The sequence below is a fragment of the Bradyrhizobium frederickii genome (genome assembly GCF_004570865.1).
Taxonomy (GTDB): domain Bacteria; phylum Pseudomonadota; class Alphaproteobacteria; order Rhizobiales; family Xanthobacteraceae; genus Bradyrhizobium; species Bradyrhizobium frederickii.
This window is the reverse complement of the sequence record NZ_SPQS01000019.1, coordinates 1-57,307: the sequence shown is the minus strand read 5'-3', so window position 1 is coordinate 57,307 and position 57,307 is coordinate 1. Positions and strand designations below refer to the sequence as shown.

The window sequence follows — 57,307 nt, the reverse complement described above, 5'->3', positions numbered from 1 at the left end:
GCGGATCGACAGCAGCGTGCGGCGCACGTCGGGGTGCACGATGATCGGGTCGGCCTGCTTGTCCGGCGCCTTGGCGCCGGTGAGCGAGCGGCCCTGGATGCGCTCGCGGGCATAGGCGACCGCGTTCTGATAGGCCACTTCCGACTGCGCGAGGCCCTGCACGGCGACGCCGAGCCTCGCCTCGTTCATCATCACGAACATGCCCTGCATGCCCTTGTTCTCTTCGCCGATCAGCCAGCCGGTGGCGTTGTCGTAGTTCATCACGCAGGTCGAATTGCCGTGGATCCCCATCTTGTGCTCGAGCGAGCCGCAGACGACGCCGTTGCGCGCGCCGGGCGAACCGTCGGCATTGACCAGGAATTTCGGCACCACGAACAGCGACACGCCCTTGATGCCGGCGGGTGCGCCCTCGACGCGGGCCAGCACGAGGTGGATGATGTTGGAGGCCAAGTCATGCTCGCCGGCCGAGATGAAGATCTTGGTGCCCGTGATCTGGAAGCTGCCGTCCGCCTGGCGCACCGCCTTGGTGCGGAGCATGCCGAGGTCGGTGCCGCAATGCGGCTCGGTGAGGTTCATGGTGCCGGTCCATTCGCCCGCCACCATCTTCGGCACGTAGGTCTGCTTCTGCTCCGGCGAGCCGTGAACGATCAACGCCGCGGTCGCGCCCATGGTGAGGCCGCCATACATCGAGAACGCCATGTTGGCGGAGATCTGGAATTCGTTGACGGCTTGCGAGAGCGTCACCGGCAGGCCCTGGCCGCCATATTCGGTCGGCGCCGACAGGCCGAGCCAGCCGCCCTCGGCGACCTGCTTGAACGCTTCCTTGAAACCCTTCGGCGTGGTGACGGTGCCGTCGTCGGCGCGCTTGCAGCCTTCGAGATCGCCGACGCGGTTCAGCGGCTGCAGCACCTCTTCGGCGAGCTTGGCGGCTTCGCCGAGGATGGCTTCGCGCACGTCGCTCGATGCGTCGGAGAAGCCGGCGAGGTTGTCGTAGCGGTCGATCTGGAAGACGTCGTTGAGCAGGAAGTTCACGTCTTCGACGGGGGCTTTGTAGATCGGCATGGGGTTCTCCCGGCAATGGGCCTTCGAAAGTGGCGATGTCAGTGTTCCTGCGACGCAGCCTTGCCCGCGAGCTTAGCGGGTTCTGCAACCTCAGGGCAGGGTCATGATTGGGCGGCCAGCTGCTCCGCCATCAGGCGGTGCAGCATGTTGATCGCCTTGAGCGGACGCACCATCACCTTGAAATGCGTGATGCGTCCCTCGCTGTCGAACGTGATGATGTCGACGCCGTTGATCTCGATGCCGTCGATCTCGGTCTTGAATTCGAGCACGGCGCCATCGGCGCTCTTCCATTCGCCGACATAGGTGAAGGTCGGGCCGCCGAGCACCTGCTCGGCGCTGGAGAGGTATTTGAAGGTGATGTCGCGGCCGCGCTGCGGCGTGTGGACCACGGGGCTTTCGAACACGGCATCGGGATGCAGGAGATCCCAGAGCGCGGTGCGGTCGTGAGACCTCATGTAGGCATACCAGGAATCGAGGCCGGTCATTCTCAGCTGCCTCCCTAAAGGCCTGGACAAGAAAACGCGAAAACAACCCCATGCACAGTAGCGTGCCGATTGATTCCGCTGGGTTTTTCGGGTCGGATCTTCGGTCCGTCTCCCGCGCACCGCATATGCACATTGACGCATATGCGCCAATGCGCATAAAGTCAAGCGAGTTGGTCGAGGTCGAAGAAGACGAAGGAGGCCGATCATGGCCCTGGGCGACGCAATCCTCGCATGCCTGACGGAACGTCCGATGACGGGCTACGAGCTCGCCAAGACGTTCGATTCCTCGATCGGCTTCTTCTGGAAGGCCGACCATCAGCAGATCTACCGCGAGCTCTCCAAGCTGCGCGACCGCGGCCACATCCAGGGCCGCGAGGTCGTGCAATCGGGCAAGCCCAACAAGCTGGTTTATACGCTCACTCCGGAGGGCCGAACAGCGCTGCGGCACTGGGCCGCGCGGCCAAGCACCCCGCCCTCGATCAAGGACGATCTCCTCGTGCGATTGCATGCGCTCGACAGCATTGACGTCGAGCCCATGCGCACCGACCTGATGGCCCGGCTGGAGCACCACCGCGACCGCCACGCCAATTACGAGCGCATCCTGAAGAAGCGCTTTCCCGACGGCACCGCCGAGGGCCGGCTCGATCTCGGCAATCTGCTCTTGCTCCGCCTTGGGGCCCGGCACGAGCAGATGGTGGCCGACTTTTGCGAAGAGGCGCTGGAGGCGCTGTCGGCCACGAGTGGCAAGGCGACGGTGGTGCCGCTGGAGGAAGGCAAGCGCGAAAAGGGCTAGGCCGCGAACCTCCCCAAAGTCCGTCTGCAGCGACAGCCGACGGACTGTTGCAGAGCGACGAAATGACGCGATGGGACGGCTCCCCTTGAAAAGGCTTCACCCCGTGCTTAGGCCGGTCGGTGGGACCACGTAGAGCGTCAAAGCAAAAATCGCGTAGATGAAGATGAGCAGCGCGCCGATGAACCAGGCCGATCGTCCGCTGCTCGTGATGAAGCTCGCCGTGACGGTCGCGATCATCACCATGGTCACCGCTCCCGGCCAGAACTGCAGGCTCATCGGCGACGGCCCGACGACATAGCTGAGCAACACCAGGGCAGGTGCCACGAACAGCGCGATCTGCGACGCGCTGCCGAGCGCGATGCTGACGCTCATGTCGAGGCGGTCCTTGCGAGCCGCGGAAAAGGCGACCACAAACTCGGCGGCAGCACCGACCAGCGAGACGATGATGAACCCGACAAAGGCCGGGCTCATCCCGAATGTGTCCGCTGCCTTCTGAACCGACTCGACGAAGATCTCGCTGACCACCGCGACGAGCAGCGTGACGACGAGCAGCGTGGCGACCGCGAGCCCAATCGGCCAGTGCGCCTCGCCCTCGCCATGCTCCGCGCTTGCGAAGAGCTCCTTGTGGGTTTTCAGCGAAAACAGCAGACCGAGGCCATACGCAGCAATCAGCAGGACGGCGATGCCGACGCTGAGCTTGTGCATGACTGCCCCTCCCTGCGAGAGGTCGAGGTCGGCCACGGCGGACGGGGCGAGCAGCGCAACCGTCGCCATCAGCAACAGGCCGGAATAGAGCCGCGCGCCGGACCGGTTGAACTCCTGGACATGGTAGCGTAGCCCTCCGATCAGCAGGCAGGCTCCGAGCATGAACAGCACGTTGGTCACGATCGCGCCCGCGATCGAGGCCTTGACGAGTGTGTACTGGCCGGCGCGCAGCGCCGTGATCGCAATGATCAGCTCCGTGAGATTGCCCAATGTCGCATTGAGCAGCCCGCCGACGGCATCGCCGGTCTTGGCGGCAACCGCTTCGGTTGCGTGGCTCAGCAGAGCAGCCAGCGGTACGATGGCAAGCACGGCGAGCACGAACAATAGGGTATGGGAGTGCGGAGCCGCCCTCTCGGCGATCAGCACGGCAGGCACGAAGACGAGCATCCAGAGCAATGGGGTCTGCCTGATTTCCTTCAGCAAAGGTTGCATGGTGCCTGCCCCGGACCGGGTGCGTTGGCTCAAAGTCCGGTCCGGCGTGGGACAGGCGTTGATCTGGCTCAACATTCGCCAGGACGTCGCCACTGCGCATCCGCAACCCTGGCATCAATCGGCACGGCACCGCCGCGGGCCGGCTCGATCTCGGCAATCTGCTCCTGCTCCGCCTTGGGGCCCGGCACGAGCAGATGGTGGCCGACTTCTGCGAAGAGGCGCTCGCTGCGCTGTCGGCGATGAGCGGCAAGGCGACCGTGGTGCCGCTGGACGAGGGCAAGCGCGAGGGGAAGGGCTGAGCGGGTTGGCGCTGCTCGAGACCCTCGCCACACCGACGGTGTCATGCCCCGCGAAGGCGGGGCATCCAGTACTCTGAGACGGCGCGGCTGGAATCGAGCCGCCGCGGCGTACTGGATCGCCCGCCTTCGCGCGCGATGACGGCGAAGTGTGAGGCGACTATAGGTCGCAAAGGATACCGCCCCCGCCGCCGCCCGGTTCCGCCGCCCAACTTTAAGACACCCGCGCCGCGTTCCTTAACTCGTTATTTACCGTAACAGGAAAAAGTCGGTTTACGAGGCAGACGACCCGCGCCAAATTCGATTGTCTTTACAACCGGCACGCGTGGGGAGGCTGGAGGCGCCGGGTGGGGCGCCGGAGTCGGAACCGGACAGAGTCATGAATTCGCGCGTATCGTGGAGTGTGGACGGCATCGATCCATCCGTCAGGGAGCGGGCCGAAGCTGCTGCGCGTCGCGCGGGCATGTCGCTGAACGATTGGCTGAACTCCACGCTCGGCGACACCGCGCCACCCAACTTTCGCGGCCCTTACGACCAGCGTCCGCAAGCCCCACAAGCCCCCCACGTTCCGAGCCAGGAGAGCCGCGAAGTCGCTGACATCCACCAGCGGCTCGACGCGATCACCCAGCAGATCGAACGGATTTCAAAGCCGGCGCCGCGTCAGGACTCGTCGAGACCGGATGTCTCGCGCGAGCAGGGCGTCGCACGCCAGCTCAACGACGCGATCTCGCGGCTCGATGCGCGGTTGTCGCAAATCTCCCGCCCGCCGCAGCCTCAGGCGCCGCGGCCTGCACCTGCGCCCTCACCCGTCGAGACGCGCCAGCGCCAGGCCGATGCGGTCGAGCGTGCGGCAGCTCAAGTCTATCGCAACGCCCCGCCCTTGAGCCCGGCTTCGTTCGACGTCGCCGTCGCCGAGATCACCGCGCGCCAGAGCGAGCTCGACGGTTTTGCGCCGAGGCAGATGCCGCCGCGCGCCGCACCGTCGATTGCGCCTTCGGCTGCTCCTTACGTACCTCCGATGGCGCCGCCCGCGCCTGCTTATGCTCCACCCCCGCCGGGGCCGGATTTCTCCTCGCTCGAGCGCCATCTGCTCAAGATCACGAGCCAGATCGAATCGCTGCAGCGCCCCGACAATACCGAGCAGGCGATCAACGCCTTCCGCAGCGAGCTTGCCGATATCCGCACCGCCATCACCGAGGCGATGCCGCGGCGCGCGATCGAATCGATCGAGAACGAGATCCGCTCGCTGCATCGGCGCATCGACGAGACGCGGTCCAACGGCACCGACGGCCAGGTGCTGTCGGGCATCGAGCACGCGCTGTCCGACATCAAGCAGGTGCTGCGCACGCTGACGCCGGCCGAGCAGCTCACCGGCTATGACGAGGCGATCCGCAATCTCGGCGCCAAGCTCGATCTGATCCTGCGCGCCAATGACGATCCCTCGACGGTGCATCAGCTCGAGAGCGCGATCGCGGCGCTGCGCGGCATCGTCTCCAACGTCGCCTCCAACGAAGCGCTGGCCCGCCTGTCCGAAGACGTGCAGCTGCTGTCGTCCAAGGTCGACCAGGTCACCCGCGCCTCCGGCCAGGGCGACAGCTTTGCGGTGCTGGAGCAGCGCATCGCCGCGCTCACCGCGGCGCTGGAAACCCGCGAGCGGCCGCAGCCGTCCGAAAGCACCGAGCATCTGGAAGCCGCGATCCGCGCGCTGTCGGACCGTTTCGACCGCATGCAGGTCGGCAACGATTCCGCCTCGACCTTCGCGCATCTCGAACAGCGCGTCTCGTACCTGCTGGAGCGGATCGAAGCCGCCTCCGACCCGCGCAACGGCAATCTGAGCCGCGTCGAGGACGGGCTGCACGACATCCTGCGGCACCTGGAGCGGCAGCAGGCGACTTATTCCGCGCTGGCCGAGAGCCGCAATTCGGCCCCCATCGATTCCGGCGTGGTCGATCTGGTCAAGCGCGAACTGTCCGACATCCGCTTCAGCCAGGTCGAGACCAACCGCAGCACCCAGGACTCGCTCGACGCCGTCCATAGCGCGCTCGGCCATGTCGTCGACCGCTTGTCCATGATCGAGGGCGATCTGCGCGCGGTGCGTACGGCGCCGCCGGCCGCCGCGCCGCAGCCGATGGCCATGCCGATGGCTGCTTCCATGGAGCCCGCGCCTGTCGCGCGCGAGCCGCGGCCGCAAGCACAGCAGCCGAAATACGATCCGAAGCCCGAGCTGCCGAATCCCGCCGCGGCGCAGAACGCGCAAGCCGCCTTCGTCGCCGCGCCGCGTGAATTCCATGCCGCTGCCCCCGCCGCGCCGCCGCCGGTGCCGCCGCGTGCGATCAGCGAGATCCTTGAGCCGCATACGGCGCCCGCCCGCGCCGCGCTCGCACCGGAATTGCCGCCGGATCATCCGCTCGAGCCGGGGACACGGCCGGGTGGACGCGCCGCCACGCCGTCGGAGCGCATCGCCGCCTCCGAGAGCGCGATCAGCGGCATTCCTGCGGCTGCGAAAGAGCCGGTCTCGTCGTCGAGCTTCATCGCGGCCGCCCGCCGCGCCGCCCAGGCCGCCGCCGCGCAGCCGGAAAAACCGGCGCGCGGCGCCAAGGCCGGCGCCGATCGCGCCAAGGACAAGGGCAAGGAGGGCGGTTCGACCATCACCTCGAAGATCCGCTCGCTGCTGGTCGGCGCGAGCGTGGTCGTGATCGTGCTCGGCACCTTCAAGATGGCGATGAACCTGCTTGACGGCAGCCCGCCGCCGGCGCCGCAGGCCATGGACAATACCTCCAGCCAGCCCGCGCCGCAGGCCCCGTCGCCACCGCCGGCGATCGAGAACAAGCCAGCCACGCCCGAGCAGGTCACGCCCTCGATGACCTCGCCGACGCCGATCGGCCGGCAATCCCAGAACAATTCCGCGCCGGCGCCCGCCGGCAACTCGGCCTCGGTTGAAATTCCGCCGGCGCCCGCCGCAGCGGTGCCGCCGCCGGCCGCGAACAGCGACGTCACCGGCGCGCTGTCGGGCTCGAGCCGCGCCAGGCTCGGCCTGATCCAGGTGCCGCCGAGCGAGAAGCTGCCCGACGGCATCGGTGGCCCCGCCTTGCGCAGCGCCGCGATGAAGGGCGATCCGACCGCGGCCTACGAGATCGGCTTGCGCTTTGCCGAGGGCAAGGGCGTTGCGACCAACTACGACGAAGCCGCCAAATGGTACGACCGCGCGGCACAGGCCGGCGTCGTGCCCGCGACCTTCCGGCTCGGCACGCTCTATGAGAAGGGCTTGGGCGTGAAGAAGGACGCCGACATCGCCCGCCGCTACTACACCCAGGCCGCCGAGCGCGGCAACGCCAAGGCGATGCACAATCTCGCGGTGCTCGATGCCGACGGCGGCGGACGCGGCGCTAACTACAAGAGCGCGGCGCAGTGGTTCCGCAAGGCCGCCGATCGCGGCGTGGCCGACAGCCAGTTCAACCTCGGCATCCTCTATGCTCGCGGCATCGGCGTCGAACAGAACCTCGCCGAGTCCTACAAATGGTTCAGCCTGGCGGCCGCGCAGGGCGACGCGGACGCGTCCGGCAAGCGCGACGACGTCGCCAAGCGGCTCGACCCGCAATCGCTCGCCGCCGCCAAGCTCGCGATCCAGACTTTCAGCGCCGAGCCGCAGCCGGATGATGCGGTCAATGTTCCGGCCCCGAACGGGGGCTGGGACAGCGCGCCGCAGGCAAGCGCCAAGCCCGCGCCGAAGCCGGTCGCGGCGAAGCGCTCGGCATCGGCGGCGCATTAGACGCGCAGCATCAGATCGAACCAAGCGAGCCACGTGCTCGGTGCACCTCTCCCGCTTGCGGGAGAGGTCGCGGAGCGAAGCGAGGCGGGTGAGGGCTCTCGCCTCTTGGAGGTTCTCGCTGGAGGAGACACCCTCTCCCCAACCCTCCCCCGCAGGCGGGGGAGGGAGCGCACCTCCGTCGTCGCAGGCATCCCACGTTCGTCGCACCCATTCACCACGCCCGAAATTCCCGGTCCCTCCGGCCCGTAAATTCCGCTATTGAGGGGCGCGGCAATCGTTCCGACCGTCCGGCGGGCATTTGCGCAATCGATCCATCTCGCCGGAGCGTGGTCCTTCGATGCAGCTTTATCTCCCGATCGCCGATCTTCCCGTCAACGTCATCCTGGTGCTGGCGATGGGTGCCGCGGTCGGTTTCGTCTCGGGCATGTTCGGGATCGGCGGCGGCTTCCTGATGACGCCGCTGCTGATCTTCATCGGCATCACGCCCGCGGTCGCGGTCGCCTCGGTTACCAGCCACATCGCAGCCTCCTCCTTTTCCGGCGCGCTGTCCTATTGGCGGCGGCGCGCGATCGATCCGGCGCTGGCGAGCGTCCTGCTCTGCGGCGGCGTGACCGGCACGGCGCTCGGCGTGTGGACCTTCACCCAGCTGCGCGCGCTCGGCCAGCTCGATCTGATGATCGCACTCTCTTACGTGGTGCTGCTCGGCACCGTCGGCAGCCTGATGTTCTCGGAAGGCCTGCGCGCCCTGATGCGGACCCGGCGCGGCGCGTTGCCGCCGCGGCGCACGCACAACTGGATCCACGGCCTGCCGCTGAAGATGCGGTTCAAGCGCTCGAAGATCTATCTCTCGGTGATCCCCGTGGTGGTCGTCGGCATCATGATCGGCTTCATCGGCGCCATCATGGGCATCGGCGGCGGCTTTATCCTGGTGCCGATCATGATCTATCTCCTGCGGGTGCCGACCTCGACGGTGATCGGAACCTCGATGGTGCTGACCCTCGTCACCATGCTGTTCGCGACCTTGCTGCATGCGGTGACCAATCACCTCGTCGACGCCGTGCTGGCGCTGATTCTGATGGTCGGCGGCGTCACCGGCGCGCAGTTCGGCGTCCGCGCCGCGCAGAAGATCCGCGGCGAGCAGCTGCGCCTGCTGCTCGGCTTGCTCATCCTCTCGGTCGGCATCCGCTTCGCGATCGAGCTGGTGATCCAGCCCGCAGATCTCTTCACCATCCGCGAGCTGGGAGTAAGCGGATGAGACGCGCAGCGCTCGCATTCCTGCTCGTCCTGCTGCTCGGCTCGGCCGCGCGCGCCGAGCGGCTGATCGTGTCGGTCTCCAACCACCGCGTCACGGTGACACCGAACTATTCCGGCGAGGAGCTGGTGCTGTTCGGCTCGGTGGAGAAGGATGCCACCACGCCCGCTGATCGCACGACCTACGATCTCGTCGTCACCGTGATGGGCCCGCGCGCCGACATGGTGACGCGGCGGAAGGAACGTACCTTCGGGATCTGGATCAACACCGACTACCGGCAGTTCCTGCAGGTGCCGAGCTATCTGGCGCTGTTCGCCAACCGTCCGTTCGAAACTATCACCTCGCCCGAGATCGCGCGGCGGCAGCAGATCGGGCTGAACAACGTGCTGCTGATGCAGCGCGTCAGCGGCGATTTTGCCGACGTGGTGCCGAACGACGCGTTCCGCTCGGCCTTCATCCGCCTGCGCACCCAGCGCGGGCTCTATCGCGAAGATGGAAGCGCCGTCACGTTCCTGACGCCGACACTGTTCCGCACCGGCATTCCGCTGCCGGCGGAAGTGCCGATCGGCACCTATGAGGTGGAGATCAAGCTGTTTGCGAACGGCGCGTTCATCGCCAAGACCGAGACCGCGTTCGAGATCGTCAAGGTCGGCTTCGAGCAGTTCGTCGCCACCACCGCAAGGCAGAACGGGCTGCTCTACGGCCTCGTCACCGCCGCGATGGCGCTGATGTCGGGATGGATGGCGTCGATCGTGTTCCGGAAGGATTAGTCCACGCGTTCATTCTGGGCGCGTCACTCTCTCCGCTCGTCATCGCCCGGCTTGACCGGGCGATCCAGTATTCCAGAGGCCTTCGTCGGAGAGCTCGCTCTCACAACAACCGCCGCGGCGTACTGGATGCCCCGGTCAAGCCGGGGCATGACAGTTGAGGTTGTGGCGCCCTGCTCACGACGCCGCCTTCGCCGGCCGCGTCACCAGATAGATCCCGAGTGCGACAGGAATAATGCCGAGCAGATCGCGCGCCTCGACGTGCTCGCCGAGGACGAGATACGCGAACAGCATGCCGAGCGGCGGCATCAGGAAATGATAGGCGCTGGCGGCAGTGGCCCCGCACACTTTCAGGAGATGGAACCAGAGCCAATAGGCGAGGATCGAGCCGCCGAGCACGAGGAAGGCAAAGGCGCCGATCAGGCTCGGTGTGACGTCGATCGCATGGATGTCGGCGAAGATGAGCGCGACCGGCGTCAGTGCGATGCCGGCAGCCAGGTTCTGCACGCCATTGCCGATCCACAACGACCCTTTCGGCGCGAGCAGCTTGAACAGGATGGTGCCGGCGACGAGCGAGGCCAGCGAGGCCAGCGTGAAGACGATGCCGTGCAGCGAGTCCGTGCCGACCGAGAGACGATGCCACACGATCGCCGTCACGCCGATGACGCCGAGCAGCAGGCCGCCGGCCTTGCGCCAGGTCATGCCCTCGCCGAGCAGCAGCGCGGCGAGCGCCGCGGTGAATACCGGATTGGCTGAGACGATCAGGCCGCCGAGGCCGGCGGAGACCGATTGCAGGCCGGTGTAGCCGAGGCCGAGATAGAGCGCGTTGTTGGCGATGCCGAGCACGGCGAAGATCGCGGCATCGCGCCAGGAGAGCGACCAGGCCTCGCCGCGGATCAGCGTTGCGCCCAGGATCAAAATGCCGGCGAGCGAGAAGCGCGCGGCGAGCAGGATCAGCGGCGGGCAATGGGTGACCCCGATCTTGCCGGCGACGAAGGCGTAGCTCCAGAGCAGGCAGAACAGGCCGATGGCGAGTGGCAGCGTGTTGAAGCGGGTGCTTGGGGCCGAAATCGAGGGAGCGAGCGACATGAGGGCTCTCGGATGTTTTTCTTCTGGCCCTCGATCTAGGGACGTCGCTTGTCATTTGGAAATTAAATGATTAACTTGAGATCAGTGGATTTTTAAATGGAAGCGGCGATGTTGGATCTTGAGCTGCTGCGCAGCTTCGTCTCGGTGGTCGAGGCCGGCGGCTTCACCCGCGCCGGTGCACGCGTCCATCGCACGCAGTCGACCGTGAGCCAGCAGATCAAGCGGCTGGAGGACGACATCGGCCAGGTGCTGCTGCATCGCGACGGCAAGAGCGTGCGGCCGACCGAGGCCGGCGAGCGGCTGCTCTCCTATGCGCGCCGGCTGCTCTCGCTGGCCGAGGAGGCGCGCGACGTGTTGCGCCAGCCGGATGGCGAAGGCGCGGTCCGGCTTGGCATCCCCGAGGATTTCGCGGCGTACCGGCTGGCCAAGCTATTGGGCGCGTTCGCGCGCTCGCATCCCGGCCTGCGGCTCGACGTGCGGGCCGACCAGAGCAAGCATCTGGCGCGCGATCTCGAGCGCGGCGAGCTCGACCTTGCGCTCTTCAAGCGCGAGGCCGGCGCGAACGGCGCAATCGCGGTGTGGCCGGAACGGGTGCACTGGGTCACCAGCAAGAGCCATCCGATCGACGTCGACGTTCCCTCGGTACCGTTGATCGGCTTTCCGCTCGGCTGCATCTACCGCGCCGGGGCGATCCATGCGCTGGAAAGCGCGGGCCGCGCCTGGCACACCGCCTATACCTCGTCGAGCCTAGCCGGCATCCAGGCCGCGGTCGCCGCCGGCATGGGGCTGAGCATCCTGTCGGAGATGTCGATCCAGTCCGACCACCGCGTGCTGACGGCGAAGGAAGGTTTTGCGCCGATCAACAAGACCGAGGTTGCACTGATGGCGGCGCCGGATGCGAGCCCGGCCACGCTGCGGCTTGCGGATCGTCTCGCCGAATTTTGCGATGCGGTGCAGGCGAAGGCGGCTTGAGCCCGCTGGAGGTCAGGGCGCTCATTTCGCCGCAGACATCAGTTTGTCGCCGCACGCATTCGCGTAGAACTTGCCGCCGCATTGGCGCTTGATCGCAGCGCAGCGAGCTGCGGGCGACGCCTTTTGCGGGACCGTGAAGCCGCAGCTGAGGCCATCGGCGCTGCGGCCGGATGTGCCGGCGGCAAACGCCGCGCTGGAGGCGCTGATGCAGACGACGAGCAGGGCTGCAGCGACGATTTCAATCAACAGTCTCATGATCGTCTCCTCTCCACACTGATGGCTGAATTCTTTCGTAATCTAGCACTAAATCCCGGTTTCTCCGTGCTGGCCCGGGTTCCCAACTCGGCCCGTTCCTTGCATAAATTAGCGCCACGCACCGCACGGCCACAGTTCCAGTGCAAGGGCACGACGCGTAGATTGGTAAGAGTTCGACCTAGGAAATGACGGCTTTGCAGGATTCATCGTTCCAGACCAGTTTTCCGGCCCCGGGGCAGCCCATCGACGAACTCGCGCTGGCTGAGATCAAGGGCGCGATCCTGGCGAAGCTGCGGCTTGCCATCGGCAAGGATGCCGGCATGGCGACCAAGCACGACTGGTACCAGGCCGCGGCGCTGGCGCTGCGCGACCGCATCGTGCATCGCTGGCTCACCGCGGAGAAGCACAGCTACGACGCCGGCCGCAAGCGCGTCTATTATCTCTCGCTCGAATTTTTGATCGGCCGCCTGTTCAGCGACGCGCTCAACAATATGGGCCTGCTCAAGGTCTTCGAGGTCGCGCTCGGCGATCTCGGCGTCTCGCTGCCGGAGCTGCGCAAATGCGAGCCGGACGCGGCGCTCGGCAATGGCGGCCTCGGCCGTCTCGCCGCCTGCTTCATGGAGAGCATGGCGACGCTGTCGATCCCCGCGATCGGCTACGGCATCCGCTACGATTACGGCCTGTTCCGCCAGATCATCAACCAGGGCTGGCAGCAGGAATATCCGGACGAATGGCTGAGCTTCGGCAATCCCTGGGAATTGCAGCGGCCCGAGGTGATCTACGACATCAATTTCGGCGGCGGCGTCGAGCATGTCGACGACAGGGGCCGCGACCGCGCGATCTGGCATCCCGCCGAGACCGTGCAGGCGATCGCCTATGACACGCCGATCGTCGGCTGGCGCGGCCAGCACGTCAACGCGCTGCGGCTGTGGTCGGCGCGCTCGCCCGATCCGCTCAAGCTGGATGCCTTCAACAAGGGCGATTATGTCAGCGCCAGCGCCGAGCAGTCGCGCGCGGAGGCGATCTGCAAGTTCCTCTACCCGAACGACGAGAGCCCGGCGGGCCGCGAGCTGCGGCTGCGCCAGGAATATTTCTTCGTCTCGGCCTCGCTGCAGGATCTGGTGAAGCGGCATCTCGCCTCCGACGGCCAGCTGCGCAGCCTCGCGAGCAAGGTCGCGGTGCAGCTCAATGACACCCATCCGAGCCTTGCCGTCACCGAGCTGATGCGAATCCTGGTCGATCTGCACAATTTTCGCTGGGACGAGGCCTGGAAGATCACCGTCGCCACGCTCTCCTACACCAACCACACGCTGCTGCCCGAGGCGCTGGAGACATGGCCGGTCGAGCTGTTCGAGCGGCTGCTGCCGCGGCACCTCGAGATCATCTACCGCATCAACGTGCAGCACCTGGCGCTCGCCGAGGCGCGCTGCCCCGGCGATATCGACTTCCGCGCCTCGGTCTCGCTGATCGACGAGAAGAGCGGGCGCCGCGTGCGCATGGGCCAGCTCGCCTTCGTCGGCTCGCACCGCATCAATGGCGTCTCGGGGATGCATTCCGACCTGATGCGCGAGACCGTGTTCCACGACCTCAACCATCTCTATCCCGGCCGCATCACCAACAAGACCAACGGCATCACCTTCCGCCGCTGGCTGATGCTGGCGAACCCGAAGCTGACCGATCTGTTGCGCGAGACCTGCGGCGAGGCCGTGCTCGACGATCCGACCCAGCTCAGCCTGATCGAGGCGCGCGCCAGCGACGTCGAGTTCCAGAAGAAATTCCGCAGCGTCAAGCACCACAACAAGGCGGCCCTGGCGCGCCTGATCGGCGAGCGGCTCGGCATCAAGGTCGATCCGAGCGCGCTGTTCGACGTGCAGATCAAGCGCATCCACGAATACAAGCGCCAGCTGCTCAACGTCATCGAGACGGTCGCGCTGTACCAGGCGATCAAGGACGATCCCAACGGCAATTGGGTGCCGCGGGTGAAGATCTTCGCCGGCAAGGCGGCGGCGAGCTACCGTTACGCCAAGCTGATCATCAAGCTGATCAACGATGTCGCCGAAATCGTCAACAACGATCCCACGATCGCCGGCAAGCTCAAGGTCGTGTTCCTGCCCGACTACAATGTCAGCCTCGCCGAGGTGATCATTCCCGCCGCCGACCTCTCCGAGCAGATCTCGACGGCGGGCATGGAAGCATCCGGCACCGGCAACATGAAGCTGGCGCTCAACGGCGCCATCACCATCGGCACGCTCGACGGCGCCAATATCGAGATCCGCGACCATGTCGGCGCGGAGAACATCGCGATCTTCGGCATGGAGGCCGGCGACGTGATGATCCGCCGCAAGCAGGGGCTCGACGCCTCCGACGTGATCCGCAGTTCGCCGAAGCTGCAGCGCGCCATCAACGCGATTGGCGCCGGCGAGTTCTCGCCCGGCGATCCCGGCCGCTTCGAATCCATCGCGCACGCGCTGCGCTATCTCGACCATTACATGGTCAGCGCCGATTTCGATTCCTATTACGAAGCGCAACGCGCGGTCGATGCGCGCTGGCAGGTGGCGCCGGCCTGGACCCGCGCCTCGATCCTCAACGTCGCGCGCATGGCCTGGTTCTCCTCCGACCGCACCATCCGCGAATATGCCGAGGAGATCTGGAACGTGCCGGTGAATCCGACCACGCCGCTGCTGCCGAATTTGCGCGACGCTGCGGGCTGATTTTCCGCGAGGTGAAATCGCTACCCCCGAGGTAATTGCTTTGGCAGGATAGCCGTCATATGACGGTTTGAGCTTTCTCAAGCCGGAGTTGATCGTGCCTGTCGGTGAGTATACGAGCCCGGATGGGCAGCTTCGATTGCTCGTCATATGTCCTGACGGGGACTGGACGCTGGGTTTCGACGGCTTCCCCTGGCACACGCACGGCAGCATCCTTGCCAGTCTTTCTGGGAAGGATGAGGAGACCGCCATCAACGACTTCGTTGCCGATCTAAAGAGCGGCGAACGCGTCATCGCAATGAAGCGCATAAGCGGCTCGGTGGCGGATGTCTGGGTCACAGACGATCCGGCAGACGATCTTGCGAGTTCGCAAAAATATGGCCTCGATGATGAGTCGATGGAATTTCGTCTTTGGGACGGAAGCGTAGTGAAGGTCTAGTTCCCATGCACGCCAAGCTCCCGCACCCGTTCGACGAAGCCACCCGCATCACCGCCGGTGACTCCAGCTGGCAGGGGCACACCAGCGACGATTACTGGGCCTTTGTCGGCCCGTTCGGCGGCGCCACGGCCGCGACAATCTTGCGTGCGCTGATCGAGCATCCGCAACGCGCCGGCGATCCGCTGGCGCTCACCGTCAATTACTGCGCGCCGATCGCCAAGGGACCGTTTGACCTGGACGTGCGGCTGGTCAAGGCCAACCGCTCCAGCCAGCACTGGAGCGTCGAGCTCAGCCAGGGCGGCGGCGAGGTCGCAACCCTCGCCACCGCGGTGTTCGCCGAGCGGCGACCGTCCTGGGAGCACCGGGTGGCGCAATATCCGGATGCAAAGCCGTTCGAGGAGACGATGCCGTTTCCGAAGATCGCGGCGTCCTGGGCCAATCAGTATGAACTCCGCTTCGTCGAGGGCGAGATGCGGATCGGCCCGCAGCAGGCGGAGCCCGCCAGCACCTATTCGAAGATCTGGATCAGCGACCGCACGCCGCGCAAGCTCGACATGCTGTCGCTGATGTCGATGTCAGACGCCTTCTTCGGCCGCATCTTCCATGCAAGGCGCGAGCTGGTGCCGTTCGGCACGGTGTCGCTGACGACCTATTTCCACACCGACAGCGAGGAGCTCGCGGCCGAAGACATCGCCCGCGTGCTGGCGACGGCGGATTCCAAGATCATGCACAAGAGCTACGCCGACCAGAACGCCGAGCTGTGGTCGCCGAACGGCCGGCTGCTCGCGACCACGACGCAGATCGCGTATTTCAAGGCCTGAGGTGTCGTCCCCGCGAACGCGGGGACCCATAACCACAGGGAGAAGTTTGACGAAGATTCGGAGTGATCATTCTTCGCCGGTACTTGCTCTGCACCCCCTCGATAGATCACGCGGTATGGGTCCCCGCGTTCGCGAGGACGACACCGGTTGTGTGGCCAGTGACGTGCCCACAAACAAAAAGGGCGGCCCTGCGGCCGCCCTTTTCGTTGAAGACAGAGCGACTACTCCGCCGCGAGCTTCACGTCCGGCGCGGCGGCACGCACGTCGGCGTCGACCTGGGCTTCGAACTTGGCGAAGTTCTTCTGGAACATGCCGACCAGCGCGCGGGCGGTCTTGTCGAACTCCTCCTTGTCCTTCCAGGTGTTGACCGGGTTGAGGATTTCGCTGGGCACGCCGGGCAGCGCGGTCGGGACCGCGAAGCCGAAATACTTGTCGGTGCGGAATTCGACGTTGCGCAAGCTTCCGTCGAGCGCGGCGGTGAGCAGCGCGCGGGTCACCTTGATCGGCATGCGGCTGCCTGTGCCGTACTTGCCGCCGGTCCAGCCGGTGTTGACCAGCCAGCAATCGACATTGTGCTGGGCGATGAGGTCGCGCAGCATGTTGCCGTAGACGGAGGGGTCGAGCGGCAGGAAGGGCGAACCGAAGCAGGTCGAGAATTCCGGCTGCGGCTCGTTGCCGAGACCGCGCTCGGTGCCCGCGACCTTGGCGGTGTAGCCGGACAGGAAGTGATACATCGCCTGCGCCGGCGACAGCTTGGCGATCGGCGGCAGCACGCCGAAGGCGTCGGCGGCGAGCATCACCACGTTCTTCGGCTGCGGCGCGCGGCCGGTGCGCGAGGCGTTCGGGATGAAGTCGAGCGGATAGGCCGAGCGCGTGTTCTCGGTCTTGGAGCCGTCGTCGAAATCAACGACGCGGGTGTCCTCGTCGAGCACGCAATTCTCGAGCACCGCGCCGAAGCGGGTCGAGGCCGCGTAGATCTCGGGCTCGGCTTCCTTCGACAGCTTGATGCACTTGGCATAGCAGCCGCCCTCGAAATTGAAGACGCCGTTCGGCCCCCAGCCGTGCTCGTCGTCGCCGATCAGCGTGCGGTTGGGATCGGCCGACAGCGTGGTCTTGCCGGTGCCTGACAGCCCGAAGAAGATCGCGGTGTCGCCCTTGGCGCCGACATTGGCCGAGCAGTGCATCGGCATCACGTCGCGCTCGGGCAGGTAATAGTTCAGCGTGGTGAAGACCGACTTCTTCATCTCGCCGGCATAATAAGACCCGCCGATCAGGACGATCTTGCGGGCGAAATCGATCGCGACCACGTTCTCCGAGCGCACGCCGTGGCGTTTAGGATCGGCGCGGAAGCTCGGCATGTCGATGATGGTGAGCTCCGGCACGAAGGTCGACAGCTCGATCGCCTCGGGGCGGATCAAGAGCGTACGGATGAACAGCGAGTGCCAGGCAAGCTCGGTGAAGACGCGCGTCTTGATCCGGTAGGCGGGGTCGGCACCGCCGTAGAGATCCTGCGCGAACAGCTTCTTGCCTTCGGCGTGCTTGAGGAAATCCTGATAGAGCGTCTCGAACTGCTCTGCGGTGATGGACTGGTTGCCGGCCCACCACATCTTCTTGTCGGTGGTGGCGTCACGCACCGTGAACTTGTCCTTCGGGCTGCGCCCGGTGAACTCGCCGGTGTCGGCGCAGAGCGCGCCGTCAGCAGACAGCACCGCCTCGCCCGCCGCGAGCGAGTATTGATAAAGTTGCGGCGCACCGAGGTTCCAGTGAACCTTCTTGAGATTCTTTAAGCCGAACTTGTCGACGCCGAAGGCACCGTTGCGCACGCCCGTCTCTTGCACGAAAAAATCCTCCTAGAACCCACGACATTCAGCGGACCAAGTTTGGCGCCGTCGCGGCCACCGTGATGAATGGGCCATTCGGCCTCGGCTGAACGACCTAATAATGATGAACGTTGGCGTTGCCAAGCTGATCCCGCAGGATTTGGTTTATTCAAGGACCGCGCCAAACGTCGCGCATGTCAGCTCTGAGCAGACGCATCGCGAAATCGCCGATGATCGCGCAACCAAATGCGCATTTGCGCGTTACGTCAGGTTATTGCGACGCACAATTGCCGCGGCGCCTTCCTTATTTCACCTCACCTTCGCCGATCAGAGCGAACGAGCCCCACATCGCAGGGTAGGCGTTGCGCGGCGAGGAGGTGTCGTCAACAAATGTTAACATCGCACGGCGCAGGGCTTCGGCACGACCAATCTTTGGCTCGTTCTTGAGCAGCTCGAACGTCGAGATGGTCAGGCGGGTGGCCGCTTCCGAATCCACAGCCCAATGCGAGACCAGGAGCGCGCGGGCCCCTGCGTAGAAGAACGAGCGCGCCAATCCCGACAATGCCTCGGCGCCGGGCTTGTCGCCGGCGATGGTGTTGCAGGCGGACAGCACCACCCAATCGGCGTTGAGCTTGAGCTGGGCTACTTCGCTCGCGGTGAGAAGACCATCGTCGAGCTCCGTCGGCTGGTCGGGGATGGAGAGCGCAAGCGAGGGCTCCCCCAATCCCTTGACGTCGCCGGCAACGAGACCGTGGGTGGCAAAGTAGATGATGCCGTATTGAGCAAGCGCTGCACGCTTGAGCGTCGTTTCGCTGGCATCGCGTCCGAGATGGATGTCGGCCTCGGCAGCACCGACGTCCCTCGCCACCGCGTTCAATTCATCAGCGGTATCGGGCAGCTGCGGCAGTGCCTGCGCCAGCCGCGCACGATCCACGCCTGCGCCGCGCCAGAAGTCGGCATAGGCGATCGTCGCGATGCTGCGTGCGGCGACCTTGCCGTTCGCGGCGCGCCGGTCGGAAGGCCCTTCGGCTGCAGGGTTGAACACGGGATCGCCGAAACCGGTCATCGGCTTGACGCTTTGATCCCTGCGGGCGAAAGCGCGCAGCGATTTCAGGCTGATCACCGACGGCAGCACCGAGACAGCCTGACGCCGCAGCAGCCAGGCAGCACTGCGATAGCCCTCGAGGCGGTCCGGGATTGCAGCCTGCGGCTTCTCCGTGACCAGCAGATGAAACGGCAATGCGGTCAATGCCGCCGACGGCACGACCAGCAGGTTGCGCTTGTCCTTGGTCAACGCCTCAACCGGGCCGAGCAGCGCGACGTAGAGCTCGTTGGCAAGACCGAGGTCGAACAATCCGGATTTGCCGGATGCATCGCGCGCCTTGCCGACATCGAGCCCTCTGCGGAAAGCCGTAACCTTCTGTGCGACCGCGTCCGCTCCGAGCGGAATCTCTTTCCAGTCGACGCTCTCGCGCGTGATCGCGACGACATAGCTCCGCCTGTCGACGACGGAATAGATCACCATCGCCTCGTCGGACGCCAGCAGCGGCTGAATGTCCTTGACGGTCAGCGGCAGCGGGTTGGCGAGCGAGGAATAGTCGGGAAACTCGACGGCGAGCGTCTTCTGCAATCCATTGCGCGCGCTCGCGATCACCGCGATCCGCGCGCGGCTGCGCTGCTCGGCCGCGAGGTCGCGCTGGGCCGATGGCTTCGACACCGCAGCGATAATCGCCTTGTCGAGCGCTTCGGACTCTGCCGCGAGATCCTGATCCTTGCGCACGAGCTCGGCGAGCCGGTCGCTGCCGGCGGCGAGCCGCACCGCGAGCTTGTTCACGGCAGCAGCGGCAGAGGATTGCGTGCCGCGCTGGATCGCACCGAGCGCATCGTCGAGCGCCTTTTCGCTCGAAAGCAGCGATTGCTGCCGTGCCGCGAACAGGATCGGCAGCACGACGCGCAGCTGCGCGCGGTTGGCCGCGAGCGTCTTCTGCGCCAACGGCAAGGCGTCCGCCGTCCGTCCCGTCGCCTGCAGGAAATCGGCGAGATTGCTCGTCGAGGTCGCAACATCAGGGTGATCAGGCCCGAGCGCACGCTCGCGGATCGCCAGCGCACGGCGATACACCGGCTCGGCATCGGCAAAACGCTGCTGGTGCTGGTAGAGCCCGGCGAGATTGTTGAGCGAGCGCGCGACGTCGGGGTGTTCAGGCCCCAGCACCTTTTCGCGGATCGCGAGCGAGCGCCTGATCGGCGCTTCGGCATCGGCGTCGCGATCGAGGTCGCGCTCGACCTGCCCGATGTTGTTCAGGACCGTGGCGACCGCGGGATGCTCGGGCCCGGCAGCTTTCTGATAGATCGCGAGCGCACGGCGGAACAGCGGCTCGGCATCGGCCGGACGCTGCTGCTTGGCGTAGAGCGTGGCGATATTGTTGAGGGATTGACCGACGTCGGGATGCTCGCGCGGCAGCGCCTTCTCGCGCACGGCAAGTGCACGCTTGAACAGCGGCTCGGCTTCTGCGAAGCGACCCTGCCGCTGATAGAGCGCGGCAAGATTGGTCAGCTCGGCCGCAACCAGGGCGCTGTCGGAGCCGAGCGATTTTTCCATGAGTGCGATCGCGCGCTTGTAGAGCGGCTCAGCCAGATCGTCCCGCCCCTGACCGGCATGGACCTGGCCGAGATTGTTCAGCGCGGCCGAGAGATCGCGGCCGTTGTCCTTCTCCAGGCTGGCGACCATCGCCTGCGCCAACGGCAGCGCTTCCGAATATTTTCCGGCACCGATGAGCGCGTTGAGCCGCGCGCTCTCCGCGGCGAGACCTTTCTGCGCAAGAGCTGGCGTGGCGAGCAAAGTGGTGATGGCGAGCGCGAGAGCCGCCGTCCATGCCAAACGTTGACGCGTCATGACCCCTCTCGCTGCGAGCCCGAAAACCATCACGGTTATTGGTCGCGGCGGTCGGTAGCGGCGTTCAAGCGGTTGCGCCCTGGTCCATCTTCGTGCGCGCTTCGCCAGCGAGGCGCACCAGCATCTTGCGCAGCGCCGTGCCGTCGGTCACCCGCTCCGGGAAGTCCAGCCGCAGCGCGATCTGGCCGTCCTGCATGTCGAGACCTTCCGGATCGCAGCCGGTGCAGCGCCAGTCGCCAGCGCCGGCACCCAGGAGCTTGGTCGCATAGAGGCCCATGGTCTCCCGATGGTCGGCGTTCATATGCGCGACCGCGCCCTCCTCCGCCGCCAGCAGGTCCTCGGCGCCGCTGAGGTCCGTCAGGAACTGCGCTGGCTTGAGGTCGACGATCCGGCCGAAACCGGCGACCAGATGGGTTCCGGTGGGGCGGATCCGGAAGAATGAGAAATCCTTAAAGGAAACAAAGCCTTCCGCCGACGGATGGGCATTGAGATACCGCCGCTGGAGCAAATCCTTCTCGGCGCCCGACTGCTCCGCCCGGCCGGACAGCATGATCCGGGCACTTTCCAGCGGATCGCCTTCCGCCCGCTCGTCCAGCATCAGCGAGACCCGGCTGTCGGCAAGGATGTTCCTTGTATGCACGGCAAGGCCTGAGATCAGCAGAATTGGCGAGCCGTCGGGATGGCTGGCCAGATTGACCAGGGAACAATAGGGGTCGCCGCTGCCGGCCATCAGGGTGGCCAAGGCCCCCTGGCGCGATCGCCGCAGCAGGGATTTGGCGAGCTTTGCGGGGTCGAAATCAGGGGTCGGTTGCATCGGCTTTCTCGGCTCAGGTGGTTGCAATGGAGGCCTTTTTTCGGGTAAACGGGGGCCTGGTTATGGGTCGACATGCGGCGAATCTGCCGTGTTTCGTGGAACTTGGTCACACTTCAGCCCAGCTTGCATTGCTCGGTGACAAGGTTCGACTGCCGACTTCGGCACCCATGTATGCGGCGCATCACTGGATTGCTCGCCGTTTTCAAGCCACGACCCAAACGGAAAGCAGAAAGCAGAGGCTCATGCCCACAATCGCTTTGGTCGACGACGACCGCAACATTCTCACATCCGTCTCGATCGCGCTGGAAGCCGAAGGCTATCGCATCATGACCTACACCGACGGCGCCTCCGCGCTGGACGGTTTCCGCACCACCCAGCCCGATCTCGCCATCCTCGACATCAAGATGCCGCGCATGGACGGCATGGAGACGCTACGCCGCCTGCGGCAGAAATCCGACCTGCCGGTGATCTTCCTGACCTCCAAGGACGAGGAGATCGACGAGCTGTTCGGCCTCAAGATGGGCGCCGACGATTTCATCCGCAAGCCGTTTTCACAGCGCCTCTTGGTCGAGCGCGTCAAGGCGGTGCTGCGCCGCTCGGCGCCGAAGGACCCGACCGTCGCGCCGAAGGAGAACGACGCCAAGGCGCTCGATCGCGGCCTCCTGCGCATGGATCCGGAACGGCACACCTGCACCTGGAAGAACGAGCCGGTGACGCTGACCGTCACCGAATTCCTGATCCTGCAGGCGCTGGCGACCCGGCCCGGCGTGGTGAAGAGCCGCAACGCGCTGATGGACGCCGCTTATGACGACCAGGTCTATGTCGACGACCGCACCATCGACAGCCACATCAAGCGGCTGCGCAAGAAGTTCAAGGTGGTCGACAACGAGTTCGAGATGATCGAGACGCTGTACGGCGTCGGCTATCGTTTCAAGGAAGCCTGAGGCGGCAGCTTCACGAACGGACTAAGAGCATCGCCGGTCCTGATTCCGTCGGGACCGGGATCGCTCCAAAGCGCGATGAGATCATCGTGCTTTAGATTATTTCTTGAGCATGATCCTTCCGGAAAACCGCTGCACACTTTTCCGGATCATGCTCTAGAATGTGGGGACCTTCTCAACGCCGTCCTAACACGGGCGTAAGCATTGCTGGACCGAACGCAGCCTGATCCGAACCAGAGCGCCGGCGACGTCGCAGCCGACGGCGTTCAGGATCAATTTGTCGAAGGCAAGCCGCAGGGCTTCCGACCGCTGAACTGGCTGAAGCGCGCCGGGCAGTTCTTCTTCGCGCTGTCCTTTTCCAGCCTCACCCGCCGCATCGTCTCGCTCAACCTCGCCGGCCTCGTCGCGCTGGTCGCCAGCATCCTCTATCTGTCGCAATTCCGCGCCGGCCTGATCGACGCGCGGGCGCAAAGCCTCCTGGTGCAGGCCGAGATCATCGCCGGTGCGATCGCGGCCTCCGCCACGGTGCAGACCAACGCCATCACCATCGATCCCGACCGGCTGCTCGACCTCAAGCCGGGCGAGACCTATGGCGGCTCGGACGAATATTCGCCGCTGGACTTCCCGATCAATCCGGAGCGGGTGGCGCCGGTGCTGCGCACGCTGATCTCGCCGACCAAGACACGCGCCCGCATCTACGATCCGAACGGCAGCCTGCTGGTGGACAGCCGCAACCTCGAAAACGTGCTGCGCTACAATCTGCCGCCGCCGGCCGAGAAGCCCGGCATCGTCGAACGCGGCATGGTCGCGGTGCGGACCTGGCTGAACCGCGGCGACCTGCCGCTCTATCGCGAACTCGGACCCGAGAACGGCAACGGCTATGCGGAGGTGGGCGATGCGCTCCACGGCCAGAAGCGCTCGATGGTGCGGGTCAATGCGCGCGGCGAGGTGATCGTCTCGGTCGCGGTGCCCGTGCTGCGCTCGCGCGCGATTCACGGCGCCTTGATGCTGTCGACCCAAGGTGACGACATCGACCAGATGGTCACCGCCGAGCGCCTCGCCATCCTGAAGGTCGGCGGCGTCGCGGCCACCGTCATGATCATGCTGTCGCTGCTGCTCGCGAGCACGATCGCCGGGCCCGTGCGCCGGCTCGCCGACAGCGCCGAGCGCGTCCGCCGCCGCATCAAGGCCCGCATCGAGATTCCGGATTTCACCCGCCGCCGCGACGAGATCGGCCATCTCTCGGGCGCATTGCGCGACATGACGAGCGCGCTCTACAGCCGGATCGAGGCGATCGAGATGTTCGCCGCCGACGTCGCCCACGAATTGAAGAACCCGCTGACCTCGCTGCGCTCGGCGGTCGAGACGCTGCCGCTGGCGCGCAACGAGACCAGCCGCGCGCGCCTGCTCGAGGTGATCGAGCACGACGTCAAGCGGCTCGACCGCCTGATCTCGGACATCTCCGACGCCAGCCGCCTCGATGCCGAATTGCAGCGCCAGGATGCGATCCCGGTCGATTTGCGCCGCCTGCTGACGACGCTGGTGTCCGTCGCCAATGAAACCAAGCTCGGCCACGACGTCGCGGTCGAGACGCGCTTCGAGGGCCGCAGCCCGACCGACACCTTCGCCGTGAGCGGCCATGATTCGCGGCTCGGGCAGGTGGTCTCCAACCTGCTCTCCAACGCACAATCGTTCTCGGAAGCCGGCAACAAGGTGCGCCTCACCTGCCGTCGCGTGCGCTCCGAGATCGAGATCGTAGTCGACGACGACGGCCCCGGCATTCGCGACGACGCGCTGGAGCGCATCTTCGAGCGCTTCTACACCGACCGTCCGCATCAGGGGTTCGGCCAGAACTCCGGCCTCGGCCTGTCGATCTCCAAGCAGATCGTCGACGCTCATGGCGGACGCATCTGGGCCGAGAACCGCGCAGGCCCGCCGGATGACGAGGGCGTCCCGACCGTATCGGGCGCGCGCTTCGTGGTGAGGCTGCCGGCGCTATGAGTGACCGCGGACCCAGCGTTCACGCCTCCGCGGTCAAGGTCGGGCCCCTGGCGGTGTTGATCCGCGGGCCCTCGGGCTCCGGCAAGTCGCGCCTTGCCTTCGATTTGATCATGGCGGGACGCGCGGGCGTGCTCGACAGGGCCGTTCTGGTCGGGGATGACCGTGTCCATCTGGCGACAGTCGGCGATGAAATTGAGGTCCGCCCTGCGCCGCGCCTTAAGGGCCTGATCGAGATCCGGGGCCTCGGAATCCGCCGCTGCGACTTCGTGGAGCATGCGACCGTCGGTCTCGTGGTCGATCTGGACGCCGCAGACGCCGAGCGGCTGCCGCCGTCCGAAGCCCTGAAAACCAGCATTTCCGGTGTCGAGATACCGCGAATCCCGGTTGGCCGCGATTATTCACCCCTCCCCCTGGTTGTTGCGGCCTTGACCACTACCAAGAGTTCATCTTCCGTTAACCCTTCAGGCGATTGTTTGAAGGGAATTGGTAACCATATGAGCCCCACTATCGCGACCGAATAGACCGGCGCAGCTCCCCTTATCCATCCGTATAGATTCAGGGAGATACGCAACATCCCCCCTTGCGCGGGGGCTCTGGATGGTCAAAGTGGCGCGTTCGTGCGGTGCACCAAAAGCGCCCGCGAGGAGTTTTCCGATGATTGGTCTAGTACTTGTGACCCACGGGCGCCTTGCCGACGAATTCAAGGCAGCGCTTGAACATGTCATGGGCCCACAAAAACAAATCGAAGCGATCACGATCGGTGCCGAAGACGATTCCGATCTCTGCCGAAGCGACATCATCGAAGCGGTTAACCGCGTCGATTCCGGCGATGGCGTTGCGATCCTCACCGACATGTTCGGCGGCACACCGTCGAACCTTGCAATATCCTGCATGAGCCGGCCCAAGGTCGAAGTGCTCGCGGGCATCAACCTTCCCATGCTGGTGAAGCTCGCCAAGGTGCGCGAGGAGCGTCCGCTGCCTGACGCGATCGCGATGGCCCAGGAAGCGGGCCGCAAATACGTCACCATCGCCAGTCGCGTGCTCGCCGGCAAATGAGCGGCGACGCGCCACAAGCCGGGACAAGCGTGCCCGCGGGCGCGATTTCCAAGGATCTCCTGATCATCAACAAGCGCGGCCTGCACGCCCGCGCCTCGGCGAAGTTCGTCCAGGCGGTCGAGCGCTTCGACGCGCAAGTGTGGGTGACGCGCGGCGGCGAAACCGTCGGCGGCACTTCGATCATGGGCCTGATGATGCTCGCCGCAGGCCCCGGCACCACCATCACGGTCGCCGCCGCCGGCGCTGAGGCCGAAGCCGCGCTCGCGGCGATCACCGAACTCGTTGAAAGCAAGTTCAACGAGGAAGGGGTTTAGCGGCTTCGTCAGTGAAGCTGCGTAGGGTGGGCAAAGCGAAGCGTGCCCACGATTTTCCCCTGATCATTGAAAGATGGTGGGCACGGCGCTGCGCGCCTTTGCCCACCCTACGGCAGCTCGGCTATTTCCCCGGCGGCGCGATGTAGATATGCCAGCTCATCGACGGGCCGGGCTTGCCGTGGGTGAAGCGGCGCGTGGTCATCACCACGCGCTCGGCATTCGGCGCGGCCTCCGATATCCATTTCTCGAACTTGGGCAGGCGTTCGTCGTTGGCATCGAACACGCCGATGAAGCCGTATCGCTTGAGCTCGTCGAGCGAGGTCAGCCCGGAGGCCCAGGCCTCGTTCGGCGTGAACGCCGCCGGATGATCCGGGCTGTAGAACACCATCGGCTGGATCGATTCCATGCTGCCCGCGACGACGGCCCAGCGCGAAGCGAAGCGCGCGTGCCAGGCCTGGGTCAGCTCGCGCGCAAGATCCGAGCGCGCGCCATAGGTCGCGGTGTTGCCGGCATTGGCCGCCAGCTCGCCCGCGGCAATCCAGGGCGAGGCGACGAGCGTCGCGACACTGAGCACGAGCCAGATCGCGGCGATGTTGAACAGGCTCGCGCCCTGCACGCGCAATGTGGGGATCGCGACCAGCGCCAGGGGCACCAGGAAGAACAGCGAGATACCCCAATCGGTCTTCATGTAGATGCTGAAGACCAGCGCGCCGAGCGGCGGGCCGAACGCGACGATGATCTGGATGATCCAGACATTCAGCGCCTGCGAGACATTGACGCCGGAATTGGCGCCGCGCCGCCACGCCCGCGTGACGATGCGCGCGGGCGCGCGCACCAGCAGCGTCAGCCACGGCGGCACCAGCGCCATCGCGAGCCCGGCGAGCGCCACCGGCAAGGCCAGCAAGCCGAAATTATGCAGGAAGTAGCCGGCGACGAGCTGATGCACCTGGCTCCTGTCCTGGAGGCTGTAGGTGTCGCCGGCATAGCTCAGCGGCACGAAATGCGCCTCGGCCAGCCAGACGACGTGCGGGATGATCGCCAGCACCATCGTCACGATCGCCACCCACGGCGCCGGGGAGAGCAGGAATTTCAGCCGCTCCGGATGGATCAGCGCGGCAAGCCCGATGGCGCCGATCATGGTCAGCACCCAATATTTGGTCATCAGCGCCAGCGCGCCGGCGAGCCCGAGCAAGACGCCGGACTGCCAGCTCCGCTTCTCGAACGCGTTGAGATAAGCGAGCACGAGCAGCGGCAGCGTGACGAGCTGCAGCAGATCCGGGTTGTACTTGAAACCCTTGAAATTGAAGATCGGGTAGAGCGCCACCATCACCACGACCAGGAAGGCACGGCGCGCATCCACCACGCGCAAGGCCACCAGCCAGCAGATCACCATGCCGACGCTGACGGTCGCCATCGCCAGCGCATAGGTCGCCCAGTCCGCGGCCGGGAACACCGTGAACCAGAGGCCTGCGACCCAGCCCGACAGCGGCGGGTGCTTGCCGTAGCCCCACAGGAATTTCTGGCCCCAGCCATAGGCTTCTGCGACGTCCATGTGAACGTCCTGCGCCGCCTTGAGATTGATCAGGATGAATGTCCAGAGCACCGCATGCAGGATGGCGAGCTGGATCACCAGCCACAATCTCGCCTCGGGGCGGACAGCGCAGGCGACCAGCCAGGCCCGGAAGCGGTTGTAACTCACCCGGGCTTTCACGCGCGTTCGGGCGGACGGGATCGAAGTCGTAGACATGGGCGCTTGCGTAGCGCGTTTTGCGCCTGAGTGAAATCAGCTTGGCGTGAATGAACGACCGCGCCCGGCTCACGGAAGCGATCCGGGATCACCGGGCCAGCAGCTCCGGGCGATATTCAAAATGCATCGTGTCGTAATGATACCATTTGCCGCCCCAGATGAAGCCGTGGCGTTCGAAGATATCGACGATCTCCTGCGGCATCCTGTTCTTGTGGGGAATGGATTTACCCCGGCCCGCCCACAGCCAGTAGTCGGAATAGTTCAGGTTCAGATCGATCGCGGCGGCATAGCCATGCATGCTCATCTTGCCGGTGTCGGCGACCGGCCGGCATGACAGCACGCCGGCAATCGGATAGGCCGCAGCCTTCAGCGCCGGTTCGAGCTTGTCGATCTCCGCGGACACCTCCTTGAGCCGGTCGGCCACGCCATTGATCCGTGTCACCTGGACCGCCTTGCCCCACGTTCGCGGCAACCAGGTGATCGTGACGAGATTGCGCTGCACCGCTCCATTGCGGCAGTCGCCATACATCTTCTTGAAGAACGGCTCGTTCCGGAATCGTCCGGGGTCGGCGTTCAGGGCGGGCGGCGCGGACACTCCGACGGGATAGGGCAAGCGGAGCTGGTCCAGAAGCGAGGCATCGCGCAGGCGCCGTTCAAACGTCTTGTCGTCGATGCCATCGTCCACCGGCATCGCAGTCCCGTCGCGCCACAAGATCTGCTTGCCGTCGTGACTGGAGAGAAAGTCGGGATAAGCACGCACCAGCCGATCGAGAAGCTCGGTCCTGGTTTGAGCGCCCGCCGGCGCGGACACAGCCACGAGCACGACGAGGATTTGCGTCGCCCGCAACGCAATCGTCATCGACGCTTGCCAGCCTGATCGAGCAGCGCGACATTCGCCTCCTCGATCGCATTGAGCTTTGGATTCCATGTGCTCGGCGAATACCACGGGAAACGTTCGAAACGGGCCTTGAGATCCGCCGCCTCGAAATATCGTCCCCGCCGCGCAAAGATCTCGTTGCGCGCGATACGAAGCTCGTCGCTCGACAGCCCGCGCAGGTCTGCGACCGTCAGCAGCCGCCGATCCGAATCGGCAAAGATGAAGCCGCCTGGCGCCGGACCACCGGATTCATAGCGATCGATCAGGGCCACATTCGCCTGCTCGACGTCGTTCAACTGCGGATCCCAGGTGCGGGGCGCGTACCAGGCGAACTTGCTGAACCGCGCCGTCAGATCGGGCGAGTTGAAGTAGCGCCCTCGCCGCGCAAAGATTTCGTTGCGCGCGAGGCGCAGCTCATCCTTGCTCAACGTCATCAGATCGCCATCGGCAAGCAGCCGGCTGTCGGAGTTCGGGAACAGAAAATCCGATTGGGCTCTCGCAATCGGAGCCGTGGACGGCGGAGGGTTTGCAGGAGACGCCGTGATCGGCGCCGGCTCGTTGACCGCCGCGGCCTGCCCTGCCGGCGCGCCCGAAAAATAGAATGATCCATCGATCGGCGAGCTGGAGACCCAGGGCTGCTGGTTGCTGCCAGTGGCACGCTTGACGAGAAGTCCCACCTGATTGAACGTCTGGAGCACGTCGAGGCCGGGACGCTGCATCGTCTCGACCAGCGCCCGCGTGTAAGGACTGTGTCCGTCGGACCCGTCGAGCGCGACGTTGCCGGGTTGCGTGGCATAGGAGAGCAGCGTTCCCTCCGGTGCCCGGATCTGCGCCAGGCCGCCCTCGGCGGCGCGCAGGCCGCGTCCGCCAAAAGGGTTGTTCCTGCATGCATCGAGAATGACGATGTTCAGCTTGGTTCCTGCGCCGTCCATCTGCCGAAGCACCAATGCGGCGTCGACCATCTGGAAATCAACGTCGGTCTCGCGCGTCGGATTGGCGGTGATCGGCACGAGGTAATTGGTGCCGCGGACCTGGATGCCGTGGCCGGCGTAATAGAACAGGGCGACGTCCGCGCCGATCAACTGGTTGCCGAAGCGCTGGACCGCCGCGTCGAAGCCCGCCTTGTCCAGCTCGACCTGGGCGCCGCCGCCGACCAGCGTGAAGCCCAGCTTCTGCAACGTATCGGCCACCAGCAGCGCGTCGTTCCGGGGATTCTCCAGCCGCGACACGTTCTGGTAGGCGGAATTGCCGATGACGAGAGCGACGCGCTTTTCAGCAGCGGCCGGCAAGGCAAGACACGTTGCAAACAAGAAGGCGAAAACACGCTTCCAACACATTGCCTATTTCCGTGACAGAAAGCCGGAAAGCTAGCAGAGCCGGCCCCTGAAATCGATGGCGGTGAGGCCGGGACTGCAGCGGCATGACGAATCGATGTCGCTCCCCTCCTGGACCGCCGGAGGCCGGGCGGCCGCCCCGTCCGGACGCGCCTCCGTGCGGACGCGGGAAGGCCAAGTGAATGGTTGCCGCACGGGGATGTGAGTGGTATCCCGCGCCCATGACGACCGTCCCCATTTCCAACATCCGCAATTTCTCCATCGTCGCCCATATCGACCATGGCAAATCGACGCTGGCCGACCGCCTGATCCAGATGACCGGCGGCCTCTCCGACCGCGAAATGGCGGGCAAGGAGCAGGTGCTCGATTCCATGGACATCGAGCGCGAGCGCGGCATCACGATCAAGGCGCAGACGGTGCGCCTGTCGTACCGGGCCAAGGACGGCAAGGACTACATCTTCAACCTGATGGACACGCCCGGCCATGTCGACTTCGCCTACGAAGTCTCGCGGTCGCTGGCGGCCTGCGAGGGTTCCCTGCTAGTGGTCGACGCCAGCCAGGGCGTCGAGGCGCAGACGCTCGCCAACGTCTACCAGGCGCTCGACAACAATCACGAGATCGTCCCGGTCCTGAACAAGGTCGACCTTCCCGCCGCCGAGCCCGAGAAGATCAAGCAGCAGATCGAGGACGTCATCGGCATCGACGCCTCCGACGCGGTGATGATCTCGGCCAAGACCGGCCTCGGCGTCCCCGACGTGCTGGAGGCCATCGTCACCCGCCTGCCGCCGCCGAAGGGCGACCGCGACGCCACGCTGAAGGCGCTGCTGGTCGACAGCTGGTACGACGTCTATCTCGGCGTCGTCGTTCTGATCCGCGTCGTCGACGGCGTCATGAAGAAGGGCAGCCGCGTGCGCATGATGGGCACGGGCGCGGCCTACGACGTCGAGCGCGTCGGCTTCTTCACGCCGAAGATGCAGCAGGTCGACGAGCTCGGCCCCGGCGAGATCGGCTTCATCACCGCGGCGATCAAAGAAGTCGCCGACACCCGCGTCGGCGACACCATCACCGACGACAGGAAGCCTGTTACCGAAATGCTGCCGGGCTTCAAGCCGGCGATCCCGGTCGTGTTCTGCGGCCTATTCCCGGTCGATGCCGACGATTTCGAGACGCTGCGTGCGGCGATGGGCAAGCTGCGGCTCAACGACGCCAGCTTCTCCTTCGAGATGGAGACCTCGGCCGCACTCGGCTTCGGCTTCCGCTGCGGCTTCCTCGGCCTTCTTCACCTCGAGATCATCCAGGAGCGGCTGTCGCGCGAGTTCGACCTCAATCTGATCGCGACCGCGCCGAGCGTCATCTACAAGATGAAGCTCACCGACGGCCAGGAGATCGAGATCCACAATCCCGTCGACATGCCCGACGTGGTCAAGATCGCCGAGATCGACGAGCCCTGGATCGAGGCGACCATCCTCACCCCGGACGAATTTCTCGGCAGCGTGCTGAAGCTGTGTCAGGACCGTCGCGGCGCACAGAAGGAGCTGACTTACGTCGGCTCCCGCGCGATGGTGAAATACGATCTGCCGCTCAACGAGGTCGTGTTCGACTTCTACGACCGCCTGAAATCGGTCTCCAAGGGCTACGCCTCGTTCGACTATCATCTGACCGATTACAAGCCGGCCGATCTCGTCAAGATGCAGATCCTGGTCAATGCCGAGCCGGTCGATGCGCTCTCCATGCTGGTGCACCGCACCCGCGCCGAGGGCCGCGGCCGCGCCATGGTCGAGAAGATGAAGGAGCTGATCCCGCCGCACATGTTCCAGATCCCGATCCAGGCGGCGATCGGCGGCAAGGTGATCGCCCGCGAGACGGTGCGCGCGCTACGCAAGGACGTCACCGCGAAATGCTACGGCGGCGACATCACGCGTAAGCGCAAACTTCTGGAGAAGCAGAAGGAAGGCAAGAAGAAGATGCGGCAGTTCGGCAAGGTCGACATCCCGCAGGAAGCCTTCATCGCCGCGCTGAAGGTGGACAGCTGAGCGACCTCCCAAGCTGAGCCGCCGATATCAACCACCGTCATGCCCGGGCTCGTCCCGGGCATCCACGTTCTTGGCGCGGTGAAGACGTGGATGGCCGGGTCAAGCCCGGCCATGACGGCGGAGAAGCGAGACCAGATTTCGCGGCTGGATCAGTAGTTCGGCCCGAACGATTGGGGCCCGGCAAAAAACGCGAAAACAACCCCATGCACAGTAGCCGCCCCCTTGGCGGCATTGCGCTTTTTCGATTTCACGAAATCCGTTTGCTCGGTCGGGCAAAACAGGGGGATGATGGCAGCATCGCAGCGGGTTTGATGCAGGCGTCCGTCAGCGCGCCTGTTCCCGATCGATCACAGCTTCCGCTTCGCCTCGACGTACAGTGCGAAATTGTCGAGGATCGCCTGCCAGCCACCCCGCTGCTGCTCGACCGAGTGCGTCGTTTCGCTATCGAACACGACGCGGACGACAATGCCGTTCGCCGCCGGCACGAACTCGACCTCGGCCTTGCGGTCGCCGAACGCATATTCGATCCGCTTGTGCTCCACGATCCTGGTGTAGGTGCCGGCGAAGTCGAAGCCCATGCTGCCGTCCTTGGCTTCCATCCGCGACGAGAAGGCGCCGCCTTCCCGCAGGTCGACCGTCGCCTTGGTCGTGTGCCAGTCGTCGGACGCCGCATTCCACTTCACGATGTCGGCAGGCGTCGTATAGGCCTGCCAGACCTGATCGATGGGGGCTGCGACGCTGGTTTCGACGGTGATCCTCATGGGCATTGCTCCAGTTCAAGTCTTGCAGTCGATGTGACGACATCCCGTTGCCGGGCCATCCGCGGCACGTCCGGGAATTGTAATCCAAGGACGATCGAACCCGGTCGGCGCCGACATGGCCGTCGTGAATAATTGGGATTCAAGGCGCCGTCAGGTCATTGCCCGAGCTGTTGCAGCACGGCAAACCACAGCGCGAGCGGCTCCCTGAGGGCGCCCGGCTCGGACGGCTTTTGGCGAACCGCGGTGTGCACCATGACGAGCTTGGAAGCCGGATCGACCAGGATGACCTGCCCGCGGATGCCCAGCAGGGCAAATCTGCGCTGCTCGCCAGGGAGGAGCCACACCTGATAGCCGTAGCCGAAATAGGGCGTGGCCACGCGCGGCGCGAGATGACCATCGCCCGGTCTGACCGTCGTGGCATCGAGCAGCCATTGCCGGGGGATCAATTGGCGGCCTTCCCAGGCACCGTCATGTGCGAGCAACCGGGCCAAGCGCGCATAGTCGCGCAAGGTCGCGTTGAAGCAGCAAAAGGCGATCTCTTGCCCGCTGCCGTCGATCGCCCACGAGGCATCCGCTTCGGTGCCGATGGGTTCCCAGATCCGGTCATGGAGATAGTCGGCAAGCGGCGTGGCCGTGGCCGAGCGCAGCACCAGGCCGAGGATCTCGGTTTCAACGCTGGCATAATGCCATTTGGTGCCCGGCGGCGCGGTTCGGGTATTGAATTGCGCGACGACGGCGGCGGGGTCCTTTGGCTCGTCGACGAACAGGGCCCGCCCAAGCCGGGCGATGTCGTCCTTCCCGTCATAGACCTCCGAGAATTCGACGCCCGAAGACATGTTGAGCAGGGCGCGGATCGATGTGTTTCCATATTCCGTTCCTGCAAGGCCGGGAACGTAGGTTGAGACGAGGTCGTCGATCGACTTGATCCGCCCCTCCGAGACCGCGATCCCGACCAGCATGGCAACCAGCGTCTTCGCCATGGACTGCGAGACAAAGCGATGGTGGTCGGTCCGCGCATATTGATAGTGCTCGTACAGGATGGTGTCGTCTCGGGCGATCAGAAGTCCCGTCACCGGGTTGCGCTTGAGGTAGTCCGCGATGCTGAGCCGCTGGCTATCGAAGCTATAGGCAATCGACGGCTCTGGCGCGCGCTTGAATTGCCAGGGCACCGTCGCGCGACCTATCGCGCGCGATTTGTAGAGCTCGCCGAAATGGCTGTAGACCCCGACCAGCTTGTCAAGCTGGGGGGCGCCCCCGCGTGTGCCGACCGGATAGCCCTCAGCCGCGCCGTAGAGCTCGGCATCCGGGCCGCTATCCGAAAACACCGGCCCCGGCTCGCGGGCAGAGCTGCGGCCGTCGTCTGCGCAGGCTGGAGGTGCCGCGACCGCGGCGGCGACAATGACAGACAAGAAAAGCCTGCGGCAACCGCGCGGCCTGCAGAGCGCTTCCCATTTCATTGGACTTGCCTCCTCACGCGTTCTTGCGGATGCGTCTGTGAGAACAACAAAGCAGGCCGGTGACGAGAGGATGCTATCATCAGGGCTGGACGGTGTCAGCATGCGCCCAACGCGCCTTGCTCTCCGGAAGCGGATGGGCCACCATCCTCGCGCGCACCATCAACAAAACCAACAGCGCCAAGGAAACGAATGAGCACGCCGTCACGCTTCGACTATGGCTGGGTCGTGGTCGCCGCGGGTGCGCTGATGACGTGTGTCGGGTTCGGCACGATGCTGTCGCTGGCGGTGTTCTTGCAGCCGATCTCGGACGCGATGGGCTGGTCGCGCGCCGGGGTATCGGCGGCGGCGACGCTGGATTTCCTCTGCATGGGATTTGCCGCCTTCCTGTGGGGCGCGCTCTCGGACCGGTTCGGCACCCGCATCGTGGTGCTCGCGGGAAGCCTGCTGCTGGGGCTCGGCCTCGTGACGGCGAGCCAGGCGGCAACCCTGTGGCAGTTCCAGCTCTGCTTCGGCGTGCTGATCGGCATTGCCGCCGGCAGCTTCTATGCGCCGATGATGGCGCTCGCGAGCGCCTGGATCGAAAAGAACAGGAGCCTCGCCGTGGCGCTGGTCTCCGCCGGCATGGGCGTGTCGCCGGTGACGATCGCGCCGGCCGCGAGCTGGCTCATCACGACCTATGACTGGCGCACCGCCATGCTGGTGATCGGCTGCGCGGCCTGGGCGCTGCTGATCCCCGCCTGCTTCCTGGTGCGTCCGGCGCCGGCAGCGGCAGTCAACACGAATGCAGACGCCGCGCCGGAGGTCGAGCTGACCGCGGCGCAGGCGCTGCGCACGCCGCAATTCATTGCGCTCGCGGCAGCGCATTTCGCCTGCTGCGCCGCGCATTCCGGCCCGATCTTCCACATGGTGTCGTACGCAATGGTGTGTGGCATCGCCCCGCTCACGGCGGTGACGGTCTACAGCGTCGCCGGCGTCTCAGGCCTCGGCGGCCGCCTGCTGCTCGGCGCGCTGGCCGACCGCATCGGTGCAAAGCCCGTGCTGGTCGGCGGGCTCCTCGTGCAGGCGATGTGCATCGCGACCTATCTTGCGGTGGCGCAGCTCGGCGAATTCTACGCTCTCTCGGTGGTGTTCGGCCTCGCCTATGGCGGGGTGATGCCGCTCTATGCCGTGCTTGTGCGCGAGTTCTTCGGCGCCCGCATCATGGGCACGGTGTTCGGCGCGGTATCGGCCTTCGCCAGCCTCGGCATGGCGCTCGGGCCATGGGCCGGCGGGCTCGTGTTCGACAATTTCCAGCGCTACACCTGGCTGCACGCCGGCTCGTTCGCGATCGGGCTCGCCGCCGTCGCGGTGGCGCTGAGCTTTCCGACCAGACGACGACCATCGCTCGACCTTGGCCGCGCGACGGTCTGACACCGCCGAATGCCGCCGTCGTCTCAACGAGAGGCGATACACTAAAATGGCCTGGGATTGAGACGTGCGCCGCGGTCGATGATGGCAAGCAGAGCCGCCATGGCGCTCATCAGCGCCAGGCCCGCAAAGGTGACCAGGGTCTGTGATGCCAACCCGTTCCAGCCCATGTTGAGCACTGCGTGAGCTGCAAAGGACAACAGGACACTGATGCAATAGATCGCGAGCGAATATTCGCCGCATTGAATCAACGGGCGCAAGACGCCGGCTTTCAAGATGCTGGCATTGCTCGGAAGCAGACGCCAACACAGCAATGCGAGTGCGGCGAAGTGCAACAGGCGCAGGATGTCGAGATTGGTCTTGTCGATCGGATAGATCAGGCGCGACAGCCATCCCGGCACATAATCTTCAATGACGTGGATCCGCCAGCCCAGGGCAATCACGAACGAGAACAGGAGGTAGCTCGCCGCCAGAACGGCAAGGGGCCTCGAATTCAGGATGGCGAGTTGCCAATCGCCGCGGTTCGCCCCCCACAAGATGCCGATCACGAACAGCAATTGCCAATTCAGCGGATTGAAGTAGAGTTGACCTCTTGGAAAGGCCGGGATGTACCAGTCAAACAGATGAGCGAGAGCATAGAGAGCTATTGAACCGGTCAGAGCCAGCTTCCACGCGCCGATCACCAGAGGCAAGATCAGAATGAGCGCGAAGTGGAGGATGACCATCAGCAACAGAGGGTCCAGGTTGACCGGAGAGTAACGCAACAGGACCACCTGAAGCAGTGTTTCCGAGGGCCTTTGCAGCAGGATGGCCAGATTGGCGTGATCGAACATGTCGGGCTGCCATGCTGCAATGGTGGACACTTCCGCCAGCAACAGCACGACAGTCATGATTTGCGCGATGTAGATCTCGAGCGAGCGCCGCAACATGTGCAGGCCCGTCACCCCAAAGCCCGATCGACGCAACAGGTCACCGTAAACGATGCCGGATGCGAGGCCCGACAGGAATACGAGAATCTCCGCCGCATCACTGAAGCCGAAGTTCTTGGGCGTGAACCTGTTCAGATAGTTTTCCGGAATGTGGTTGATGAAGATCCACCATAGCGAGAGACCCCGAAACAGGTCGATCCGAAGATCGCGCTCCACCAGGGCTGGCGGTATGGTCGCATTCCACTTCACGCCCGCGCGCTGCCTCTCGTGCTGCGACCGTCTGGCCGGGTCGGCGAGTGCTTCCCTCCTCCGCCCGGCGATTGTCGCCATCGCCGGCTCATCCAGTCGTCGGCTCGCCGAGGGTACGTTGCCAAGCTGTCAGGGTCCAGGTCAAGGTAAGTCGCGGTCGCTCGGCGCGAGCAGAGAGATCACTCCGCCGCTTCGTTCGCCGCACGATGGATTCCGGGTTTGCCGCGTCGCGTCCGGCACGGTGCAGCCGGCAAGCTTGATCCTCCCCGCCAAATAGCCCACCATCGCATCCTCTCCGCTCACGGCAGAAGGGGGCGAGGAAACGCACATGAACGCAACTGGCGGAGCTGGCCTGGTCGAACGCGCCCGCGCCGTCGCGCCGCTGATCGCGCGCGAAGCGGACGAGATCGAGCGGACGCGGCGGCTGACGCCGGTCGTCGTCGCCGCGCTGATCGAGAACGGGCTCTATCGCGCGCTGCTGCCGCAGAGCCTCGGCGGCGCGGAGGCCCCGATCGAGATCTTCATGCGGATGCTGGAGGAGATCGCGAAGGCGGACGCCTCGACCGCCTGGTGCCTCGGCCAGTGCGGCGTCTGCGCGATGATCGCGGCCTGGCTCGACCGCGACACCGCGGAGGAGATCTTCAATACGGCGCCCGGCATCCTGGCCTGGGGCGCGATCGCGCACGAGGCGCGCAGCGTCGGGGGCGGCTATCGCGTCACGGCACGCTGGGATTTTGCCTCGGGCTCGCGGCAGGCAAGCTGGCTCGGGGCCCATGTGCGCATCGTCGGGGCCGACGGCACGCCGCGCAAGAACGCCGACGGATCGGCGGAGCTGCGCACCATCCTCTTTCCCGTGTCGAGCGCGACGCTGCACGACGTGTGGCAGGCGATCGGCCTTGCCGGCACCGGCACGGATTCCTACGAGGTGGCTGACCTCTTCATCCCCGAGCGCTTCACCGCCTTTCGCGACGTGCCGGCCGCGCTGCGCGAGCCGGGGCCGCTTTACAGGATCGGCACCGGCGCGACCTTCAGCCTCGGCTTTGCCGCGGTCTCGCTCGGGGTCGCACGCGCCACGCTCGATGCCGCCATCGCGCTGGCGCGCGCAAAGCATCCCTCGCTGTCAGCCGGCGCGATGCGCGACAACGGGGCGGTGCAGGGCCTGATCGGCCGCACCGAAGGCGATTGGCGCGCTGCCCGCGCCTATCTCTATGCCACCGCGCATGCGATGTGGCGCGACCTCTCCGCCACCGGCGAATTCAGCACGGCGCATCGCAGCGCGGTTCGCCTGGCGGCGACCTGGACCATCCATCAATCGGCCAAGGTGGTCGACACCGCCTATCACATGGCCGGCGCGACGGCAGTCTTCCGCAGCCAGCCGTTCGAGCGGCGCTTTCGCGACATGCACGCCATCGCGCAGCAGGTCCAGGCGCGGGATAGCCATTATGAGGATGTGGGGAAGGGGATCCTGGAAGGGCACTGAACGAAGGCCGCAATCGCAGTGCGCTCCCTCTCCGCCTGCGGGCATGGCCATCGCATATGCGGTGTGGGCTTGGAGGCACCGACAGTACCCACAGCGTCATGGCCGGGCTTGTCCCGGCCATCCACGCCTTCCCCGCAGCACAAAATACGTGGATGCCCGGGACAAGCCCGGGCATGACGACCTCCGCCGAATGTTCAAATGCGATTGCCCCGCTTGCGGGGAGGGTCGGAGAGAGGGTGTTTCCGCAATGGGGCAATCCCCTAGAGGAGAGAGCCCTCTCCCGCGCCTCCGGCGCGACCTCTCCCGCAAGCGGGAGAGGTTCGCCGAGAGAGCGGTGCATCCCTTACGTCGGCATTCGCTCACGCCACCAGCGCGGCATCATCGCCGTCGATGCCGCGCTGTGCGGCGAGCAGGCTGACGATCTCGATATTGGGCCGGGCCTTGCTGAACAGAAAGCCCTGGCCTTCGTGGCAGCCTTCCGCGCGCAGGCAGCTCAGCTCGGCTTCGGTCTCGACGCCTTCGGCGGTGATGGTGACGCCCAAGCCTTTGCCGAGACTGACGATGGAGCGGATGATGGCCTGCGCCTCGCGGTTGGCCCCTAAATCGCGAACGAAGGACTGGTCGATCTTGATCTTGTCGAAGGGGAAGCTACGCAGATAGCTGAGGCTGGAATAGCCGGTGCCGAAATCGTCCATCGAGATGCGCACGCCCAACGCGCGCAAGGCATGCAGCGTCGCCAGCACCTGCGCGCTCTTCTCCAGGAGCAGCGTCTCGGTGATCTCGAGCTCGAGCCGCCGCGGCGGCAAGCCGGACGCTTTGAGCGCCTCCGTCACCATCGAGAGCAGATTGCCGCTGCGGAACTGGAGCGGCGACAGATTGACGGCGATACGGACGTCGTCCGGCCAGGCCGCGGCATCGAGGCAGGCCCGGCGCAGCATCAGCCCGCCGAGCGGATTGATCAGGCCGGTGTCCTCGGCGACCGGAATGAACTCGGCCGGCGAGACCATGCCGCGCTCGGCATGCGGCCAGCGCACCAGCGCTTCGAAGCCGGTGATGCGGCCGCTCTGGAGGTCGATCAGCGGCTGATAATACGGACGCAGCACGTCGTTCTGGATCGCGTCGCGCAGCTCGACCTCGATCTTGCGGCGGCTCTGCGCCTTTGCATCCAACGCGGCCTCGAAGAAGGCGAAGCTGCCGCGCGCATCCTGCTTGGCGCGCGACAGCGCCATGTCGGCGCTCTTGAGCAGCTTCTCGGAATCGTCGCCATCGCCCGGCGCCATCGCGATGCCGATCGAGGCGCCGATCACCACGGAATGACCGTCGAGCAGATAGGGATCGGCGATGGCCTCGAGCAGGCGCTTTGCCAGCCCCACCGCGTCCTCGGGTCGCATCAGCCCGCTCTGCGCAATCGCGAACTCGTCCGAGTTGAGCCGCGCCAGCGCGTCCTCCTCGCGAAGCGTCGAGCGCAGCCGCTTGGCGACGCCGCGCAACAGCTTGTCGCCGACCGCGTGTCCGAGCGTGTCGTTGACTGCCTTGAAATTGTCGAGCCCCAGCATCAGCAGCGCGACCTTCTCGGGGCTGCGCCGCGTGTGCAGCAGCATCTCGTCGGTCTGCTGGCGCAGCAGGGCGCGGTTGGGCAGGCCGGTCAGCGCGTCATGCTGGGCCATGAAGGCGAGCCGCGCCTCGGCGCGCTTGCGTTCGGTGATGTCCATCAGCGCGAGCAGCACCGCGGGCCGGTCGGCATAGGTCAATTCGCGGAAATAGATCGCAAGGTCGATCAGCGCGCCATCGGCCTTGACGTGCTTCCAGGTGCGGCCGGCCTGCTCCTCGCTGGAACGGTCGGCGGTCCAGGGCGGCTCGCTGTCGAAGGCCTGCAGGGAGCGGATCTTCAATCGCTCGAACTCGGCACGGCTGTAACCGTAATGGGCGACCGCGGCATCGTTGACGCCGAGGATACGCTCGTCGTCCAGCGCGCAGACGATCATCGGGACGGGATTGCCGTCGAACAGCAGGCGGAACGAGGCTTCGCGCTGCTTCAGCTCGGTGATGTCGACGCGCAGGCCGACCACGCCGCCGTCATCGGTCAAGCGCTCGTCGATCAGGATGACGCGGCCGTCCGACAGCTTCTGCTCGTGGCGCGCGCCGGGCTGATAGAGCTTTTGCAGACGCTCGGCGATCCACTCTTCCTCCTGGCCCACGGCCTCCGGGTAGTCGCCGCGGGCAACGCCGATGCGCAGCGTGTCTTCGAGACGGGCGCCTTCCTCGAACAGATCGGCGGTCTTGCTGTAGATCTCGGCGTACTTCTTGTTCCAGAGGACGTAGCGGCCTTCGGCATCGAGGAACACGATGCCTTGCGGCAGGATGTCGATGGCCTGGCGCAGCCGCTCATGGGATTTGCGCGCGTCCGCGATCGCGGCTTCCGTCTCGGCGCGACTGCGCAAGACTTCGTCGCGTTCGGACAGGGTTCGCGATGCGCACGCGAAGCGCGGCTTGCGCGGCGATCGGCCGGTCCGGGCAAGCACGCCTTGCTTTCGTTTTTTTGCTTTTCGAGACTTCAAACCCAACTTCACCCGTTCCCGTCGCGCCCGCCCGCGCAAGTCTTGAGAGGAAAAGTCTTGGGGCAAGTGTCTGAAAAAAAAGTAATCTTGCCCGGCCGCGGGCCGCGCGAGGCGGACCTTGCTGCCTGTTTGCGCGGCGTGGCCATGGCGGCAGGCGCCGTCACATTGTGTCTGGAGCCGCAATCAATGATCGGCCTGATGCAAAATTGCGCGCGCGCTTGAATCCGTTCCGAAATCACGCGCGATTGCATGCGAGCCGCGGATTTTCCTCGCTCCGCGCACGAATTTTGGTCAATGCAGAATAGGGTTATTGCACCCTTAAGAAACGCGGCTCGAGACACGATTTAGCGCGCAGCGGCGAGCCGGCGGCGGGCTCCGGCCTCATTCTTACCCCTGATGCCGCATTGGGCTATAAGGACGTCTGAATGAGTCGCCGCGGCATCATCCTCCTCCTGCTCTGGTTCGTCCCCCTGGCCGCCGGCGGCGCGCTGGCCCAGGACAAGGGCAGCGTGAATCCGAAGCCGCTGCCGCCGCTCGCCAATCCGAACGACCCAGATCTGGCCGCCAAGGAGCTGTTCGCGCGAAAGCTGCTGCCGTCGAAGGGGCCGACCCATGTCATCGGCTCCTACACCAAGGGCTGCATCGGCGGCGCGGAGCAGATGCCGCTCAACGGCGATCATTGGCAGGTGATGCGGCTGTCGCGCAATCGCAGCTATGGCCACCCCGAGATGATCGCGCTGATCAAGCGGCTCGCGGCCAGGGCGCACAAGGACGCGGGATGGCCGGGCATCCTGGTCGGCGACATCGCGCAGCCGCGCGGCGGCCCGGCGCTGTCGGGCCATGCCAGCCACCAGATCGGTCTCGACGCCGACATCTGGCTGACGCCGATGCCGGACCGCCGCCTCTCGCGCGAGGAGCGCGAAGACATGTCGGCGGTGATGATGGTGCGCCAGGACCGGCTCGACATCGACCCCAAGGTGTTCACGCCTGGCCATGTGCTGGTGCTGCGCGATGCCGCGCGGGAGCCCGCCGTGCAGCGCATCTTCGTCAACGCCGCGATCAAGAAGGCGCTGTGCCGCGAGGCCAAGGGCGACCGCGCGTGGCTGTCGAAGATCCGCCCCTGGTGGGGCCACGACTACCATTTCCACATCCGCATGCGCTGCCCGGCGGGTGCCGAGGAGTGCGAGGGCCAGCCGTCGCAGGCCGAGGACGAAGGCTGCAAGCCCGCCGATCTCGCCTATTGGTTCTCCGACGCAGTGCTGCACCCCAAGCCGCCGCCGGAGCCGCCAAAACCGAAGCCGCCGATGACGCTGGCGCAGATGCCGGCGGCGTGCAAGGCGGTGCTGCACGCGGGCGATGCGAAGCCATAGGGTACGCTGTCCCCTCACCCATCGCTGTCGTCCCGGACAAGCGCGCCCCAAGCGCGCCCAGATCCGGGACCCAGAGCCCCAGGGAGTGGTTGTCGGACGAAGTGGCAACTCCGAATCTTCGCCAAACACAATCCTGTGGCTATGGATCCCGGGCTCGCGCTACGCGCGCCCCGGGATGACGCACCAGGTTTGACCTTCCGACCTGGCCTGCTATCTTCGCGGCTGCGATATCCCTGCCGGCCGTAAGCCGCAGCCTGGGCCCGTGGAGCAGCGCTTCCACCCGTCGCGACCGACCCCACCAACGCCAGTCCAGCGCGTGCATCCTGCGTGCGCGGATTCGCACGGAGCGCTCCATGCTACGCATCTCAGGACTTCTCACCGCCTTCGCGATCCTGGCGGGCGCGAGCCTTTCGCCGGCCGCCGCCGAGGACAAGACCATCACCGTGTTCGCCGCCGCGTCGATGAAGAACGCGCTCGACGAGGTCAATGCAGCATACACCGCCAAGACCGGCGTCAGGTTCTCGGTCAGCTATGCCGCAAGCTCGGTGCTCGCCCGACAGATCGAGCAGGGCGCGCCGGCGGACGTGTTCGTCTCGGCCGACACCGACTGGATGGACTACGCGATCGCCAGGAAGACCATCGACGAGCCTTCCAGGGTCAATCTGCTCGGCAACAGCATCGTGCTGATCGCACCGAAGGACTCCAAGATCGATAACGTCGCGATTACCCAGGGCTTCGATCTCGCCAAGCTCGCCGGCGACGGCAGGATCGCGACCGGCGACGTCAAGTCGGTGCCGGCAGGCAAATATGCCAAGGCGGCGCTCGAGAAGCTCGGCGCCTGGCAGGCCGCCGAAGCGAAATTCGCGATGGCCGAGAGCGTGCGCGCGGCGCTGACGCTGGTCGCGCGCGGCGAGGCCAATCTCGGCATTGTCTATTCCACCGACGCCAAGGTCGAGCCCGGCGTCAAGATCGTCGGCACTTTCCCGGCGGACTCGCACCCCGCGATCATCTATCCGGTTGCCGCGACCACGATCGCGAAGGCCGGGACCAGCGATTATCTCGCCTTCCTGCGCTCCTCGGGCGCCAGGTCCATCCTGGAAAAATACGGCTTCAAGTTCCTGGTCAGCCCGACAATCTGATATTCAGCACTTGATGTTCGAGATCTCTCCCGCCGAATGGACCGCGATCCTGCTCTCGCTCAGGGTCGCGACCATTGCCACGCTGGTCGCGACGCCGTTCGGCATCGCGCTGGCATGGCTGCTCGCGCGCAGGGATTTCTGGGGCAAATCGGTGCTCGACGCCCTGGTGCATCTGCCGCTGGTGCTGCCGCCTGTCGTCACCGGCTATCTGCTGCTCCTCACCTTTGGCCGGCGCGGCCCCGTCGGCGGATTTCTCGCCGACACTTTCGGTATCGTGTTCTCGTTCCGCTGGACCGGCGCGGCGCTCGCCTGCGGCGTGATGGCGTTTCCGCTCCTGGTGCGCCCGATGCGGCTGTCGATCGAGGCAATCGACCGCCGGCTGGAGCAGGCTGCCGAGACGCTCGGCGCCGCCCCCTGGAAAGTGTTCTTCACCGTGACGCTGCCGCTGGCGCTGCCCGGCGTGCTCGCCGGCATGGTGCTCGGCTTTGCCAAGGCGATCGGCGAGTTCGGCGCGACCATCACCTTCGTCTCCAACATTCCCGGCGAGACCCAGACGATTTCGTCGGCGATCTACTCGCTGATCCAGACGCCTGACGGCGATGCCGCGGCCGGCCGGCTCGTGATCGTCTCGATCGTGCTGGCGCTGGGCGCGCTGATCTCAGCCGAGTGGTTCGCCCGCCGCGCCACCGCGCGACTGCACGGGAATTGACCATGCTGCGCGTCGACGTCGAAAAGAAGCTCGGCGAGTTCTCGCTTCAGGCGTCCTTCACCAGCGAGGGCCGCGTCATCGGCCTGTTCGGCGCGTCGGGTGCGGGCAAGACCTCGCTGGTCAACATGATCGCAGGCCTGTTGCGGCCCGACCGCGGCACCATCGCGATCGACGGCGAGATCGTGGACGACATCGCGGCCGGCATCCACGTGCCGAGCTGGCGCCGCCGCATCGGTTACGTGTTTCAGGACGCGCGGCTATTCCCGCATCTCAACGTCGCGCAGAATCTCGACTATGGCCGGCGCATGAATGGCCTTGCGCCCGATCCGGCCCAGCATAGGCGCGTCATCGACCTGCTCGATATCGGCGCCCTGCTCGATCGCCGCCCCGGAAAGCTCTCCGGCGGCGAGCGTCAGCGCGTCGCGCTCGGGCGTGCGCTGCTGTCCCGGCCGCGGCTCTTGCTGCTCGACGAGCCGCTCGGCGCGCTCGACGAGGGCCGCAAGCTCGAGATCCTGCCCTATCTTGTGCGGCTGCGCGACGAGGCCAACGTGCCGATGGTCTATGTCAGTCACGACGCCGCCGAGCTGCGCCAGCTCGCCACGCAGATCGTGATGCTGAAACAGGGCCGGGTGACGAGTTTGGGCGGGGTGAAGGTGCTGGCATAGCAACTCCGTCGACGTCCTTGCGATAGCTTTCGTAGGGTGGGCAAAGGCGCCCTTGCGCCGTGCCCACCAACTCTCTCGATCGCAAAAAATGCGTAGGCACGCTTCCGTCGTCGCTCTTCGAGCTATGGCGGACAAGTCGCTTTGCCCACCCTACGGCAGCTCAGACCCCCGCCACCGAGGCCCACACATCCGAAAGCTTCTTCCGCAGCGCCTGCGCGCGGGTCAGCGGCGGCGGCGTCTCGTCTTCTTCCGGCAGGCGCAGACCGACGACGTTGACGCGGCCGCCGGAGATGCTGCGCGCGACCAGCACGATCTCGTCCAGGGCGAGCTCGGCGCCCTCCTTCGGCGCGTGGTCGAGATGGACGTCGAAATAATCGGCGAGGGTCAGCTTGCCCTCGTCCTCGCCGATCCTGACGCCGTAGATCTCGGCGAGCTCGGCGAGCGTGTGCTCGGCGGAGACCATGAAGTCGCCGAGCAGATGCGGATCCGGCGCCGAGCTCGGCTGCATGTCGACGAAGAAGCGGTCGAGCGATTCGGCCTTTTCCGGCGGCGCCAGCAGATAGATGTAGTCGCCGGGCGCGATCGGGTCGGCCTCCAGCGGCGTCAGGATGTTCTCGTTGCGGATCACCAGCGTCGGCTTGGACCAGGACGGGATCAGGCCGCGGCGGAAATACAAGCTCTTGGGCCGCACCGGATAGCCGACCAGCTGCTGCTCAAGCTGGCCGGGCAGATCCAATTCGACACGCCGCGGACCGCGCTCGGCGCGCGGCAGCGCGACGTGAAGCTTGCGCGCGGCCGGCGCCAGGGTCCAGCCCTGCAGCAGCAGCGAGATGATGACGACGACGAAGGCGACGTCGAAATAGAGATAGGCCTTGGACAGGCCGACCAGCATCGGGATCGACGCCAGGAAGATCGCGACCGCACCGCGCAGGCCGGTCCAGGCGATGAAGATCTTTTCGCGCCAGTTGAAGCGGAACGGCGCAAGGCACACGAACACAGCGATCGGCCGCGCCACCAGCATCAGCACGAGCGCGACGGCGACCGCCGGCAGCACGCTGGCCCCCAACCTGCTCGGCGAGACCAAGAGGCCGAGCAGCACGAACATCACGATCTGCGCCAGCCAGGTCGCGGCATCGAGGAAGGCCACGACCTGGTTATGCGCGCGCGTCGGCCGGTTGCCGATGATGATGCCGGCGAGATAGACCGCGAGGAAGCCGGAAGCATGCATCATCTGCGCGCCGCCGAAGATCACCAGCGCGGCCGTGGTCACGAAGGGCGCATGCAGGCCCTGCGGCAGCGCCACCTGGTTGAGCGCGATGACGACGAGGCGTCCGCCGATGAAGCCGGCGACCGCGCCCAGCACCGCCTCCTGCATGAACTCCATCAGGACGTGGACGGGCGAGCTCGACCCGATCGAGATGTACTCGACCAGCATCAAGGTGAGGAAGATCGCGAACGGGTCGTTGGTGCCGGATTCCGCCTCCAGCGTCGCGCCGACGCGCGGGCGCAGGCGCAGACCCTGGGTGTGCACCAGCAGGAACACCGCGGCCGCATCGGTCGAGGCCACCACGGCGCCGACCAGCAGCGACTCGGTCCAGTTGAGGTCGAGCGCGAATTTGGCGAACGGCGCCGTGATCAGCGCGGTCAGCAGCACGCCGGCGGTCGCGAGCACCACGGACGGCGCGAGCACGGTGCGGATGCTGGCAAAGCGCGTCCTGAGGCCGCCATCGAACAGGATCAGGGCCAGCGCCACCGAGCCGACCAGATAGGTGGTGCGGACGTCGTCGAACTGGAGCTGGCCGGGACCGGAATCGCCGGCGAGCATGCCGACCGCAAGGAAGACCAGCAGCAGGGGCGCACCGAATCGGAGCGCAAGCAGGCTCGACAGGATGCCGGCCATGACGAGGACGGCGCCGAGCAATATGGCGAGGCTGACGGAGTCGAGAGAGGCCATGCGGTGCTGCGGGTTACTCCAAGTAATGAGCGAGTTCAGTCAGGGGCCACCGGCCGGGCGCTCCCTCGCCCCGCTTGCGGGGAGAGGGTGGGGTGAGGGGGAGCCTCCGCGGGGACGGTGACAGTGAGACTCGCGGAGAGTCCCCCTCACCCGAAATTCAAGCTGCGCTCGAATTTCGGCCTCTCCCCGCACGCGGGGAGAGGCGAAGCGCGCCGCGACCAACGGATTTACCCAAACATATATCCATGCATCTCTATCGTCGCCGCCTCCGCGCGCCAACCCATTTTCGCATCTCGCGGCAATCTGGCCGTTTTTACGGCCTTAACGTCCATCACATGCCGGTGTATCGATGGCCCGGCCGTGCCCTTTGTGGGATTCTGCGGCTCCCTCGAATCAATTCCTCCCCGCTTGCCGACGAGACCGATGGACATGGACCTCAAGGACTTCATGGAGTTCGTGCAGACCACCGCGCGCAGCGTCGGGGCGGAGATCTCCTCGCCCTGGTTCTACCTGCAATTCGGGCTCATTCTGGTCGCGGCCGGCATCGCCTATGCGGCGGAGACCGCCGTCCGCAACCGGATCGACATGACCTCGCTGGCGATGCGCTGGCCGCTGCCGCTCCGGCACTTCGCCCGGGTGATGGTCGCCAGCGCCTCGACGGCGGTGTTCACTCTACTCGTGATCATCTCGCGCCTCGTGATGTACCACGCGACCTGGCCGAGCCGCTCCTATCTGCTGATGGTCGCCGCCAAGCTCGGGCTGGCCTGGCTCGCGATCCGGCTCGTGACTTCGGTGCTGCGCAATGCCTTCATCGTCAAGCTGGTGTCGATCACGGCGTGGTTCGTCGCCGCGCTGTCCATCCTCGGGCAGTTCGATGCCACCGTCGACCTGCTCGATGCCTACGCCATCGTGTTCGGCGGCCTTAGGCTGACCCCGCTGCTGGCGATCAAGGCCGGCGCGCTCCTCCTCATCGCGCTCTGGGCCACCAACATCACCAGCAATTTCGCCGAGAGCCGGATCAACGCGACCACCGACCTGACGCCGTCGGTGCAGGTGCTGCTGGTCAAGATCATCCGCATCGGGCTTCTGGCCGTCGCCATCGTCATCGCGCTCGGCGCGGTCGGCATCGACCTCTCGGCGCTTGCGGTGTTCTCCGGCGCGGTCGGCGTCGGCATCGGTATCGGCCTGCAGAAGATCGTCGCCAACTTCATCTCCGGCATCATCCTGCTCGCCGACAAGTCGGTGAAGCCCGGCGACCTCGTCACCATCGGCGACAATACCGGCCGCATCAGCGCGATGAAGACGCGTTATATTTCCGTCGCCGCCGGCGACGGCCGCGAGTTCCTGGTGCCGAACGAGGATCTGGTGACGCAGAAGGTCGTCAACTGGACCTATACCGACAAGAACACGCTGGTGAAGATCGCCTTCGGCACCAATTACGACGCCGACCCGAAAGTGGTCTGCAAGCTCGCGGCCGAGACCGCCGAGGCCCATCCGCGCGCGCAAAAAGGCAAGCCGCCGACCTGCATCCTGACCGAGTTCGCCGAAGCCGGCATGAAGTTCTCATTGACCTTCTGGATCGCCGACCCCGACGGCATGGACAAGGTCAAGAGCGACGTGATGCTGGAGCTGTGGGATGCGTTCAAACGCGAGGGCATCCGGGTTCCCTACCCCGTCCGCGAAATCCGCATCCGCGGCGGCGCGCTGCCGGTGGAAACCACCGTAGAAGTCCCGAATTAGGCCGCTTTCGCAACCCAAGGCTGGCAAGGCCCTTGTTTTGACGGGTTTTCTTCACGCGAACCGGTTAGCCACTTCGCTCGAAAACGCCCTGCCTCGGCTTGCATGAAGGCCCGCAATCATTAAATTGGGGCCTGAAATCAAGCCTTTCCACCGATAATCCGCTCGGAAGACCGCCCAAGGAAGACTGCACAAGCATGAGCTACGTCGAAGCCACCGATACCTCGCTGCGCAAGACCGGACAGATCAAGCTGCATGGGCCGGCCGCCTTTGCCGGCATGCGCAAGGCGGGCGCGCTGGTGGCGAAATGCCTGGACGAGCTCACCGACATCGTCGGGCCCGGCGTGCCGACCGAGCGCATCGACCAGTTCGTCCGCGACTTCGCCTTCAGCCATGGCGCCTATCCGGCGACGCTGATGTATCGCGGCTATCGCTATTCGACCTGCACTTCGCTCAATCACGTAGTCTGCCACGGCATGCCCGGCGACCGTCCGCTGAAGGAAGGCGACATCGTCAATATCGACGTCACCTTCATCGTCGACGGCTGGTACGGCGATTCCAGCCGGATGTATGCGGTCGGCCCGATCGCCCGCAAGGCGGAGCGGCTGATCGAGGTGACGTATGAAGCGATGATGCGCGGCATCGCCGCGGTGAAGCCGGGCGCCACCACCGGCGACATCGGTCACGCCATCCAGAGCTTCGTCGAACCGCAGGGCATGAGCGTGGTGCGCGATTTCTGCGGCCATGGCTTGGGCCGCATGTTCCACGACGAGCCGAACATCATCCATATCGGCCGTCCGGGCGAAGGCGTGCAGCTCAAGCCCGGCATGTTCTTCACCATCGAGCCGATGATCAATCTCGGCAAGCCGCATGTGAAGATCCTCTCGGACGGCTGGACCGCCGTCACCCGCGACCGCTCGCTGTCGGCACAGTTCGAGCACTCCGTCGGCGTCACCGCCACCGGCGTCGAGATCTTCACGCTGTCGGAGCGACACGGCGAGAAGCAGATCGGGTGATTGCCCTGGGACCGCGGCCCGGCATGAACCGCCTCTGCCGCGGCAATTGACGGTTGCAAAAACACTGGCCCCCGGCAATGCTGGCGGCCGATGCCCGCCAAGTCCGACCACGACAAGAGCAAGCCTGACGAGGTGCCGCACTATGTCGGCCATCGCGAACGGCTGCGCGAGCGCTTCTACAATGCCGGCGCGGATGCGCTCAGCGACTACGAATTGCTGGAGATGGCGCTGTTTCCGGCATTGCCGCGGCGCGACACCAAGCCGCTGGCCAAGGCGCTGATCAAGACGTTCGGCTCGTTCGCCGAGGTCGTGCATGCGCCGGTGGCGCGGCTGCGCGAGGTCGACGGCATCGGCGAATCCGCGATCAACCAGCTCAAGCTGATCGCCGCCGCCGCGCATCGCGTCGCCAAGGGCGGCGTCAACAGCCGCAACGCGCTGTCGTCCTGGAACGAGGTGATCGAGTATTGCCGCACCAGCATGGCGTTTGCCGACAAGGAGCAATTCCGCCTGCTGTTCCTCGACAAGCGCAACCAGCTGATCGCCGACGAAGTGCAGCAGACCGGGACCGTCGACCACACCCCGGTCTATCCGCGCGAAGTGATCAAGCGCGCGCTGGAATTATCGGCGACCGCCTTGATCCTGGTGCACAACCACCCCTCCGGCGATCCCTCGCCGTCGCAGGCCGACATCCAGATGACGAAGGCGATCATCGACATCGCAAAACCGCTGGGGATTGCCGTGCATGATCACATCATCGTCGGCAAGAGTGGCCACGCCAGCCTGCGCGGGCTGCGGTTGATCTAGGCGAGATCAGAACGCCTGGTTCTTGGCGGCTTTCAAGTGGTCTTCTGCGGCTGTGATGCCGGCGAATGCCTTGAGCGTCAGGGCGGTCGGTTGCGGCTTCCATTCGGCAACCATTTTCTCGGCCTTCTCAAGCTCCGGCTTGGACAACATGGAAGCCATCTCGTTGACATTCTTGGCCGGCGCCACCTTCGAGAGCTTGAAATAGGCATACGAAAGGGACAGGTCCCTCGGCGTGCCCTTTCCTGCAGAATATGCGCGGGACAGGCTGAAGAGGGCGCTGGGAAGCCCCTGATCGCCTGCCATTTTCCACCATTTCAGCGCTTCTTCCGAATCTCCTCGTCTGTCGTACAGAAGAGCGACATCGTGCTGGGCACGCGCATAACCGGCCTTGGCGGAAGCGAGTTTGTATTTCAATGCTTGATCGAAATCGGTTGCGACGATACCCGCGCCTTGCCCGTCATAGTAGCAGCCGAGCTTGTAGGCCCCCAGCGGATCGTTGGCCGCAGCCGATTTCTGAAACCACTCGAACGCTCGGCTGCGATCCTGCTGTGTGCCGATGCCGTTATTATACATCATGCCGACATGGTATTGCGCCTCGGCATCTCCTCGATCTGCCAAAGCCATCATCGCATTCAAGGTGCCGGCGTCATTTGCATCGGCGGGGATCGAGAGGAATAGAACGCACGAAAAAGCCAAGACAGCGAATTTCATGGCAAATCCCGATCGCCTTCTGACCATTATGTCTTTGGTCACGCGAGGGGGAGACAAAGTTCGAAGCTGGCCGAGATTTCGAAATCAGTACCGGGGCGAAGGATCGAAACCGGCCCAGCCCCCGCCGCCGGGCAGCCGAATTCAATCTCACGGCTCGACCCAGCGCTGCACCGCCTCGACTGTATCGGCAGGCGTGGTGTTGAAGCAGATCGCGGCCTCCGGCGCCAGGCGGTGGACGAGGTTGAGCACCTTCTCGAACAGCACGAGGCGCTCCTTCGGCTCGCGCAGCCCCGCGCCGATCACGATGCAGTCGAAGCGCTCGTCGCGCAAGGCCGCGGTCACGGCGGCCTCGGCCGTCGCATCGAGATCGATCAGGCAGCTCGTGACCTCGAAGCCGAGGCCGCGCAGACGCAGCAGCTGGGCCTCGATGTAGCCGCGGACATGTTCGGGCGTGATCTGCGGAAATGCGCTGTAATCCGCATTGCCCGGTTCGATGCCGATCGCGAGAATGCGCTTGGCCATGCCGGATCCTCCCAACGAAATCACTTCTTCCGTCAACGAGATGCCCGGTCTGCGGGTTCCGCCTTCGCGCGGCGGCATTCGGCGGCGGCGAATGTCGGGCCGGCTACTGACGCAGCATGATCAGGGGATCGGCGGTGTCGGGGACGCGCCGCCATTGCGCGTTGTCGTCGGCCTCGAACTGCCAGACATCACCCGATTTCGACATCAGGATGATCTGGCCGCGCTCGAGCCGCCATTGCGCCGGATTGAACTGCGCGATCACCGCGTCGCATTTCGGCTTGAGGAAGACCTGGAAATTGTCGGGGCTCGTCTCGGTGTTGGTCAGCGTCAGCCCGCACACCGGCTGGCCGTTGCCGCGCACCATCGCCCAGTCGCCGATCATCTGGTCCATCGACTTGGCCATCGAGCGGGCCGCGGCGAGATCCTGCAGGATGTAGACGCCCTCGCCCTGGCGCAGACCTTCGAAGATGCCGGCTTCGACCTCGGTGAAGTCGATCACGGCTTCGCCGGTCGCGTCCTGGAAGCGCACGATGTCGAGCCCCCTGACGCTCCAGGCAACGATGCTCTTGGTGAAAGGCAGCGCGGTCTTGCACGCCGGCTCCAGCTCCAGCTTGTAGCCCTGGCCTGCGGTATCGCCCTTCATCGTGACGACGCAGGTCTTGCTGCGCTCGGTGGTCGAGAGCTCCCATTGCCCGGGCATCGACTTCTTCAGGCTCGTTGCATCCTGCGCATATGCAGCGCCGATCGCGGCCAGCCAGGCCGCGACCGCGAATGCGACGGCCCGAACAGCTGTCATCAGCGTCCCCTGAAGGGCGTCTCGGCCACCGGCGTCAACGGCGCCTTGCCGGCGAACCAGGATTTGAGGTTGTCGACCACGAGCTGGTCCATCGCGTTGCGCGTCACCACCGAGGCCGAGCCGATATGCGGCAGCAGCACGACGTTCTGCATGGCCTTGAGCTCGTCCGGCACGTTCGGCTCGGCCGCGAACACGTCGAGGCCTGCGGCGAGGATGGTGCCCGATTTCAGCGCCTGCACCAGCGCCGGCTCGTCGACCACGGAGCCGCGCGCGACGTTGATCAGAACACCGCGCGGGCCGAGCGCCTTGAGCACCTCGGCATTGATCATCTTGCTGGTCGAGGCGCCGCCGGGCACGATCACCATCAGCGTGTCCACCGCCTTAGCCATCTCGATCAGGTCGGGATAGTGCTTGTAGGAGACGTCCTTGGACGGGTTGCGCGAGTGATAGACCACCGGCACCAGCGAGGCATCGAGCCGCCGCGCGATGGCCTGGCCGATCCGGCCCATGCCGACGATGCCGACCTTGCGGTCGCGCAGCGAGCCGACGCTGAGCGGGTAGTTCTGCGTCTGCCACAGCCCGGAGCGAACGTAGCGGTCGGCCTTGATGAACTCGCGCAAGGTGGCGATCAAAAGGCCCATCGCGACGTCGGCGACCTCCTCGGTCAGCACGTCGGGCGTGTTGGTGACGATGATGTTGTGCTCGGCCGCGTATTTGGCATCGATGTGGTCGTAGCCGACGCCGAAGCTCGCCACCATCTCGATCTTGGGCAGTTGCGACAGTGAACCCCTGTCGGCGCGGACGGTGTGATAGGTCACGGCGACGCCGCGGATCTTCTCGCGGATGGCCGGCGTCAGCCGTTCGAGGTCGCCGTGCGTCTCGGCCTTGTGCACGACGAAATGGTCGGAAAACCCGTTCTCGAGGATCGGCCGCACCGGCCCATAGATCAGAAGGTCGATCTTTTCGGACGAAATCGAACCGGCAGCCATCAGTTTTCCTTTCCAAGCGCGCTCTCATGCCAGCGCCGTAAAACGAGGTGCGAAACTAGCGCCAGCACCCCATAGATGACAATCCCGGCCAGCGACAACAAAAGCAGCGCTGCGAACATGCGGGGTATGTTCAATCGATAGCCCGATTCCGCGATCCTGTAGGCGAGCCCGGAGCCGGCGCCCGCCGTTCCCGCCGCGATCTCGGCCACGACCGCGCCGATCAGCGACAGGCCGCCCGCGATGCGCAGGCCCCCGAGAATGTAGGGCAACGCCGCCGGCAGCTTGAGGAAGCGCAGCGTCTGCGGCTTTGATGCGCCATAGAGCTGGAACAGGCCGGCGAGGTTGCGATCGACCGAATTGAGCCCGAGCGTGGTGTTGGACAGCACCGGAAAGAAGGCGACGATGAAGGCACAGACCACGACCGCGGTCTGCTGTTCCAGGTAGATCAGCAACAGTGGCGCGATCGCGATCACGGGCGTGACCTGGAGCACGATCGCGTAGGGGAACAGCGAGTATTCCACCCATTTCGACTGGTTGAACAACAGCGCCAGCGCGATGCCGCCGATGCTGGCGGCGAGGAAACCTTCGAGCGTGGTCAGCAGCGTGGTCGCGAGCGATTGCGACAGCACCTGCCAATCCTTGATCAGGGTCAGAATGATGATGGAGGGCGCCGGCAGCACGTAAGGCGGGATCTCCTTGAGGCGGACCACCAGTTCCCAGGCGGCGAGGCCGGCCGCGAACACGATGACGGGAAGCACCAGGCGCAGCGCGCGCTGCGCGCCTCGCGGCTTGGCGACGATCTCGGGCCGGGCACTCATAGCAGCGGCTGCCCCGAATAGGACGGCGCCAGCGCGCCCGAGACCTTGCGGCAGTAGTCGCCGTATGCGGTCGAGGTGCGAAATTCTTCGCCGCGCGGCTCGACTGTCTCGATGCGGATGTCGGCCTGGATGCGGCCCGGCCGCGCCGTCATCACCACCACACGCTGCGACAGGTAGACGGATTCGAACACCGAATGGGTGACGAAGATGACGGTCTTGCCGAGAGCTCGCCACAGCGCGAGCAGATCGTTGTTGAGGCGGAAGCGCGTGATCTCGTCGAGCGCGGCGAACGGCTCGTCCATCAGCAGGATATCGGGATCGGTGACCAGCGCGCGCGCCAGCGAGACCCGCATCTTCATGCCGCCGGAGAGCTCGCGCGGAAACGCATCGGCGAAATCGGCGAGCCCGACCCTGGCCAGGACGGCGTCGGCACGCGCGCGCCCCTCGGCCTTCGCTACGCCGCCAAGCTTCAGCGGCAGCCGCACGTTCTCGCGCACGCTGGCCCAGGGCATCAGGGTCGGCTCCTGGAACACGAAGCCGATGCCGTGACCCGGCTGCAGCTCGCCCTCGTGGCGCGCCACCCGCACGATCCCGGAGGACGGCGCGCTGAGCTGCGCGATCAGCCGCAGCACCGTCGACTTGCCGCAGCCGGACGGGCCCAGCAGCGAGATGAACTCGCCCTTGCGCACCGCGAGGTCGAACGGGCCGAGCGCCATGACGCCGTTGTCGTAGGTCTTCGTCACGCCGCGCAGGCTGACGGCGAGAGCCGTCAGGCTCGCCTCGACGGCGGACGAGGTGTTGCGCTCTACCATTGGTCGATGAGTGCGGAGTTTCGGGCGCCCATCACCTCTCCCCACCGGGGAGAGGTCGGCGCGCAGCGCCGGGTGAGGGGGCACAGGTCCCACGAGAAAGCGTAACCCCTCACCCGCATCGCATCTGGCGATGCGATGCGACCTCTCCCTTCGGGAGAGGTGTAGGACGCCGGGCCACCTTCGCCGAATCGCAGCATGCGCTACGGCTTGTTCGGACGCAGCTCGACGCCGACGCCCTTGTTGACGAAGCGCAGCGTATAGGATTTGCGGAAGTCGAGATCCGCCTTCACGACGCCGGCCTTGACCATCTTGTTGAAGAAGGAGGTGTAACGCTCGTCGCTCATCGCGCCGATGCCGTTCTTCAAGCTGTCGCCGGAATCGACGATGCCGTACTCCTTCATCTTGGCGACGGAATAGGCGAGCAGATCGTCGGTCATCTCGGGATTGAGCTGCTTGATCAGGGCGTTGCCGGCGGAATTGTCGCGGTAGATGTAATTGTACCAGCCGACCATGGAGGCATCGACGAAGCGCTGAACCAGATCGGGCTTCTTCTCGACGATGTCGCGGCGGGTCTCGATCAGGGTCGAATAGGTGTTGAAGCCGTAATCGGCCAGCAGCAGCACGTTGGGCTTGAAGCCCGCCGCCTTCTCGACCGCAAAGGGCTCGGAGGTGACGTAGCCCTGCATGGCGCTCTTGGGGTTGGCGATGAAGGGCTGCGGATTGAAATTATAGGGACGGACGTTCTTCTCGCTGAAGCCGTATTCGGATTTCAGCCATTGGAAATAGCTGCCCATGCCCTCCTTGGAGACGAACAGGGTCAGCGGCTTGAGGTCCTCGATCTTGCTGACCTTGGCATCCGGCTGCGTCAGCATCACCTGCGGGTCCTTCTGGAAGATCGCGGCGATGGTCACGACGGGGACGTTGTTGGCGACCGCGTCGAACGACATCAGCGTGTTCGCGGCCATGAAGAAATCGATCTTGCCGGCGATCAGCAGCATCCGGTTGTTCTCGTTGGGACCGCCGGGGACGATGGTGACGTCGAGGCCGTATTTCTTGTAAGTGCCGTCGGCGACCGCCTGGAAGAAGCCGCCGTGCTCGGCCTCGGCGACCCAGTTGGTGCCGAAAGTGACCTTGTCGAGCGTCTCGGCTCGCGCCGGCGCGAGAGAAACGAGGGCGGCGAAGAGGCCCGCCGTGAGCGTTCGCCGCAGATGAAAGTGGGTCATAATGGCACTCCGTCGCTCGCCTAAAGCCCAATCGCGTCTGGCCCATATGAACGCAACGCGATAGAACCGCATGACATCGGGGGACGCGAGCCGGCCGGGTCCGCATCCCCCTGATAACCCAAATTACGTGACAAATTCGGGCAAAGAAACCTTGATGACGCCGTCCCGCGACTGGACCGAGATCCGCTGGGCCGACGCGCCCGCTGCGGAGACGGCGCGCTGGATCGCGGTGCTGCCGCTGGCGGCGACCGAGCAGCACGGGCCGCACCTGCCTGTCACAACCGACGTGCTGATCGCGGACGCCTATCTGGCGCGCACGCGCGAGCTGTTGCCCGGCAGCGTTCCAGCGACGTTCCTGCGCGTCGAGCCGGTCGGGATCTCCACCGAGCACATCGACTATCCGGGCACGCAGACGCTGCCGACCGAGGTCGCGCTGAAGCGATGGACCGGGATCGGCGAGGACATCGCGCGGCGCGGCGTGAAGAAGCTGGTCATCATCACCAGCCATGGCGGCAACAGCGCGGCGATGATGCTGGTCGCACAGGATCTTCGCGCGCATCAAAAACTGTTCGTGGTGACGACGTCGTGGTCGCGGCTGTCAGGCGCCGACAAGCTGTTCCCGGCGGAGGAAGTGCGCCACGGCATTCATGGCGGCGCGATCGAGACCTCGATCATGCTGGCGCGCTATCCCGATCAGGTGCGTCAAGCCGCGATCGCCGATTTTGCCGCGAGCAGCATCGCACTGGAAAAGCAATATCGCTGGCTGTCGACGCAGCGGCCCGCGCCGTTCGCCTGGCAGGCGCAGGATTTGAACGCCAGCGGCGCCATCGGCAATGCGACATTGGCTGAGCCGGCGAAAGGCGAGCAACTGCTCGATCAGGGCGCGCGCGCTTTTTGCGAGCTGCTCGGCGAGGTCGATAACTTCGACGTGAACAGGCTCGCCAAAGGCCCCCTCGGCTAGCCAATATCCTACTGGAATCATTCGCGAAAGCTCTCGGCTCCGGCAGCGGATTTGCCGCATTCGAACCGGACGCTGGGAGCCTCCGTCCAACTGGGCACGCGGGCCACAACGGACCGCCTCAACCCCGGATGGAGTTTCTCATGTCGATCAAGACCAAGCTTGCCGCCGCCGCTCTCGCCACGCTCGCCCTGACCGGCAGCATCCTGTCCACCACCTCGCAGGCCGAAGCCAAGCAGCCCGGCTGGGTCTGGGGTGTGGGCGCCGGCATCGCGACCGCGGCCGTCGTCGGCTCCGCGATCGCCGCCAGCAACGACCCCTATTATCACGGCTATCACCGCTGCGGCTGGGTCGCCCAGTATAACGCCTTCGGCCAGTACGTTGGCCGCGTTCGTACCTGCTACTGATTTGAGTACCTGAGGCCGATCTAACGTGGATCCTGCGTCCGACACGGGCGCCTCATCCACCCCGTGTCGGACGCAGGATCCACGTTAGATCGGCCTCAGGT

At 65.4% G+C, this 57,307-nt stretch carries 49 protein-coding genes (1 of these 49 cut by a window edge); 26 read left to right on the top strand and 23 right to left on the bottom strand.

What is annotated here, in order from left to right; all coding sequences use genetic code 11:
* Window positions 1-1,062 carry the 5' portion of an acyl-CoA dehydrogenase C-terminal domain-containing protein gene (locus tag E4K64_RS28270; protein ID WP_135166414.1) on the bottom strand. 729 nt of this gene lie to the left of the window's left edge, so 1,062 of the gene's 1,791 nt are visible here — the first part of the coding sequence; its start codon is at window positions 1,060-1,062; the stop codon falls past the left edge of the window.
* Between the two features lie 101 nt (window positions 1,063-1,163).
* Window positions 1,164-1,547, bottom strand: a complete 384-nt coding sequence (locus tag E4K64_RS28265; RefSeq protein ID WP_126261056.1) for a nuclear transport factor 2 family protein — start codon at window positions 1,545-1,547, stop codon at window positions 1,164-1,166.
* Between the two features lie 205 nt (window positions 1,548-1,752).
* Between E4K64_RS28265 and E4K64_RS28260 the strand changes: the two genes are divergently transcribed.
* Complete coding sequence (locus E4K64_RS28260) at window positions 1,753-2,340, top strand: PadR family transcriptional regulator (protein WP_135166413.1); 588 nt, start codon at window positions 1,753-1,755, stop codon at window positions 2,338-2,340.
* Window positions 2,341-2,436: 96 nt separating this feature from the next.
* On the opposite strand, the gene cax is transcribed toward E4K64_RS28260, so the two are convergent.
* Window positions 2,437-3,537, bottom strand: a complete 1,101-nt coding sequence (cax, locus tag E4K64_RS28255; protein WP_135166412.1) for a calcium/proton exchanger — start codon at window positions 3,535-3,537, stop codon at window positions 2,437-2,439.
* 92 nt (window positions 3,538-3,629) lie between these two features.
* Here cax and E4K64_RS28250 point away from each other — a divergent pair, with 92 nt between their 5' ends.
* The 4 genes from E4K64_RS28250 (at window position 3,630) to E4K64_RS28235 (ending at window position 9,624) form a co-directional block, all read left to right on the top strand.
* A complete protein-coding gene (locus E4K64_RS28250) occupies window positions 3,630-3,836 on the top strand; it encodes a hypothetical protein (protein ID WP_488225970.1) in 207 nt (68 codons plus the stop codon).
* 376 nt (window positions 3,837-4,212) lie between these two features.
* Complete coding sequence (locus E4K64_RS28245) at window positions 4,213-7,602, top strand: SEL1-like repeat protein (RefSeq protein ID WP_167772309.1); 3,390 nt, start codon at window positions 4,213-4,215, stop codon at window positions 7,600-7,602.
* A gap of 337 nt (window positions 7,603-7,939) precedes the next feature.
* Entirely contained in the window at window positions 7,940-8,857 is a 918-nt protein-coding gene (locus E4K64_RS28240; protein ID WP_135166410.1) for a sulfite exporter TauE/SafE family protein, read from the top strand.
* Complete coding sequence (locus E4K64_RS28235) at window positions 8,854-9,624, top strand: TIGR02186 family protein (RefSeq protein ID WP_126261053.1); 771 nt, start codon at window positions 8,854-8,856, stop codon at window positions 9,622-9,624. The genes E4K64_RS28240 and E4K64_RS28235 overlap by 4 nt, the downstream gene beginning before the upstream one ends.
* A gap of 174 nt (window positions 9,625-9,798) precedes the next feature.
* On the opposite strand, the gene E4K64_RS28230 is transcribed toward E4K64_RS28235, so the two are convergent.
* On the bottom strand, window positions 9,799-10,710 hold the full coding sequence (locus tag E4K64_RS28230; RefSeq protein WP_135166409.1) for a DMT family transporter: 912 nt from the start codon (window positions 10,708-10,710) through the stop codon (window positions 9,799-9,801).
* A gap of 108 nt (window positions 10,711-10,818) precedes the next feature.
* Here E4K64_RS28230 and E4K64_RS28225 point away from each other — a divergent pair, with 108 nt between their 5' ends.
* Window positions 10,819-11,682, top strand: coding sequence for a LysR family transcriptional regulator (locus E4K64_RS28225; RefSeq protein WP_135166408.1), 864 nt, complete (start codon window positions 10,819-10,821; stop codon window positions 11,680-11,682).
* Window positions 11,683-11,703: 21 nt separating this feature from the next.
* Here E4K64_RS28225 and E4K64_RS28220 read toward each other — a convergent pair whose 3' ends face one another.
* On the bottom strand, window positions 11,704-11,937 hold the full coding sequence (locus E4K64_RS28220) for a hypothetical protein (protein WP_135166407.1): 234 nt from the start codon (window positions 11,935-11,937) through the stop codon (window positions 11,704-11,706).
* Window positions 11,938-12,122: 185 nt separating this feature from the next.
* Here E4K64_RS28220 and E4K64_RS28215 point away from each other — a divergent pair, with 185 nt between their 5' ends.
* The 3 genes from E4K64_RS28215 to E4K64_RS28205 all read left to right on the top strand — a co-directional run bounded on the left by E4K64_RS28215 (window position 12,123) and on the right by E4K64_RS28205 (window position 15,905).
* A complete protein-coding gene (locus E4K64_RS28215; protein WP_135166406.1) occupies window positions 12,123-14,648 on the top strand; it encodes a glycogen/starch/alpha-glucan phosphorylase in 2,526 nt (841 codons plus the stop codon).
* Between the two features lie 94 nt (window positions 14,649-14,742).
* Window positions 14,743-15,084 (top strand): hypothetical protein, encoded by a 342-nt coding sequence (locus E4K64_RS28210; protein ID WP_135166405.1) that lies wholly within the window; start codon window positions 14,743-14,745, stop codon window positions 15,082-15,084.
* Window positions 15,085-15,089: 5 nt separating this feature from the next.
* Entirely contained in the window at window positions 15,090-15,905 is an 816-nt protein-coding gene (locus E4K64_RS28205; RefSeq protein WP_135166404.1) for an acyl-CoA thioesterase, read from the top strand.
* A 221-nt stretch (window positions 15,906-16,126) separates the two neighbouring features.
* Here E4K64_RS28205 and E4K64_RS28200 read toward each other — a convergent pair whose 3' ends face one another.
* The 3 genes from E4K64_RS28200 to E4K64_RS28190 form a co-directional block, all read right to left on the bottom strand.
* Window positions 16,127-17,743 (bottom strand): phosphoenolpyruvate carboxykinase, encoded by a 1,617-nt coding sequence (locus E4K64_RS28200; RefSeq protein ID WP_135166403.1) that lies wholly within the window; start codon window positions 17,741-17,743, stop codon window positions 16,127-16,129.
* Window positions 17,744-18,029: 286 nt separating this feature from the next.
* Window positions 18,030-20,618 (bottom strand): CHAT domain-containing tetratricopeptide repeat protein, encoded by a 2,589-nt coding sequence (locus E4K64_RS28195; RefSeq protein WP_167772307.1) that lies wholly within the window; start codon window positions 20,616-20,618, stop codon window positions 18,030-18,032.
* Between the two features lie 64 nt (window positions 20,619-20,682).
* Window positions 20,683-21,432, bottom strand: a complete 750-nt coding sequence (locus tag E4K64_RS28190) for a HugZ family pyridoxamine 5'-phosphate oxidase (protein ID WP_135166401.1) — start codon at window positions 21,430-21,432, stop codon at window positions 20,683-20,685.
* 242 nt (window positions 21,433-21,674) lie between these two features.
* Between E4K64_RS28190 and E4K64_RS28185 the strand changes: the two genes are divergently transcribed.
* The 5 genes from E4K64_RS28185 (at window position 21,675) to E4K64_RS28165 (ending at window position 25,744) form a co-directional block, all read left to right on the top strand.
* Window positions 21,675-22,376 carry a response regulator transcription factor gene (locus E4K64_RS28185; RefSeq protein WP_008542552.1) on the top strand — a complete coding sequence of 234 codons (702 nt, stop codon included), beginning with the start codon at window positions 21,675-21,677 and terminating at the stop codon, window positions 22,374-22,376.
* 201 nt (window positions 22,377-22,577) lie between these two features.
* Complete coding sequence (locus tag E4K64_RS28180) at window positions 22,578-24,374, top strand: sensor histidine kinase (protein WP_167772306.1); 1,797 nt, start codon at window positions 22,578-22,580, stop codon at window positions 24,372-24,374.
* A complete protein-coding gene (locus E4K64_RS28175; protein WP_135166400.1) occupies window positions 24,371-24,895 on the top strand; it encodes an HPr kinase/phosphorylase in 525 nt (174 codons plus the stop codon). Before E4K64_RS28180 ends, E4K64_RS28175 begins: the two co-directional genes overlap by 4 nt.
* A 133-nt stretch (window positions 24,896-25,028) precedes the next feature.
* Window positions 25,029-25,430, top strand: a complete 402-nt coding sequence (locus tag E4K64_RS28170) for a PTS sugar transporter subunit IIA (RefSeq protein WP_007597752.1) — start codon at window positions 25,029-25,031, stop codon at window positions 25,428-25,430.
* A complete protein-coding gene (locus tag E4K64_RS28165; RefSeq protein WP_126261044.1) occupies window positions 25,427-25,744 on the top strand; it encodes an HPr family phosphocarrier protein in 318 nt (105 codons plus the stop codon). Before E4K64_RS28170 ends, E4K64_RS28165 begins: the two co-directional genes overlap by 4 nt.
* 121 nt (window positions 25,745-25,865) lie before the next feature.
* Here E4K64_RS28165 and E4K64_RS28160 read toward each other — a convergent pair whose 3' ends face one another.
* The 3 genes from E4K64_RS28160 to E4K64_RS28150 all read right to left on the bottom strand — a co-directional run bounded on the left by E4K64_RS28160 (window position 25,866) and on the right by E4K64_RS28150 (window position 29,705).
* Window positions 25,866-27,491 carry a glycosyltransferase family 39 protein gene (locus E4K64_RS28160; RefSeq protein WP_135166399.1) on the bottom strand — a complete coding sequence of 542 codons (1,626 nt, stop codon included), beginning with the start codon at window positions 27,489-27,491 and terminating at the stop codon, window positions 25,866-25,868.
* Window positions 27,492-27,579: 88 nt separating this feature from the next.
* Complete coding sequence (locus E4K64_RS28155; RefSeq protein ID WP_135166398.1) at window positions 27,580-28,350, bottom strand: M15 family metallopeptidase; 771 nt, start codon at window positions 28,348-28,350, stop codon at window positions 27,580-27,582.
* The gene (locus tag E4K64_RS28150; RefSeq protein ID WP_135166397.1) at window positions 28,347-29,705 is read right to left on the bottom strand and encodes a caspase family protein; all 1,359 of its coding nucleotides are present in this window, start codon (window positions 29,703-29,705) and stop codon (window positions 28,347-28,349) included. Before E4K64_RS28150 ends, E4K64_RS28155 begins: the two co-directional genes overlap by 4 nt.
* Before the next feature lie 218 nt (window positions 29,706-29,923).
* Here E4K64_RS28150 and lepA point away from each other — a divergent pair, with 218 nt between their 5' ends.
* Window positions 29,924-31,735, top strand: a complete 1,812-nt coding sequence (gene lepA / locus E4K64_RS28145; RefSeq protein ID WP_135166396.1) for a translation elongation factor 4 — start codon at window positions 29,924-29,926, stop codon at window positions 31,733-31,735.
* Window positions 31,736-32,082: 347 nt separating this feature from the next.
* Here lepA and E4K64_RS28140 read toward each other — a convergent pair whose 3' ends face one another.
* The gene (locus tag E4K64_RS28140) at window positions 32,083-32,496 is read right to left on the bottom strand and encodes an SRPBCC family protein (protein WP_135166395.1); all 414 of its coding nucleotides are present in this window, start codon (window positions 32,494-32,496) and stop codon (window positions 32,083-32,085) included.
* A gap of 155 nt (window positions 32,497-32,651) precedes the next feature.
* A complete protein-coding gene (locus tag E4K64_RS28135; protein ID WP_167772305.1) occupies window positions 32,652-33,905 on the bottom strand; it encodes a serine hydrolase domain-containing protein in 1,254 nt (417 codons plus the stop codon).
* A gap of 237 nt (window positions 33,906-34,142) precedes the next feature.
* Between E4K64_RS28135 and E4K64_RS28130 the strand changes: the two genes are divergently transcribed.
* Window positions 34,143-35,363, top strand: coding sequence for an MFS transporter (locus tag E4K64_RS28130; protein WP_135166394.1), 1,221 nt, complete (start codon window positions 34,143-34,145; stop codon window positions 35,361-35,363).
* 41 nt (window positions 35,364-35,404) lie between these two features.
* Here the strand turns inward: E4K64_RS28130 and E4K64_RS28125 are convergent, their stop codons facing one another.
* Entirely contained in the window at window positions 35,405-36,619 is a 1,215-nt protein-coding gene (locus tag E4K64_RS28125) for an OpgC domain-containing protein (RefSeq protein WP_135166393.1), read from the bottom strand.
* A 247-nt stretch (window positions 36,620-36,866) separates the two neighbouring features.
* Here E4K64_RS28125 and E4K64_RS28120 point away from each other — a divergent pair, with 247 nt between their 5' ends.
* A complete protein-coding gene (locus tag E4K64_RS28120) occupies window positions 36,867-38,018 on the top strand; it encodes an acyl-CoA dehydrogenase family protein (RefSeq protein ID WP_135166392.1) in 1,152 nt (383 codons plus the stop codon).
* 359 nt (window positions 38,019-38,377) lie between these two features.
* On the opposite strand, the gene E4K64_RS28110 is transcribed toward E4K64_RS28120, so the two are convergent.
* Window positions 38,378-40,540 (bottom strand): EAL domain-containing protein, encoded by a 2,163-nt coding sequence (locus tag E4K64_RS28110; RefSeq protein WP_135166390.1) that lies wholly within the window; start codon window positions 40,538-40,540, stop codon window positions 38,378-38,380.
* Between the two features lie 461 nt (window positions 40,541-41,001).
* Here E4K64_RS28110 and mepA point away from each other — a divergent pair, with 461 nt between their 5' ends.
* The 4 genes from mepA (at window position 41,002) to modC (ending at window position 44,459) form a co-directional block, all read left to right on the top strand.
* Window positions 41,002-41,946 carry a penicillin-insensitive murein endopeptidase gene (mepA, locus tag E4K64_RS28105; protein WP_135166389.1) on the top strand — a complete coding sequence of 315 codons (945 nt, stop codon included), beginning with the start codon at window positions 41,002-41,004 and terminating at the stop codon, window positions 41,944-41,946.
* Window positions 41,947-42,299: 353 nt separating this feature from the next.
* The gene (gene modA / locus E4K64_RS28100; protein ID WP_135166388.1) at window positions 42,300-43,085 is read left to right on the top strand and encodes a molybdate ABC transporter substrate-binding protein; all 786 of its coding nucleotides are present in this window, start codon (window positions 42,300-42,302) and stop codon (window positions 43,083-43,085) included.
* A gap of 13 nt (window positions 43,086-43,098) precedes the next feature.
* On the top strand, window positions 43,099-43,794 hold the full coding sequence (gene modB / locus E4K64_RS28095; protein ID WP_135166387.1) for a molybdate ABC transporter permease subunit: 696 nt from the start codon (window positions 43,099-43,101) through the stop codon (window positions 43,792-43,794).
* 2 nt (window positions 43,795-43,796) lie between these two features.
* Window positions 43,797-44,459, top strand: a complete 663-nt coding sequence (modC, locus tag E4K64_RS28090) for a molybdenum ABC transporter ATP-binding protein (protein WP_135166386.1) — start codon at window positions 43,797-43,799, stop codon at window positions 44,457-44,459.
* A 160-nt stretch (window positions 44,460-44,619) separates the two neighbouring features.
* Here the strand turns inward: modC and E4K64_RS28085 are convergent, their stop codons facing one another.
* Window positions 44,620-46,413 carry a potassium/proton antiporter gene (locus tag E4K64_RS28085; protein ID WP_135166385.1) on the bottom strand — a complete coding sequence of 598 codons (1,794 nt, stop codon included), beginning with the start codon at window positions 46,411-46,413 and terminating at the stop codon, window positions 44,620-44,622.
* 423 nt (window positions 46,414-46,836) lie between these two features.
* Between E4K64_RS28085 and E4K64_RS28080 the strand changes: the two genes are divergently transcribed.
* From E4K64_RS28080 to radC, 3 genes are all read left to right on the top strand, one after another.
* Window positions 46,837-48,153: a mechanosensitive ion channel family protein gene (locus E4K64_RS28080; protein WP_167772304.1), complete on the top strand. Its 1,317-nt coding sequence runs from the start codon at window positions 46,837-46,839 to the stop codon at window positions 48,151-48,153.
* Between the two features lie 194 nt (window positions 48,154-48,347).
* Window positions 48,348-49,166, top strand: a complete 819-nt coding sequence (gene map, locus E4K64_RS28075) for a type I methionyl aminopeptidase (RefSeq protein ID WP_126261031.1) — start codon at window positions 48,348-48,350, stop codon at window positions 49,164-49,166.
* Window positions 49,167-49,256: 90 nt separating this feature from the next.
* Window positions 49,257-49,970, top strand: a complete 714-nt coding sequence (gene radC / locus E4K64_RS28070) for a RadC family protein (protein WP_135166384.1) — start codon at window positions 49,257-49,259, stop codon at window positions 49,968-49,970.
* 6 nt (window positions 49,971-49,976) lie between these two features.
* Here radC and E4K64_RS28065 read toward each other — a convergent pair whose 3' ends face one another.
* From E4K64_RS28065 to E4K64_RS28035, 7 genes are all read right to left on the bottom strand, one after another.
* Window positions 49,977-50,681: a tetratricopeptide repeat protein gene (locus E4K64_RS28065; protein WP_167772303.1), complete on the bottom strand. Its 705-nt coding sequence runs from the start codon at window positions 50,679-50,681 to the stop codon at window positions 49,977-49,979.
* Between the two features lie 147 nt (window positions 50,682-50,828).
* Window positions 50,829-51,203, bottom strand: coding sequence for a hypothetical protein (locus tag E4K64_RS28060; protein WP_126261023.1), 375 nt, complete (start codon window positions 51,201-51,203; stop codon window positions 50,829-50,831).
* A gap of 103 nt (window positions 51,204-51,306) precedes the next feature.
* Window positions 51,307-51,999, bottom strand: a complete 693-nt coding sequence (locus E4K64_RS28055) for an AprI/Inh family metalloprotease inhibitor (protein WP_135166382.1) — start codon at window positions 51,997-51,999, stop codon at window positions 51,307-51,309.
* Window positions 51,999-52,988, bottom strand: coding sequence for a 2-hydroxyacid dehydrogenase (locus tag E4K64_RS28050; RefSeq protein WP_135166381.1), 990 nt, complete (start codon window positions 52,986-52,988; stop codon window positions 51,999-52,001). The genes E4K64_RS28055 and E4K64_RS28050 overlap by 1 nt, the downstream gene beginning before the upstream one ends.
* Window positions 52,988-53,806: an ABC transporter permease gene (locus E4K64_RS28045; protein WP_135166380.1), complete on the bottom strand. Its 819-nt coding sequence runs from the start codon at window positions 53,804-53,806 to the stop codon at window positions 52,988-52,990. Before E4K64_RS28045 ends, E4K64_RS28050 begins: the two co-directional genes overlap by 1 nt.
* Window positions 53,803-54,618, bottom strand: a complete 816-nt coding sequence (locus E4K64_RS28040; RefSeq protein ID WP_135166379.1) for an ABC transporter ATP-binding protein — start codon at window positions 54,616-54,618, stop codon at window positions 53,803-53,805. Before E4K64_RS28040 ends, E4K64_RS28045 begins: the two co-directional genes overlap by 4 nt.
* 200 nt (window positions 54,619-54,818) lie before the next feature.
* On the bottom strand, window positions 54,819-55,841 hold the full coding sequence (locus E4K64_RS28035; RefSeq protein WP_135166378.1) for an ABC transporter substrate-binding protein: 1,023 nt from the start codon (window positions 55,839-55,841) through the stop codon (window positions 54,819-54,821).
* Between the two features lie 154 nt (window positions 55,842-55,995).
* Between E4K64_RS28035 and E4K64_RS28030 the strand changes: the two genes are divergently transcribed.
* Together E4K64_RS28030 and E4K64_RS28025 are read left to right on the top strand one after the other, a co-directional pair.
* Entirely contained in the window at window positions 55,996-56,802 is an 807-nt protein-coding gene (locus E4K64_RS28030; RefSeq protein ID WP_135166377.1) for a creatininase family protein, read from the top strand.
* A 140-nt stretch (window positions 56,803-56,942) separates the two neighbouring features.
* Complete coding sequence (locus E4K64_RS28025) at window positions 56,943-57,206, top strand: hypothetical protein (protein WP_167772302.1); 264 nt, start codon at window positions 56,943-56,945, stop codon at window positions 57,204-57,206.
* Window positions 57,207-57,307: the final 101 nt, after the last annotated feature.

Excerpts from the sequence above, each read along its gene's own strand:
- E4K64_RS28265 (WP_126261056.1), bottom strand. The coding sequence starts at position 1,547 with ATGACCGGCCTCGATTCCTGGTATGCCTACATGAGGTCTCACGACCGC.
- E4K64_RS28260 (WP_135166413.1), top strand. The coding sequence starts at position 1,753 with ATGGCCCTGGGCGACGCAATCCTCGCATGCCTGACGGAACGTCCGATG.
- cax (WP_135166412.1), bottom strand. The coding sequence starts at position 3,537 with ATGCAACCTTTGCTGAAGGAAATCAGGCAGACCCCATTGCTCTGGATG.
- E4K64_RS28245 (WP_167772309.1), top strand. The coding sequence starts at position 4,213 with ATGAATTCGCGCGTATCGTGGAGTGTGGACGGCATCGATCCATCCGTC.
- E4K64_RS28240 (WP_135166410.1), top strand. The coding sequence starts at position 7,940 with ATGCAGCTTTATCTCCCGATCGCCGATCTTCCCGTCAACGTCATCCTG.
- E4K64_RS28235 (WP_126261053.1), top strand. The coding sequence starts at position 8,854 with ATGAGACGCGCAGCGCTCGCATTCCTGCTCGTCCTGCTGCTCGGCTCG.
- E4K64_RS28230 (WP_135166409.1), bottom strand. The coding sequence starts at position 10,710 with ATGTCGCTCGCTCCCTCGATTTCGGCCCCAAGCACCCGCTTCAACACG.
- E4K64_RS28225 (WP_135166408.1), top strand. The coding sequence starts at position 10,819 with ATGTTGGATCTTGAGCTGCTGCGCAGCTTCGTCTCGGTGGTCGAGGCC.
- E4K64_RS28220 (WP_135166407.1), bottom strand. The coding sequence starts at position 11,937 with ATGAGACTGTTGATTGAAATCGTCGCTGCAGCCCTGCTCGTCGTCTGC.
- E4K64_RS28215 (WP_135166406.1), top strand. The coding sequence starts at position 12,123 with ATGACGGCTTTGCAGGATTCATCGTTCCAGACCAGTTTTCCGGCCCCG.
- E4K64_RS28205 (WP_135166404.1), top strand. The coding sequence starts at position 15,090 with ATGCACGCCAAGCTCCCGCACCCGTTCGACGAAGCCACCCGCATCACC.
- E4K64_RS28195 (WP_167772307.1), bottom strand. The coding sequence starts at position 20,618 with ATGACGCGTCAACGTTTGGCATGGACGGCGGCTCTCGCGCTCGCCATC.
- E4K64_RS28190 (WP_135166401.1), bottom strand. The coding sequence starts at position 21,432 with ATGCAACCGACCCCTGATTTCGACCCCGCAAAGCTCGCCAAATCCCTG.
- E4K64_RS28185 (WP_008542552.1), top strand. The coding sequence starts at position 21,675 with ATGCCCACAATCGCTTTGGTCGACGACGACCGCAACATTCTCACATCC.
- E4K64_RS28175 (WP_135166400.1), top strand. The coding sequence starts at position 24,371 with ATGAGTGACCGCGGACCCAGCGTTCACGCCTCCGCGGTCAAGGTCGGG.
- E4K64_RS28170 (WP_007597752.1), top strand. The coding sequence starts at position 25,029 with ATGATTGGTCTAGTACTTGTGACCCACGGGCGCCTTGCCGACGAATTC.
- E4K64_RS28165 (WP_126261044.1), top strand. The coding sequence starts at position 25,427 with ATGAGCGGCGACGCGCCACAAGCCGGGACAAGCGTGCCCGCGGGCGCG.
- E4K64_RS28160 (WP_135166399.1), bottom strand. The coding sequence starts at position 27,491 with ATGTCTACGACTTCGATCCCGTCCGCCCGAACGCGCGTGAAAGCCCGG.
- E4K64_RS28155 (WP_135166398.1), bottom strand. The coding sequence starts at position 28,350 with ATGACGATTGCGTTGCGGGCGACGCAAATCCTCGTCGTGCTCGTGGCT.
- E4K64_RS28150 (WP_135166397.1), bottom strand. The coding sequence starts at position 29,705 with ATGTGTTGGAAGCGTGTTTTCGCCTTCTTGTTTGCAACGTGTCTTGCC.
- lepA (WP_135166396.1), top strand. The coding sequence starts at position 29,924 with ATGACGACCGTCCCCATTTCCAACATCCGCAATTTCTCCATCGTCGCC.
- E4K64_RS28140 (WP_135166395.1), bottom strand. The coding sequence starts at position 32,496 with ATGAGGATCACCGTCGAAACCAGCGTCGCAGCCCCCATCGATCAGGTC.
- E4K64_RS28130 (WP_135166394.1), top strand. The coding sequence starts at position 34,143 with ATGAGCACGCCGTCACGCTTCGACTATGGCTGGGTCGTGGTCGCCGCG.
- E4K64_RS28125 (WP_135166393.1), bottom strand. The coding sequence starts at position 36,619 with ATGGCGACAATCGCCGGGCGGAGGAGGGAAGCACTCGCCGACCCGGCC.
- E4K64_RS28120 (WP_135166392.1), top strand. The coding sequence starts at position 36,867 with ATGAACGCAACTGGCGGAGCTGGCCTGGTCGAACGCGCCCGCGCCGTC.
- mepA (WP_135166389.1), top strand. The coding sequence starts at position 41,002 with ATGAGTCGCCGCGGCATCATCCTCCTCCTGCTCTGGTTCGTCCCCCTG.
- modA (WP_135166388.1), top strand. The coding sequence starts at position 42,300 with ATGCTACGCATCTCAGGACTTCTCACCGCCTTCGCGATCCTGGCGGGC.
- modB (WP_135166387.1), top strand. The coding sequence starts at position 43,099 with ATGTTCGAGATCTCTCCCGCCGAATGGACCGCGATCCTGCTCTCGCTC.
- modC (WP_135166386.1), top strand. The coding sequence starts at position 43,797 with ATGCTGCGCGTCGACGTCGAAAAGAAGCTCGGCGAGTTCTCGCTTCAG.
- E4K64_RS28085 (WP_135166385.1), bottom strand. The coding sequence starts at position 46,413 with ATGGCCTCTCTCGACTCCGTCAGCCTCGCCATATTGCTCGGCGCCGTC.
- E4K64_RS28080 (WP_167772304.1), top strand. The coding sequence starts at position 46,837 with ATGGACATGGACCTCAAGGACTTCATGGAGTTCGTGCAGACCACCGCG.
- map (WP_126261031.1), top strand. The coding sequence starts at position 48,348 with ATGAGCTACGTCGAAGCCACCGATACCTCGCTGCGCAAGACCGGACAG.
- radC (WP_135166384.1), top strand. The coding sequence starts at position 49,257 with ATGCCCGCCAAGTCCGACCACGACAAGAGCAAGCCTGACGAGGTGCCG.
- E4K64_RS28065 (WP_167772303.1), bottom strand. The coding sequence starts at position 50,681 with ATGAAATTCGCTGTCTTGGCTTTTTCGTGCGTTCTATTCCTCTCGATC.
- E4K64_RS28060 (WP_126261023.1), bottom strand. The coding sequence starts at position 51,203 with ATGGCCAAGCGCATTCTCGCGATCGGCATCGAACCGGGCAATGCGGAT.
- E4K64_RS28055 (WP_135166382.1), bottom strand. The coding sequence starts at position 51,999 with ATGACAGCTGTTCGGGCCGTCGCATTCGCGGTCGCGGCCTGGCTGGCC.
- E4K64_RS28050 (WP_135166381.1), bottom strand. The coding sequence starts at position 52,988 with ATGGCTGCCGGTTCGATTTCGTCCGAAAAGATCGACCTTCTGATCTAT.
- E4K64_RS28045 (WP_135166380.1), bottom strand. The coding sequence starts at position 53,806 with ATGAGTGCCCGGCCCGAGATCGTCGCCAAGCCGCGAGGCGCGCAGCGC.
- E4K64_RS28040 (WP_135166379.1), bottom strand. The coding sequence starts at position 54,618 with ATGGTAGAGCGCAACACCTCGTCCGCCGTCGAGGCGAGCCTGACGGCT.
- E4K64_RS28035 (WP_135166378.1), bottom strand. The coding sequence starts at position 55,841 with ATGACCCACTTTCATCTGCGGCGAACGCTCACGGCGGGCCTCTTCGCC.
- E4K64_RS28030 (WP_135166377.1), top strand. The coding sequence starts at position 55,996 with ATGACGCCGTCCCGCGACTGGACCGAGATCCGCTGGGCCGACGCGCCC.
- E4K64_RS28025 (WP_167772302.1), top strand. The coding sequence starts at position 56,943 with ATGTCGATCAAGACCAAGCTTGCCGCCGCCGCTCTCGCCACGCTCGCC.